The organism is Mucilaginibacter sp. L3T2-6, assembly GCF_030519355.1.
Classification (GTDB): domain Bacteria; phylum Bacteroidota; class Bacteroidia; order Sphingobacteriales; family Sphingobacteriaceae; genus Mucilaginibacter.
Genome location: NZ_JAUMKC010000010.1, coordinates 57,672 through 115,060, shown reverse-complemented (window position 1 = coordinate 115,060; position 57,389 = coordinate 57,672). Strand labels below are relative to the sequence as shown.

Here is a 57,389-nt window from a genome sequence, read left to right as displayed (position 1 = left end):
TCGTGCTCCGGAACTTTTGCCTTTTTCGATTCTTTAGCAACAGATTCAGATTTTTCTTTCTTACTTTTTTTGAATGGAATATCTGTAGGAACGTATATTATTTTACCTAATGAAAGCGTCTCTTTTTTCGCGCCGTTAAATTTCATCAACACAGCAGGTTTGATATTGTACCTGTGACCGATTGAATAATAGGTGTCGCCAGCCTTAATTTTAAATACAACCATCTTCTTTCCGTCGTTGTTTTTCACGCCTATGGAATCTTTAACCGATGCTGCAAATGACGACGAAAAAGCGAATAACGAAACAAATAACAATAAGATCTTAAATTTCATAATGAACTATGGGTCAATAATTTATAGGGATAAAACTTTTAGTTCAGTTTTATTTTTTATGTAAATTAAACAGTTTTTATGCAATATAAACGCCTCCGGCTGGATTTTTTGTATAGCGGTATTCAATAAATCTTCATATACCAGGCAGTCTCCGTCAAATACAAATAGTGTTTGCACAAGCGTACCCGCCTTTAGCGCGTGCAAAGATACAATTCTAAAATTATTGTATTCAAGATAATGTACCCAATTTGCGTAAGGGTGAGGTATTGACAAGTCTGATGGGATATCATCAGCAAGTACCTGCCGGGGGATCTGTAGGTGATTTTGAGGTTCAGATTCGATGTATGGTTCGTAAATACGTGTGGCGGCGCCCGTTTTAATGTCGGCCAGAAATAACTTCCGCGGTTGAATCCGGCTGTCGTAAACAACCGGGCCCTTCGCCGTTAGGTGGTCGAAACTGTACGAAAAATTAGTCCACAGCGTTTCACCGTTAAGCGCATTCACCGCCATTAAACCTTTATGAGCCGGGCCGCTTTCTGACTGATAATAGTGGATAAGCAGCACACCATCCCAGGCTGCTTCTATACCTGTAAGCCAGCGTTCAGGAGTAGTCAGGTCATCAAAATAAATTTCACCTGTTTTTAAACCTACGGCACTAAAGGAGACTGACTTATCTTCATTATTCCTGATCTCAGCAAAAAGTATGTCATTGAGCCCATCGATCTCCATACGCCACACAGGGCTCGGGAATTGCTGGCTGATGTGTGGCGAGAGTGTCATAATTGCCTGCAAATATCCGGATAAATACCCGTTTTAGCTATCTTTGAAAACACAATTACCCAATCCTTTATAATAATCATAACACACAAAAACTATGAAAGCAGAAAAAATAAGCCTCGACGAAAAGAAAGAAAAACCTGTTGTTGACCATCTGAACGAATTGCTGGCCAATTATCACATCCACTATCAAAAAGTTCGCGGCTGCCACTGGAATGTAAAAGGAAATAACTTTTTTACGCTCCATCTTAAATTTGAGGAGCTTTATACAGCAGCCCTTACCACCATTGATGAATTGGCCGAAAGGATATTAACGCTTGGTAAGGCGCCTTACAGCACTTTTGCCGATTATATTAAACAATCGGCCATCGAAGAAATAAATACTATCGGCCTGAAAGATACCGCCATGGTAAAAGCTATCGTTGAAGACATGGCTACTTTAATTAAAATGGAGCGTGATCTTTTAGAAATTACCGCTGACGCAGGCGATGATGGCACCAACGACATGATAAACCGCTTTATGCAGTTTAAGGAAAAGAATACCTGGATGCTAAGGTCATTTATTAACGAAGACTAATTGATCTCGGAATTCGGATTTTAAATTTCGGAATTTTAGAAAAAGCCTGGTCGCGAGACGGGCTTTTTCTTTTTTTAAATTTTAATCTTAAAATCCTCTAATCCTGCAAATCTTAGTTTAAATTTGGCCTCTTTATAAAATATAGACATCTAATCAAAATAAATTAATATGAGCAAAGGGGTTGTAAGTAAGGAAGAAGATTACTCGCAATGGTATAACGACCTGGTTATTAAAGCGGATATGGCCGAATACTCGCCGGTTAAAGGTTGTATGATCATCAAACCTTACGGTTATTCTATATGGGAAAAAATGCAGTCTGTACTCGACGGCATGTTTAAGGAAACCGGGCACGTAAATGCCTATTTTCCCATGATGATACCGAAATCTTTTTTCTCGAAAGAAGCGAGCCACGTTGATGGTTTTGCCAAGGAATGTGCAGTGGTAACACATTATCGCTTGAAAAATGATGGTACAGGCAACATAATTGTGGATGAGGATGCCAAACTGGAAGAAGAACTGATTTTGCGCCCGACATCTGAAACCATCATCTGGAACACCTACAAAGGTTGGATACAGAGTTACCGCGACCTGCCTATACTGGTTAACCAATGGGCGAACGTGGTGCGTTGGGAAATGCGTACCCGCATGTTTCTGCGTACTTCGGAGTTTTTATGGCAGGAAGGCCATACCGCCCATGCTACAGCGGAAGAGGCTATTGCCGAAACCGAACAAATGCTTAATGTGTACGCCGACTTTGTAGAAAACTGGCTGGCATTGCCGGTAGTTCGTGGGCGCAAAACTCCTAACGAGCGTTTTGCCGGAGCGCTGGATACCTATTGCATTGAGGCATTGATGCAGGACGGCAAAGCTTTGCAGGCAGGCACTTCGCACTTTTTAGGACAGAATTTCGCAAAAGCGTTCGATGTAAAATTTACGAATAAAGAAAATAAACTGGATTACGTTTGGGCTACCTCCTGGGGTGTATCAACCCGTTTAATAGGCGCGCTGATAATGGCACACAGCGATGACGCTGGTTTGGTATTGCCCCCAAAGCTGGCCCCTACGCAAGTGGTCGTTGTGCCTATTTATAAGCACCAGGAAGAACTGGACAATATTTCCGCGTATGTTGCCGAACTTTCAAAAGAACTGAAAGCGAAAGGCATAAGGGTTAAATTTGATAACCGGGATACGCATCGCCCGGGGGCAAAGTTTGCCGAGTATGAGCTGAAGGGTGTGCCCCTGCGCGTAGCCATTGGCAGCCGTGATATGCAGAATGGTACGGTTGAGCTGGCCCGCCGCGACACCAAGACTAAAGAGACTGTTAACCAGGATGGTTTAGCTTCGCAAATAGGAGGTTTGCTGGAGGATATACAGCAGAACATTTTCCAAAAAGCGTTAAACTTCCGCGCTGAAAATACGACTGAGGTTGACGACTATGATGAGTTTAAACGTTTGCTGGATGAAAAACCAGGTTTCCTTTCAGCGCATTGGGACGGTACCCCTGAAACAGAGCAACGGATAAAAGACGAGACGAAGGCGACGATACGTTGTATCCCGTTGAATAATAAACAGGAGGAGGGGAAGTGTATTTTGACTGGGAAGCCAAGTACCCAGAGGGTATTGTTTGCAAGAGCATATTGACCGATTTTATTATTGCGGGCGAGGAACGAGCGCGGCAACCTCTTCACTATGTTTTGTCTGTTATGCATGATGACGAGGTTGCTTCGTTCCTCGCAATGACAAAGTTTGAGAGAATCTACAGGCGCGATCAGATATTGAAATGAATACTTCGATGTAATTTTTCTACTATGATCTATGAACCATTAACTATGAACCAATATGAAATTTGCAACTAAGGCTATCCACGCAGGTCAGGAACCTGACCCAACAACCGGCGCAGTGATGACGCCGATATACCAGACATCTACCTACTGGCAAAAATCGCCGGGGGCTAATAAAGGGTATGAGTACTCGCGTGGCACAAATCCTACCCGTAAGGCTCTGGAGAATTGCCTGGCAGCTTTGGAGAATGCACAATTCGGTTTAGCATTTAGCAGCGGAATGGGCGCAACTGACGCTGTGATGAAGCTGCTAAAGCCCGGTGATGAAGTAATTACGGGCAACGATTTATACGGCGGCTCATATCGCATTTTTACAAAGATATTCAGCAATTATGGAATCAAGTTTCATTTCCTGGATTTATCTAATCCGGAAATAGTGCGCGAATACTCAAATGCCAATACCAAATTAATCTGGATAGAAACGCCGACCAATCCGACTATGCAGGTAGTTGATATAGAGGCGATTGGTAAGATTGCTAAGGATATCAAAGCGCTGTTTGTGGTCGACAATACCTTTGCTTCGCCATATCTGCAGAATCCGATAGATATGGGTGCTGATATTGTAATGCATTCGGTTACCAAATACATTGGTGGCCATAGTGATGTGGTAATGGGAGCACTGATGATGAACGATGAAGACCTTTATAAGCGCTTATGGTTTATCTACAACGCCTGCGGTGCTACACCGGGGCCTATGGATAGCTTCCTGGTACTGCGCGGTATAAAAACGCTTCACCTGCGTATGAAAGCGCATTGCGAAAACGGCCGCAAAGTTGCCGAATTCCTGAAAACACACCCAAGAGTGGAGAAAATATACTGGCCGGGTTTTGAAGATCATCCTAACCATGCCATTGCCAAAAAACAAATGCGCGACTTCGGCGGCATGATCTCTATCGTTTTAAAAGATGCTGATTTGCAGGAGACCTTCCGTATAGCTTCAAACTTTAAAGTATTTGCGTTAGCAGAATCGTTAGGAGGAGTGGAGTCGCTGATTAATCACCCGGTAAGCATGACACACGGCTCGATACCGAAGGCTGAACGCGACAAAGCAGGTGTAGTGGACAACCTGCTGCGATTAAGCGTAGGGGTGGAGGATGCGGACGATTTGCTGGAGGATTTGAAACAGGCTTTAAATTAAAAGTTGCAGTAAGTAGTGGCGGTAGCAGTTATTGATTGTTCAACTGCTACTCTTTGCTGCCACGGCTGCTGATATGGAAATACAAGATATTAAAGCCTTTCTTGACAGTAAGGCAACCCAATACAACCGCCCTGATTTTATTAAGAACGACCCTATTTCCATTCCGCACCTGTTTACCAAAAAGCAGGATATCGAAATCATGGGCTTTTGGGCGGCTGTACTGGCCTGGGGACAACGTGTTACCATTATTAATAAGTGTAAAGAATTGATCAGCCTGATGGATGGCGCTCCTTATGATTTCATCATGAATCACGAGGAGCCCGATCTTAAAAAATTGCTGAAATTCAAGCATCGCACTTTCAACGATATCGATACGTTGTATTTTATTGCGTTTTTCAGGTATCATTATCAGCGCCACAATACACTGGAAGATGCTTTTATTCCCGCTAATGGCGGCTATTCCCCCTTTAGGGGATTAGGGGGCTTTCGGGACTATTTCTTCTCTCTGCCTGACTACCCACATCGCACCAAAAAACATATCTCATCGCCTTCGCAAAAATCAACCTGCAAACGGCTGAATATGTTTTTACGCTGGATGGTACGCAAGGACGATTGTGGTGTGGATTTTGGTATCTGGAATAAGATCAGTCCGTCTGAACTAATTATGCCCTGCGACCTGCACGTCGACCGGGTTGCGCGTAAGCTGAAACTCATCACCCGCAAACAAACCGACTGGCAAACTGCTGTTGAACTAACCGAACGCCTGCGTGAATTTGATCCGAATGACCCTGTGAAATATGATTTTGCGTTGTTTGGGCTGGGGATAGAGGAGAAGTTTTAAAAACAAAATTTAAAAAAACGAATTATTTGTCTAATTTTGTTGAATTAAAACTTAGACAAAATGAATTACTCTATATCTGACCTGGAGCAGCTTTCCGGCGTGTCTGTACATAACATCCGCATCTGGGAGCGGCGTTATGGTGCACTTACGCCGTCAAGGACATCAGGAAATGTCAGATTTTACGATGATGATCAGTTAAAGCGGTTGCTAAGCATTGCAGGGCTTTATCATGCTGGTCATAAGATCTCCAAAGCCTGTAGTTTGAGTGCCGAAGATATGGGTAAGCTTCTGCGCGAAGAAGTAAGCAGTACCTTGCCAACCGAGAACAGGTATAGTTATTTCATTTCCCAGATCATCAGTAACGCACTTGTTTTCAATGAAAATGGCGTCAATCAACTTATCACAAAATCTTTTGAACAGAGCGGCGTTACTGATACCTACAAGCATGTGATCTACCCGATGCTGGTAAGAGTGGGCTTAATGTGGCTAACTGAAAAGCTTTGCCCCGCACAGGAGCATTTCCTGTCGTCGATCATCAGACAAAAGCTATTTGTAGCAATTGATAGTATCCAGAGTAAAGAATCAACAGCTAAATCGAAATGGCTTTTGTTTTTACCGGAAGACGAAGATCACGATATTGGGCTTCTGTTAGCGAATTACCTGTTACGGTCGGCGGGTCATCAGGTTACCTACCTCGGCCCTAAAGTGCCCTTATCTGCAGTGGATAACACCGTGGCCGCGACCGGGCCGCAAAACCTGATGTTTTTTATGACACGGTTAAGACCGGTTGATGACGCGCAGTTATACCTTAACCGGCTAACAGCCTCATTCCCTGACCATATAATTTATTTCTCCGGTAATAGAAAAGTCCTCAGCAGTGTAAAATGTGCTGAAAATATACATTGGCTGGAAAGCCTGCCAGATTTCGAAAAACTAATCGGGGAATCGTTATGACGCGGCAAGAGCAAAAAAATATAACGGTAATTGGCGCGGGGTTTTCCGGTTTGAGTGCGGCGGCGTATCTGGCCAAATCAGGACACAACGTGAGCGTCTTTGAGAAAAATGCTGAAATTGGCGGCCGCGCCCGGCAAATCCATACCGACGATGGCTATGTTTTCGACATGGGGCCCAGCTGGTATTGGATGCCGGACGTCTTCGAACGTTTTTTTGCTGACTTCGGATGCAAGTCAACTGATTTTTACAGGCTCACAAAATTAGATCCTCAATACGCCATCATATTCGGAAAGGAGGATGTCATGGTCATTCCGTCAGATCTTGCAGCTATCGAAGAACTTTTTGAAAGTTTAGAGGCGGGGTCTGCGGAGAAGTTGCGCCTGTTTTTAAGGGAGGCCGGTTATAAATACCAGGTCGGTATTGATAGACTCGTCTATAAGCCGGGCAGGTCTCTGCTGGAATTTGCTGATGCAGAACTCATCCGCGGAATCTTCCGGCTACAGGTGTTTACTTCGCTCAGCAAGCATGTTCAGGCTCATTTTAAGCATCCGCAGCTAAGGGCGTTAATGGAGTTTCCGGCGTTATTTCTTGGCGCCGTGGCTGAAGATACGCCTGCACTTTACAGCCTGATGAATTATGCCGGACTGGCCCTTGGGACATGGTATCCTCAGGGAGGATTCGGGAAAGTTACGGCGGCCATGAAATCCGTTGCAGAAAAAGCAGGCGCCAAGTTCTATCCCAGTGAAGCTGTTAAAGGCTTCGAGACCCATCATAAGTTCATAAGTAAAGTGATTACCGAACGCGGAAACTACGAAACTGATGGAGTAATTGGCTCGGCTGACTATCATCATATCGACCAGCAATTACTTCCAGCCCAGCTTCGCAATTACGATCCGGGTTACTGGAAGAACCGGACTATGGCCCCTTCTGCTCTGATTTTTTATATAGGTGTAAAACGTAAGATTGAGCGCCTCATTCATCACAACCTGTTTTTTGATGAATCAATTGAAGTACATGCTGATGAAATCTATAAAAACCCGCAGTGGCCGTCAAAACCTTTATTCTACGTGTGTTGCCCATCAAAGACCGACGATAGTATCGCGCCCGCGGGTCACGAAAATATCTTTATCCTGATGCCCCTTGCAACGGGTATGAGAGACAGTGACGCATTACGGGAGATCTACTTTGAAAAAATTATGACGAGACTGGAAGCTTATTGCGGCGAAGCGTTTAGGGGGGATATTGATTATCTGCGAAGTTATTGTGTATCAGATTTTATAGCAGACTACAATTCTTTTGGAGGCAATGCCTATGGTTTAGCCAATACACTGCGCCAAACAGCGATATTGAAGCCTTCCATACGAAACAAACACCTCAGTAATTTATTTTTTGCGGGCCATTTAACCGTACCGGGCCCCGGTGTTCCGCCGGCTATCATATCGGGCAACGTTGCGGCAGCTCAACTTTTAAACTACCTGAAAAATTAGTGCATGAAAGAAAAATTCGACCGCCTGTCCGCAGAATGCAGTAAACTGACAACCCGTCGTTACAGTACCAGCTTTTCGCTGGGGATCAGTTTTCTGGATAAGGAATTGCACGATCCTATTTATGCTATTTACGGATTTGTAAGGTTGGCGGACGAAATAGTAGATAGTTTCCACGATTACAATAAAAGGCAATTGCTGGAGCAATTTAAGATGGACTGTTTTGAGGCCATTGATAAAGGCATCAGCCTGAATCCCATTCTAAATGCCTTTCAGGAGACTGTCAGGAAATATCAGATCGACCATCAATTGATCAGTCAATTCCTGCGTAGTATGGAAATGGACCTGGACGACCAGGATTATGACCAGCAAAAATACGAAGAATATATACTGGGGTCAGCCGAAGTTGTCGGTTTGATGTGTTTGTATGTTTTTACCGGTGGCGATAAAAGCCGTTATGAGGCTTTGCGGCCAAAGGCTATGCGCCTGGGGGCCGCCTTTCAGAAGATTAATTTTTTAAGAGACATCGGTGCTGATTACCTGCAGCTGAACCGGACTTACTTTCCGGAAATAGACCTGGCAAACTTTACAGAAAGCGACAAGAAAAGGATAGAAGAGGATATCGAAAAAGATTTTAAAGCCGCTCTGGAAGGAATACGCGAGCTACCACGGTCGTCCAGGCGCGGCGTTTACCTGGCCTATCAGTATTATCGCGAGTTGTTTGAAAAAATTCAGCTCTCCCGTGCTTGCGCGGTGTTCTCCAAACGGTTCAGGGTGTCCAACGGGCGCAAGTTACTGCTCCTTTTTGATACTTTATTAAAACATAAATTGGGCTGGATATGAAGACTTTAGCTATTATGATCTTATTTAGCATAAATGCGGCAGCAGCTAACTATGATATAGTGGCCGTGAGAACAGCATATGCGGCTGCCGCCAGGCATAGGTCCGGCCTTGCTTGTTTCAGGCAAATTCTTGCTACAGCGCCGGAGAATCCGGTGATTACCTGCTACCGTGGCGCCGCAGAGATGATGGAGGCCAGGTATGCTGTCAATCCAATAAGAAAATTATCTGCGTTTAATAAAGGTAAACAGATGATTGAAACCGGCATTGCTGCAGATTCAAACAATGTGGAGTGCCGGTTTATTCGCTACGGCATTCAGCGAAATCTGCCGGCTATGCTCAGTTACAATCATCAGCTAAGAACTGATAGCACCATGATTGTACAGCGACTTGATACCATCGAAGACCAGGACTTGAAAAAACGGATTTTAAACTTTATGAAGCAAAATTGACAATGGAGGAAGAGGTAATTTTAGTAGATGAAAATGACAACGAATTGGGCAGAATGGAAAAAATGCAAGCTCATAAAGTTGGCGCGCTGCATCGCGCAGTCTCCGTATTTATTTTTAATGGCGGCGGGCAGCTACTGCTTCAAAAACGGGCTGCTGAAAAATATCATTCCCCCGGAAAATGGAGCAACACCTGTTGTACGCATCCACGGCCCGGTGAGGCAAGTATTGATGCTGCACGCCGCAGACTGAACGAAGAGATGGGTATGGATTGCGGGCTAACTGCCTGGGGTACCCTATTGTATTGTTCAGCGTTTGACAATGGACTTATAGAGCACGAAAATGACCACATATTTATCGGCGTGACCAATTCTGTTCCGGTAGTCAATCCGGCAGAAGTTGAAGACTACCAATACGTGGAATTAAGAACATTGCAACAAAGTATTCAGCAACACCCGGATCGCTATACACCTTGGCTAAGTCTATGTCTGGATAAAATCGATCTTAAGAAAAAGGAAAATGAAAATCCTGCTTAATATATTAATTACTATAGTGTCATTCGGTTTGATGGAGGCCGTAGCATGGCTTGCACATAGATATTTGATGCATGGTTTTTTGTGGCGGCTTCATAAAGATCACCACCACAAGGAACAGTACGGGTTTCTTGAGCACAACGATTTCTTTTTTTTGATTTTTGCGACGCCCGGCATAGCTTGCCTTGCTATCGGAATTTACACGCCGGCAACTTATGCTTTGTTTATCGGACTGGGTATTACGCTCTACGGACTATGTTATTTCCTGGTACATGATATTTTTATTCATCAGCGAATAAAGTTATTCAGAAACAGCAATAACGCATACCTGTTGGGCATACGCAGGGCGCACAAAGTTCACCATAAGCATTTAGGAAAAGAAGACGGGGAGTGCTTTGGTATGCTGTGGGTGCCGCTCAAGTTTTTTAAAGAACAAAAGAGCAAAAACGCATGACCAGGCAAACTTACTTATTGATCGATCTGTTAAGCGTCCTTGTCCCGGTTATAGCTTCCTTCCATCCCTCAAGCCGGCTATACAGGCGATGGTATGCGTTACTCCCGGCAATCGGTGTCACTACGGTCGCTTACTGCGTTTGGGATGCATGGTTTACACACAAAGGTGTATGGGGATTTAACCGTGACTATTTGTTAGGAATCTATATATGGAACTTGCCGGTTGAAGAGGTACTTTTTTTTGTTTGCATACCTTATGCCTGCGTATTTACTTTCGATAGTGCATCAAAGCTGTTCCCGATAGAACGAGCTACAAGCCGGCTGAAATTTTTTAATTATTTCCTTGTAGCAGCTTTAGGTGCCCTTGTCATCATTTACTACCCGAATTATTATTCAGTCACTGCTTTTACCGTTCCCGCAGTAATCATTTTAATGGCTACTATCAAAGAAGTACAGTGGATGAGGCGTTTTTACCTGGTATATGGCATCTTAATGATCCCGTTTATGATCGTTAATGGATTACTGACCGGTACGGGTTTAGGGGCGCCGATAGTTTGGTATAATCCCGGCGAGATCATAGGCCTGCGTATACTAACTATACCTATTGAAGATGTATTTTATGGAATGGGCCTGATACTGATTAACGTGTGGATATACCAGGGAACACTCCATAAAAATAATCAGCCGGCAACTACACTGCAAAAAAAATAAGATTGATACTCACATGAGCGACACGTTAATAAACACAAAAAAATTATCCGCAGATGAGCTGCTGGACTGCATTGAAAAACAAATGATAGAATCTGCTAATACTCCGCTAAGACCGGATGCCTTTGATATGGATGATGATACGAAAATTGAACATATCGCGCATCATTTCAGGTCAATTATGGAGACGATGGGGTTAGACCTGGCTGATGACAGTTTAAAGGATACGCCAAAGCGGGTAGCCAAAATGTACATTAAAGAAATCTTCAGCGGATTGAACCCCGCCAATAAGCCTGAGGTAACCCTGTTCGAAAACAAATACAGCTATAACCAAATGCTGATGGAGCGAAACATAAGTGTAAAAAGTCATTGCGAACATCATTTTGTGCCAATTACAGGCCGGGCACATGTAGCATATTTCAGCAACGGTAAAGTAATTGGGTTATCCAAATTAAACAGGTTGGTTCAATACTGCGCGCAACGCCCGCAGGTGCAGGAGCGTTTGACGATACAAATTGCGGCAGAACTATCTGAAGCGTTAGGCACAGACGACATTGCTGTTATGGTAGATGCCTTTCATCACTGCGTTTCGTCGCGCGGAGTGGCTGATCCTTTCAGTACTACGGTCACAACAGAATTTCGCGGTAAATTTTTACAGCCAGATATCAGGGCTGAATTTTTAAAAATGGTTGAGTTATGAGCGTCGCAGGGAAAAACTTTGTAATTGTTGGCGGAAGCAGCGGTATTGGTCTGGCTATCGTTAAACGGCTCATAGATTCCGGAGCTACAGTTTACTGTTTATCCAGATCTGCATCACCGGAATGGCCGGCATCCGTGCATTATCAAACATACGATGTTTTAACAAATGATGAAGCAGACCTCGAGGGCTTTCTCCCCGATACACTTTCAGGAATAGTTTATGCTGTAGGCAGCATAGACCTCAGACCATTCCAGAGATTTACAATTGAAGACTTTAAACTTGACCATCATCTCAATGTTATCGGCGCAATAGCTGCAATTCAAAAGGTATTGCCAGCGCTAAAAGCCGCGGGCGAAGGCTCGATCGTACTGATTAGTTCCGTTGCCGCAAAGGTCGGTATGAACTTTCATTCCAGTGTATCAGCTGCCAAAGGCGCAATTAACGGCCTGACCCTAGCGCTGGCAGCTGAATTTGCGCCTTTAAAGATACGGGTAAATGCTGTTGCGCCTTCTTTAACAGATACGCCATTGGCATCACGGCTACTGAGTGACGAAAAAAAGAGAGAAAGCGCTGCGCAGCGCCACCCGATAAAAAGAGTAGGATCGGTTGATGATCAGGCGGCAGCGATTTGCTTTTTGTTAGGGTCAGACAGCTCGTGGATCACGGGACAGATCATAGGGGTGGATGGCGGCTTAGGAACGTTATTGAAATCTTGATGTATGGAAGAGTCGGCAGATGTAGTTATTATTGGAGCAGGGATTAGCGGGCTGACTGCCGCAAATGTCCTTAAAGCCAGCGGCAGATCTGTAATTGTTCTGGAGGCAGGCGATGACGTGGGTGGGCGCGTCAGAACCGATTACATTAATGGCTATCAACTGGACAGGGGGTTTCAGGTTTTACTTACTGCCTATCCTGAAGCGAAAAAACTGCTCGATTACAAAGCACTCGACCTGAAATATTTTGATCCGGGTGCAGTGATACTTAAAGAAGGCGGAATGACCACCGTAAGCGACCCCTTCAGAAAGCCCGCTCAATTATGGAATACCTTAACCTCTTCAGCCGGCACTTTTGCCGACAAAGTCAGAATGTTGACGTTGCGGCAAGGGCTTAAATCCCGTACAATAACAGATATATTCTCAGGTCAGTCAATTCCTACATTAAACTACCTTGAAGACTATGGGTTTTCACCGGCAATGATCAGGAATTTTTTTAAACCTTTTTTTGCCGGGGTATTTTTAGAAGACGAGCTTGCCACCTCTAGCATCATGTTCGAGTTCCTCTATAAAATGTTTAGCGAAGGCGGAACAGCAGTACCGGCTAAAGGGATGGCAATGATTCCCAAGCAACTGGCACAACCTTTAACAGCCAATATCAGACTGAATGAAGAGGCCGTGTTTTTGGAAGAGAGAACGGTGAGATCCGCAAAAGGCAATTCATATTTCTGTGATCATATTCTGGTGGCGACCGAGGCTTCCAAACTTCCTTATCCGTTAGTTAGGGATTTCGATTCAAAATCAGCCCATACCGTTTATTTCAGCGCTGAAAAGGCCCCACTCAACATACCTATGATCGCCCTCGACACAAAACCGGAACATATCGTTAATAACATTGCCATTATGAACAACGTTGCTCCGGATTATACTTCAGTTGGCGATGCGTTAATTGCAGTTTCAGTATTCGCCGGTAATGGCGATGTAAATACCATTGCTGAAAAGATTAAAGATGAGTTAAGCTACTGGTTCACCGATGCGGCTAATTGGAAACTTGTTAAAGCATATCATATTCCCTATGCCTTACCAGCTAAGGATAAACCGATCGACAGTAATACTTTATGGGCTTTTAAGGTCTCGGATAATTTATTCCGATGCGGAGACTATATACTGAACGGCTCCATCAACGGAGCTATGAAATCCGGGCGTCTGGCCGCGGAAGCGATACTTTCTGTTTAAAATATTTATTTCATGGAAAACCAGCAAATTGCATTAGTAACAGGCGTAAGCCGGAAGATGGGACTTGGATATGAAACCGCAAAACAACTGGCGGAAGCCGGCTATCGTGTGATTATTTCTGCGCGCGACGTCGATCAGCTATCTGACTTGTCAAATCAGTTGCGTAAGGAAGGGCACAATACATCTGCTCTTACTATTGATATCCTGAGCGATGAAAGCGTTAATTATGCTGCCAAAGAGGTTGCTGAAAAATGGCACCGGCTGGATGTGCTGATCAACAACGCAGGCGGATTTTACGATCAGGGCGGTTTACCAATGGAGCAATCTTTTGACTTTGTGCATAAAGCCTTTGAAACTAATCTGTTTGGGGCCTGGCGAATGATTAAAGCCTTTGTGCCTTTGTTGGAAAAAAGTGATAATGGAAGGATTGTAAATGTGTCCAGCGGCGCTGGCGCCTTCAGTGATATCGCCTTCGGCCTCATTGCTAAAGGTGATACCACGGCTTACGGATTAAGCAAATTAGCGCTGAATGGTTTAACGGTCAAGCTCGCCGCCGAACTTAAATCGAAGGGTATCAAAGTGAATGCGGTTTGCCCGGGTTTTACCGCAACATATCCGGGAACAGCGGAATGGGGTGCGCGACCGGTCGAAGAGGGTGCCAAAAGTGTAGTATGGGCTGCAACCTTGCCGAAAGAAGGTCCAACGGGCGGCTTTTATCGTGACGGAAAAAAACTTCCATGGTAGCTGGTTCTGATGTTGCAAGACCATTGATTTTGTCTCTTTGGATGGATGATATCGCGAAGCAATATTTTAATTACTTACGCCAAAAATATTTCCCCCCGGAGCGGAATTACCTGCAGGCGCATTTAACACTATTTCATGCGCTTGAGAATGAACAGGAAACATTGTCAGTTATCGAGCTTCTTACAGCACGTCAAATACAGTTCTGCTTATTGGCCGAACGTGTAGTTTCCATCGGGAACGGGACTGCAATCAAAGTTTTAAGCGAGGAATTGAACAAATTTCATTATGCGCTTCAGAAATCATTTACCACTGAACTTACCGCACAGGACAAACAAAAACTCTGGCCCCATGTCACTATTCAAAATAAAGTTGATGCCCTAACTGCGCAAAAAGTATTTGCGGGTTTGAATTCAAATTTTACACCCTTTCAATTTGATGCATTCGGGGTAGAACTGTATCGTTATTGCGGCGGGCCATGGGAGCTAATAAAAAGGATTAAATTTGGTGAACAATGAATGGAATTTGAAATGCGGTTTATGGCTCTGTAAGTAATAACAAGCCGATACAAACCACTCAGTAGGACTATCGCTGCTTGCGGCAACGATCGCTGCAATATTTTACATCTTCCCAAACCTTCTCCCATTTTTTTCGCCAGGCAAAGGGTTTGCCACAAACGGCACAGTTTTTAACGGGTAGATGTTGTTTCTTGATTTGATTGGGCATTGACAGATAAAACGCTAAACAAAATTAAACATTTCATATATGGCGATGGAAAGAAAAAATAAAGCATTAATTGGATTAGCCGCCGTCGCTGCGGCAGCAATTGCAGTAAATTTAGCCTCGTGTGTAACTATCCCCAAGGGAGCTAAAGCGGTACAACCTTTTGATAAACAGAGATACCTCGGAACCTGGTACGAAATTGCAAGGATGGATTTTAAATTCGAACGCGGACTTCAAAACGTAACCGCTACCTATTCTTTAATAGATGAAAATACGATACGTGTAGACAATAAAGGATATAGTATCAAAGATCAAAAATGGAAAGAAAGCATTGGTAAAGCAAAGCTGGCGGGGCAACCGTCGGAAGGGCGTTTAAAAGTATCGTTCTTCGGCCCGTTTTACGCAGGCTATAATGTGATTGCTATCGACCCCGAATATAGATATGCGCTGGTTGCCGGTAATAACCTGGACTATCTTTGGTTACTTTCACGCGATAAAACAATGCCGCAGCAGGTAAAGGATAACTATCTCGGCATAGCGCGGTCGTTAGGATACCAAACGGAGAAACTGGTTTGGACCAATCAGGGTAATTGAGCGCTAATTAATTAAGATTATAAAGCTTACATGAGCACCACTCTCCGTTTAATCCTGGGCGACCAACTGAACCTCCGGCATAGCTGGTTAAAAAAAATTGAGGACGATATTGTATATGTCCTGATGGAGGTCGGTCAGGAACAGGAATACGTTAAGCATCACATCCAGAAGATTCTCGGATTTTTTGCCGCGATGCGCAACTTTGCTCATCAGCTGGAAAAGAAAGGACACCGCGTGATTTATATTAAGCTGGACGACAAAAAAAATCAGCATAGCTTTACATCAAACCTTGATTTCCTCATCAAAGCAATCAGTATTACGCATTTTGAATACCAGCTACCTGATGAATACAGGCTGGATCAGCAACTCCGCGAGTATTGCCAAAATCTCACAATAAGTCATGGTGTAGCAGATACCGAGCATTTTTTAACGCAAAGAAATACACTCGCGGAACACTTTGGCGACCGTAAAAGTTACTTAATGGAAAACTTTTACCGGTATATGCGAAAACGCTTCTCTATTCTGATGGTGGCCGGCAAACCGGTTGGCGGCCAATGGAACTTTGACGCCGATAACCGCAATAAATATGATGGCAAGTCGCCCATTCCACATCGCCTGAATTTTGATCATGACCTAACCAGCATAAAAAAGATGGTAGATGATATGAACGTTAAGTATTTTGGAGAGGTCGATGCTGCGCACTTTCCGTGGCCGTTAGCTGAAAAAGAGGCGCTGAAATTACTATCGTATTTCTGCGAGCATCTGCTGCCGGATTTCGGTACTTACGAGGACGCCATGCTACAGGATCAGATCAGTTTATTTCATTCCCGTCTGTCATTTGCTTTGAATACTAAGATGATTACTCCCATGCAGGTGATTCAACAAGTGATCGCCGCCTGGGAAGCTCATAAAGAACGGATTTCATTGCAACAGGTAGAAGGCTTCGTCCGGCAGGTGATTGGCTGGCGCGAGTTTATGCGCGGCGTTTACTGGGCAAAAATGCCGGGATTCGGTGAGCTCAATTTCTTTAATAACGGGCGTAAACTCCCTGAATGGTTCTGGACAGCCGAAACAAAAATGAATTGTCTTGCTAAATGCATCGGGCAGTCGTTAGAACATGCCTGGGCACACCACATCCAACGCCTCATGGTTATCGGGAACTTCGCTTTGCTAATGGGTAGTGATCCTGATGAGGTGGACGCCTGGTATCTGGGGGTTTATATTGACGCTATTCAATGGGTGGAAATAACCAACACACGTGGGATGAGCCAGTTTGCCGATGGCGGGATAATTGCGTCAAAACCCTACATTTCTTCTGCAGCTTATATTAACCGGATGAGTGACTATTGTAAACACTGCCATTACGACTTCAAAAAGAAACATGGCGAGCGTGCTTGTCCATACAATAGCTTATACTGGCATTTTATCGATATTCATAGAGACCGCTTCTATAAAAATCCGCGCATGTCAATGGTCTACAAAAATCTCGATAGAATGGACAAAGACGAACTGGAAAAAACCTTAAATCAGGCCCGGAAATATTTGGACAATCCCGACTCTCTTTAAATATCAATGTTGTTTGCGAGGGGTAAACAGGATTATTTACCGATACAAAACTTACTGAAAATATTTTCCAGTAAATCATCCGTTGTAACTGCTCCCGTGATCTCACCCAGGTAATGCAGCGCTTGTTTAATGTCCATCGCCAGGAAATCGGAAGTAACATCGTCCATACCGGTAAGTACCCGACTGAGGGCCTCTTCAGTTTTTTGTAATGCCTCCAGATGGCGGATGTTGGTCACCAGCGTCTCGTCACCGCTGAGCTGGCTTTTAATTGCGGCCCCGTATATCTTGTTTTTCAGCTCGTCAATATGGAGTTTTTCTTTGGCAGATATGGATATGATGTCTGAAAATCCGTAGGCCGGGAAATCGATAACTGTAGGCGCGCCGTTCAGCAAGTCAATTTTATTAGCAACCAACAGCATATTAATGCCAGGGTTATGCAAGCGTTCAATATCCTGGTCAAGCTCTGCTTCTGTAATGGCTGACGCATCGTAAACGTAAATCAATAAGGCTGACTGGCTGATTTTTTCCATGGTGCGCTGCACGCCTATTTGTTCAATGGTGTCAGTAGCCTCACGAATACCGGCAGTATCTATCAACCTGAAATTGATCCCGTTGATATTCAGCACCTCTTCAATAGTATCCCGCGTAGTGCCCGGGATATGGCTTACAATTGCCCGCTCCTCGTTTAAAAGCGCGTTTAACAAGGTAGATTTACCGGCGTTTGGCCGGCCGGCTATAACTGTGTTTACACCTTGTTTGATGGCGTTACCCAACTCGAAAGACCGGATTAAACCGCCAATAACACCATTTATTTCAAGTATCAGCTTTCTAAGCTGGTTGCGGTTGGCAAATTCAACATCTTCTTCAGAGAAGTCAAGTTCTAACTCGATCAGCGATGCAAATTGCACCAATTGTTCGCGCAACTGTTGCAGCTGGCTGCTGAAACCGCCGCGCAATTGATTTAACGCCACTTGCTGCGACGCCTTAGAGTTAGAAGCAATTAAATCAGCCACGGCTTCGGCCTGCGAAAGATCAAGCTGGCCGTTTAAAAATGCACGCAACGTAAACTCCCCGGCCCTGGCTGAACGGGCGCCTTTTTTTATCAGTAATTTTATAATAGACTCAATGACGTACTGCGAACCATGACAGGATATCTCCACCACATTCTCCCTGGTGTACGAGCGGGGAGCGATAAATAAGGAAACCAGCACTTCATCCAAAACCGTCTCATCATCTGCTATGCTGCCGAAATGTATAGTATGCGACTCCTGTTTGGTTAAATCCTTCCCCCTGAAAACGCTGTTTGCTATCGTTATCGCATCCGGCCCCGAAAGGCGGATCACAGCTATTGCTCCGGTACCGGCGGCTGTGGCAAGAGCTACTATCGTTTGGTCGTTAGTCATTCTTTAATTGTCTGAACCTGAAATCAAGAGGAGATAAAGAACTGAAAATACAATTCAACGTTCTATAAAACCCGGTTAAGTACACAAAGTTCGGCATTTAAGTGCAGCTTTTTGTTGGCCATATGCCATAAATGCCTTTATCAAATAAATTGTAATTTTACCTTAGGGCGAAAACTATCCCCTACATCTTTGTGTTCGATTACCTTCCAGGCAATGTCGTGCTTAAATATATGTTTGGATGGTATTATGTGTATTGGGGTAAGAAACTGATGATCGTATTATCCAAAGTCGCAAAACGGCCGGAGTGGAACGGAATATGGATTGCCACCGAAATAGCGTACCATGAATCTCTTCTAAGGGAACTGCCTGAATTGCAACCATTCTTGTTAGAGGGCGCCGATAAGCTAAGTAACTGGCTGTTGCTGCCCGACGGCGCAGATGATTTTGAAACATCTGCTGTCAAAATTTGTGAATTGATTTCGCATTGTGATGCAAGGATTGGGCGAATTACGAAGAAGAGCCCTGCTAAAGTTTAACTTATCACAATATTCCATACTTTCGCCTCACTATGGTGACCTTTTTTGAAGCTTCGCTCGATAAAATTTCCGTGCATCATGTCGGCAACCCGGCTATTGATGAAATGTATTCGCTGTCTGATAAGCCGCTTGAGGTGAAGGATGAAGTTATTCCTAACCTGCTGATGCAGTATTTTCTGAAACCATTTGAGAAAGCTAACGAGGTCTATCATCTCACCCATAGCAGCGGCGATTTAAATTTGAACGAAATTCATCATTTTGTTACCCGGGTTTTTGAGCAGCCGGAAAAGTTTCACGAAGCATCGGAGCTCATTGCCAAATATCTTTTCAAAGTAACAACACATCCCAACATCAAAGGAGGTGAGGTATATGTGGCCTATTTCAACAAGGTACAGATTGAAGGCAGTCTGCTGGATTGTATGGGGGTCTTTAAGTCAGAAAACAAGGAGACTTATCTGAAGGTGTATCCCGACAAGGGCGGCTTCCAGGTTGATTACGAGGAAAATGCCATCAATATCAACAAGCTGGACAAAGGCGCCCTGATATTCAACACCCAAAAAGAAGACGGTTATAAAGTGGTCGTTATCGACAAGAATAACAATGGCCAGGATGCCGCTGTTTACTGGAAAGATGATTTCCTCCAGTTAAAAGTCCGCAACGACAGCTTTAATCAAACCACCAATACGCTTGGTATCTACAAGAATTTTGTCACGCAAAAACTGGACGAAGAATTTGAAATGAGCAAAGCTGATAAAATCGACCTGCTGAACCGGTCTATGAAGTATTTTAAGGAAAAGGAAACTTTTGACATGGATGAATTTGCCGGCGAGGTAATTGGAAACCCTGAAGCCATACAATCATTTAAAACATTTAAAAACCAGTATGAGCAGGAATTCGATACGCCTATTGCCGACACCTTTGAGATCTCGGAGAATGCAGTTAAGAAACAATCCCGCGTCTATAAAAGCGTTTTGAAACTGGACAAGAACTTTCATATTTACATACACGGCAATAAAGACCTTATTGAGCGCGGTTTTGATGATGGTAAAGCGATGAATTATTACAAGGTGTTTTTTAAGGAAGAGCAGTAGCGTTCCGTTTTCGTGCATGGAACACATGTTGAATTTGTGTAAATAACTGATTGTCAGCAATATATGATTTTTATGTTTTTTAATGTGCTGATAGTCAGATTTTTAATTCAGGGTTTACATGTCGGGTTTACACCGTAACCCCTGCCATCCTGAAAAAGTTTACACTTTTGATGAATAATCCTGAACTGAATTTAATCCATATCAATAATCTGATAATCAATACTTTATTATAATAGCAAAACCACCGCCTAAGGCGGTAGGTTAGGTGTGAAGGCTACGCCAGAAACCGCTATCTTAGTAATTGTGACGAAATACAGAAAATTATCTCATAGCTTTTACTATTGTGTTTACCATGTAGTGTGGACGCCGAAATATCGCTTCAGGGTATTGACAGATGTAGTAGCAGATACGTTAGAAAATAAAATACGGGCCATATGTGGATGGAAAGAAGTGGAGATATTGGAGATGAATATTCAACCCGATCATGTGCATCTGGTTTGTAGCATCCCACCAAAAATGAGTGTGAGCGATTTTATGGGGATATTAAAAGGAAAGACAGCACTAATGATGTTCAGCAACTACCCGAGTTTACGCAAGAAGCCCTATTGGGGGAATCATTTTTGGAGCCGGGGCTATTTCGTTAGTACGGTAGGAGTAGATGAAGAGCGAATAAAGAATTATGTAAAATATCAGGAAACAGAAGAACGGAAAGAAGACGGAACAACTGACCTGAAATTGTTTTAACGAACACCCCCTTCAGGGGTTAGGATAAAGCCCCCACCTTTGGTGGGGGTTATTTACTTGTAAATAAGCTTACAGAATCGAATACCTTTTCTGTACTGCGTTCTGGTTCCGCATAACAAAGTCTCAATCTTCATCTACCAAATACCACGCAGTTGGATTGTCTGTGGATAACACTGGGCGGCATGATCAAAAGATTGAATAATTCCCCGATACCGGCTGTAATATTTTAAGTAATCCGCAGTCATATATGTGCGACGGGCGATTTAAACTAAAACAGTAAACACCTTACAACACGGTTAACCAATTTCATATCTTTATGCCAAACACCAGGCGGCGTTTATTTTTGCAGTTAGGCGCTTATTTTCTCCTAACATTTCTCATCGCCTGGGGCGCCTGGTTCCCGGCGTTTTTACACCCTGATTCATTTAAATTGCTATCGTTTGGCGGCCTGTTCGCCCCGGCATTGTCGGCAATTGTTATCGTATCAGTAGCTAATGGCAAACAAGGAGTTAAAAAACTTCTTGAACGCTATCGGATACTTCGCTTTCACACGGGCTGGTATTTTTTCGCAGTATTGTTTGTTCCTTTGCTATTTATTATTGCCTTGTTGCTTAGCAGCGCGTTCTTCAATACAGAATTTAAGAATTTAATGCTCGCAGGGTCGCCCGCCGTTGTGCTGATTTCATTTTCCTGGCTCATGTTTATCAATTCAGGTGAAGAGGTCGGCTGGCGCGGATTCGCGCTGCCCAGGCTGCAGAGACTGTTGAAAAAGCCTGTGTACGCCTCGCTGGTATTAGGCATTTTCTGGAGCGCCTGGCACCTGCCGATTTATCTTGTACCCGGTCAGTCTTCCATTCCGTTGCCACTGTTTTTCTTGTTTACAATAGGTTTGTCATTCATTTATACAGTGCTTTTCAATAAAACATCCGGAAGTCTGGTCTCCGTGGTCTTGCTGCATGCGGGCACCGACATAATGCCGCGTATTTTAAACATCACGCTTTTCTCCGATCGTACGTGGCTGATTTTTGGCATACTGATATGGATTAGCGCAATAGTTCTTTTTGTTATTTTCAAAAACAAAAGCATGGTTGTTGAGGAATAACTAGAGGCAGGGCGCAGCAATAATTGACCTGATTTCATTTTTTTCATAAGTTATAACTTGATTTTGTTAATTAAGGTTGTATATTTAAGCCGTTAAACAATTAACCTTAAACCTTATGCGCAAAACCAATGTTATTATCTTGGGCGCTGTAATAATGGCTTTTTTTGTAAGCTTTTATGCATGCCATAATCCAACCGGTCAAACATCACCCAAAGAAGCAGCTGATTCTTTAAAAACGTCTGAAACTGCCCTTCGCGATTCGTTGCCTTACAATGTAAGTATTGCTAAAACCGACACCGTTCTGGATACACAGATCAGGCGTGAATTCGATAAGTTTTCCTGGCAGTCTTTTATCGCGTTGAACTGGCCGGCCGACAGTACGGAGAAGATTGGTGAGCATGGTGACAACAACACCGTATGGGAAACCTGGAAGGAAAATTACCAGGTATTTTTACCCGATGGCAGTAAGCCTGAACCATGGGATACCGCGAAACAGGGGCGGCAGAAACTTTTAGTTCAGGTTGGCAAAACGCCCACTGTCCTTACGGATGTTACGCAGCCGTTTCTTACCGGACCGCTGATCGATCAGAACGGGCAGTATACGCGCTTTCAGATTGTAATGAACAAGGAAATGTTTGATTACATTGATACCAATACCTTGTACAACTACCAGGGGCAGCTGAATTTTAAGAAAACTATCGATTTTCCGGGGGGCGATAACCCGACCAAAACATATGGCGCTATTATGGTTAAGGCTTCATGGAAGATAATGGGTAAAGGCGACGACCCTGCGCGTTTTCATACTGCAAAAGCCACTATTCATGTACCGGCAATCCCCGATCGTCATATTAAAGACACCACATTCCAGGCTGTGGTTGGCTTAGTGGGTCTACACATCGGCACCAAGAGTAAAACTAATCCGCAGTGGATATGGTCGACATTTGAACAAGTTGATAACTGTCCTACATTTGGTGAACCCGATAACGGCCATTACAATTTTTATGATAAATCAGCCACCGGACGAAAGATTAATAACAAACCAGACGAGCCCTGGGATCCAAACAGACCCGGACAAACCCCAAGTCAGATTGTCCGCCTGACGCCGGTTTTCTCCGGTACCAGGGCGCTGACGGATTCCATACACAAGCTTTTTACAGCCGTTAACCCTAAAAGCGTTTGGCAGTATTATGAACTGGTAGGTACGCAATGGCCCGTTCATGCGAATCAATTACCCGCAGGCGATCCTTTCCCTGTGTTTATGGCGAATGCTACACTGGAATCTTATATACAGGGAACGGTGAAAGCTGGCAAGGTAGTTTATACCCAGGGGGTCACCTCCAGCTGCATAGGATGCCACAATGGCGCTACCACCCTCGGTGGGCGTACCTCCGATTTTACTTACCTGCTGCGGACTGCTGCCGCTGTTAAACCAACTAAAAAATAAACGCCTAAACTTATCTGATATGACTTTAAATGATTTTGCTAATCTTTCAGTTGTGCTCACCGGTTATCCGTTAAGTACAATTCTGCCACAACTAGACACGCAACACCAGGCGGAGGAGTTCCTGGAGTTTTTGCAAACCCCGGGGAACGTGCCGGCCGGAGAAATGGATAATCTTGCTGCTGCATGGCAGAAAGCAACTGCAAGTGGTGACCCGGTTCAGGGCGTTAAGACTTATATAATGGCCGACGTAACGCTTGCCCGCCTGGCGCAAAATATAATTATGCTATGGTATTTGGGTGTCTGGTATGATTTGGCCACGCCCCTTACTACCGGTTCTTTTGCTATACAGGTAATTTCGGGTAAAGCCTACAAGAATGGCCTTGCCTGGGGAACCATGGGCGCTCACCCGATGGGGTACAGCGAAGAAAATTTTGGCTACTGGAACACAGTGCCGCCCTTTTTAAATCCGCAACCTTCAAACTAAACCTTACCTCATCATTAAATAACTATGAGCACAACACAAAATTATGATGCCATTATAGTTGGCGGCGGCTGGGCCGGCAGCGCCATTGCATGGAAGCTGGGCTTGGCAGGCAAAAAAGTATTGATTCTTGAAGCCGGCATCCCTTTTCAAAGTGATAACAGGGAAGAGTTTGTAGAGACATTTTTCCTGGCAACCGCCAAAACTCCCGAAGCGCCTTATACACAAAACTACAATGCACCGCGGCCGTCGGTGCTCGATATCAAACAAATTCCTAACCCTCCTGAGCCGCCCGCCGACTGTAGCAGTCCGATCGTGTCTATCGACAAAGGGGGCTATTTTATCCAGCAGGGCCCAATGCCTTTTGGCAGTACTTACGAACGACTGGCCGGCGGTACTTCCTGGCACTGGCTTGGAACCTGCCTGCGCCTGGTACCGAATGATTTTAAACTTAAAAGTACATACGGAGTGGGAGTCGACTGGCCAATCTCGTACAATGATCTGTCGCCTTATTATGATGAGGCGGAATTTGAGATCGGCGTATCCGCCGATGTAGATGAACAAATGATACACGGCATAACCTTCAGCCCGGATTATATTTATCCCATGCAAAGGATTCCTCCCAGTATCCTCGACCAGGTTTTGACGGAAGGATTAAAAAACGTAGCGATTGATAATAACCCTTTAACTGTAACGGGAACCCCGGCCGGCCGTAACGGGGTGTCGAACATCATGAACGACGGAACAGTTTACAATAATGGCCGCCGTCTTTGCCAGGGTAATACCAACTGCACACCGATATGCCCTATCCAGGCTAAATATGATGCAACCATTACGCTCAATAAAGCCCTGCAAACAGGCAATGTTGATATCCTTTACCAAACTGTTGCCAGCAATATCCTTATAGATACAGCAACCGGTGAGGTTACGGGTATCGAGTATAAGCAATATGAAACCAAAAATGGTCCGCAAACGGGTTCAGGGACGGCCACAGGGAGTAAGTACATTATCGCTGCGCATGCTATAGAAGCGGCCAAATTGCTATTGATGTCGAACAGCCAGCTGCCAGCCGGTGTAGCCAATACTTCGGGCCAGGTAGGGCGCAACCTGATGGACCACCCGGTTAATTTAAGCTGGGGCAGTATGCCTGATCCGGTTTATCCTTTTCGCGGGCCACTGTCGACTTCCGGCATCGAAACCACACGCGACGGAAGTTTCCGGAACACACGTGCAGCTTACCGTATCGAGATAGGTAACGAAGGCTGGAACTGGCCGGCCGGCTCACCGTATACACAATTGCAAGGCTATGTGGGGGAGCAGGGATTATTTGGGCAAGACCTGATCAGCCAGATACAACATGATTTTGTTCGCCAGTTCAGGCTTGGCTACCTGATAGAGCAACTGCCCGAAGAAACCAATTACATTGTTCCGTCAGCAAATTGCAAAGATAACTTAGGCATCCCTCGCCCTGAGATCCATTATAACCTTGACGACTATACCCGCGCCGGATTCCAGGCCGCGGAACAGGCTACTGTTACAATTTTCGGAGCGGTAAATGCAACACCGAGCACAGCCAACCGGGTAGCAACAGGAGGCGAGTTTACGTATCAAAATGAAACATATTATTCTAATGGTGCGGGCCACGTAATGGGCACTCACCGAATGGGCGACGACAAAACTACATCGGTAACTGATGCCAATATGAAAAGCTGGGATCACGATAACCTTTATATCGTCGGCTGCGGTTCATTTCCTACAGGCGCTACCGCCAACCCTACACTAACTATGATGGCCCTCGCATTTAAAGCATCTGATGCTATTATAGCGGATTTGGATTTAAATGCATAAATCTTGACCAGTACGGAATGATCCATGATACCGGCGGTGATCACAGCCGGTATCATTACCGAATATTCCTGCCACCCGACGCTCCATTGGGCATTATTTTCAAGACTCTCTTTTATACTCGTCGATCTCCTTCAAAAACTCCATGGCTTTAGCCAGTCTTTTACCCCCAAGGTTTTCGTTAAAGGCTTTCACCCATTTGATATGGATATTTTTATAGGAAAGCTTTTTATATAAATAGATCGATGATATAACAAAAACGGTGACTACAGAAAGATTGATCACCCAAAACTGAATTCCGGCATGCCTTACAAGATCCTGGTTGTACCAAAATATGCACCATAACGGCGTTTGCAAAATCATTATACGACTGGTATTACTAAGTGACGTCTGTATGGCCGCCAGCCGTTGCTGTGCGTCAGTAACATTGCCGGTAATATTAACACCGTTTAATAAGGAAAGGTGCCGGATATAGGATGCCACAGCGAAGATATTAAAAACCGCGATCAGGCCGATGGAACCTGCGAAATACAAATTAGCCCGGGCGTAGAAAGCAAAAAATAAAAGTACTGTTATCCACAATATACCCAATACCAGTCCGGCTATCTGCTGACGCCTGAAGGCGCCGATGTTATTTTCCGCTTTTTGTGCCTGCAGTTCGCAGATTATTTTCTGGTTAAGCTGCAGGGATTGTTCCAGCTTTAAGTCGTATGCATGCCACAGTTGTTTTATATCTGCTTCTTCCATTGTTTTAGCTATTTATCTTTGAGAATTTTTGTTTCAGTTGTTCTTTTATGCGGTTGATTTTGGTGCGGATATTGGTCTCGCTTAAACCTAATATGTCAGCCATTTCTTTTCCACTACGTTCTTCCAGGTAAAGCAGCATCAGCGCCCTGTCAAGCTCCTTTAGCTCGCTGATAAACTTTTGCAACAGGTTTAACTCATGCTCCCGCTCCATCAAAATATCTTCGCCGGCAAAGTCCATTACACGATCGGGAATTGGGCCGGTAACTTCGTTATGGCTTTTTTCTTTGCGATAGGAAGCTATAGCCACGTTTAGGGCGACCCGGTACATCCATGTTGAAAATTTACTTTTGTTGTCGTAACTGCCGAAAGAGCGCCATAGCTGCAGGATGATTTCCTGTACCAGGTCTTTTTTGTCTTCTTCATCTTTTTTAAACGAGTTGGCTATCTTGTAAATGATGCCTTTGTTTTTCTCAATTACAGATAGAAATAACTCGTCGCGCGTAGGTGTACCCATTAATTTGCTGTGCTGTACTAATTTACCTGATAGTTTACACAATTAGTAGCAGCCCGGCGCGGAATGTCACAGGCAACAGCAAGAATCTGTTAAATAATTAAATGTTGATTACAGGCAGGGGGTACTTAACCCTGCAAGCCGCATAAACCTGCTATTCGGTTTAGTGCAGCCTTAACAAACCGGCTGATATGATGTTGTAAATAGCGGATAGTAGGTGTGTTTTTTTTTTAAAGAAGAGCATGATAAAGCACGCGCAGACAGGCTATCGTGATTCATAATGCATCAGAACATTTGTTAATCACGTCAGCCGTCATTCAAGGTGCCATGTATGTAATACAGACATCGTCTTTATTTTGGTTCATAGTTGATAGTTTATGATTCACAGCTGCTGCAAACATTCGTCGGTCATCAACTATCATCTATGAACCATCAACTGCTTATTATTCCCTTATCCAGATATTTCTGTAGCTAATAGGCGCGCTTTTATCGCCATGCGCCTGCAAGCGAAGAGGCGCGGCGCCATGCTTTTGGTAAAAATGTTTTTTGTCGGTAGATGTAAAGCCATGTATTTCAGTATTATTCTGCACCATAACGCCGTTAAAGAAGACAGTAACGCGTGCAGGAGATTTTACGGTTCCGTCATCATTAAACTCGGGCGCAGTATAAGCTATATCGTAAACATTCCATTCGCCTGGCTTTTTGCAGGGATTAGCCAACGGTATCGATTCGCGGTAAACGCTGCCGGCCATACCGTTAACATAGGTTTTATTTTCGTTATTATATACATCCAGCACCTGTATTTCGTACCGGTCTGACAGGAATACGCCGCTGTTACCGCGTGCCTGTCCCGAGCCTGTTATATCGGCCGGTACTCTCCATTCAATATGCAGCTGATAGCTGGTGAAACTGCGTTTGGTGACAATATCCCCGGCCGATTTATTAACTGTTACTATGCCATTGGCAACCGTCCACTTCGCCGGTGATTTATCTTGAGATGTCCACTCGTCCAGGTTTTTGCCATCGAACAAAACAATTGCATCAGACGGGGCATTGCCAAACGTTGCAGCAGGTACCACTACATGCGGAAGCGGCGAGTAAACTTCAGCATTGTCCGGATTGGATGAAGGGAGGTTAGCCTTATTGATTTCGGCTGTCTGGGCGTGAACGATCGTTGTGCTTAACAACAGCAGGCCGGCTGAATAAAACAGGGGGTTCATTAACTTCATAGGGTAATTAAATTTTGATTAAATAGACGATATGTTTCAATTTTAAAGCAAGTTATACATTATTAAAATATTTTTATAGTTCAATCGTCAGCCATTTAGCTGCGGCAATAAACAATTAACAGCCAAAGCGCTTTTGTATCTATGAGAACACGACTTCCGTTTATTATACTGGCCTGGGTACTTGCCGATGTTTATTTTTTTCGTGCCGTTGAAACCCTTACCAATAATCCTGTTATTTTATGGGGTTATTGGTTGATCGATATGCTATTGGTGGCAGGTTTTGTATCTTTAATGAGCCGCACCCGCGCTAACAGGCCTCCTGCCGATCTGATTGCCGTGCTAATGGCGGGCACCCTGCTCACTTTCGTACCAAAAGTTTTGTCTATCCCGGTTTTAGTGATTGGAGATATTACGCGTCTGATTCGTCATTTTCCGCCAAGGAGTATATGGGTCAGTGAGCTTACTATGGCAGTTGCCGCTTTTGTATTTATCAGCCTGCTATATGGTATGACAGGTGGCCGTCATCGTTATAAAGTGCATCGGGTAACGCTGAAATTTGAAGACTTGCCAAAAGAATTTGATGGATTCACCATAACCCAGTTATCCGATATTCATGCCGGCAGCTTCACCAGTCGCAGAGGCGTTGAAAAGGGGATCTCGCTGGTAAATAAACAAAACAGCGACATGATTTTATTTACTGGCGACCTGGTAAATAACAAAGCCAGCGAAATGGAACCATGGATAGAGTTATTCGCAAAGCTTAAGGCTCCTTTCGGCAAGTACTCGGTTTTGGGTAACCATGATTATGGCGATTACATCAGTTGGGAAAGCGAAGAAGCAAAAAACGACAACCTTGCACAGCTGAAACAAGTACATCAGCAAATAGGATTTAATTTACTGTTAAACAGCGCAGTGCAAATTAAAAAAGCCGGCGCGGCGATTGCCCTGATAGGAGTAGAGAACTGGGGAAAAGGCGGCTTTCATAAATATGGCAGCTTAACGAGGGCTACCGCCGGCGTGGCAGATAATGAATTTAAAATATTGATGTCGCACGACCCGTCGCACTGGGAAGCCAAAACCCTGGAACATGAAAAACATATTAATCTTGCGCTCGCAGGCCATACACATGGCATGCAGTTCGGCATAGAATTGTTTGGCTTTCAATGGAGCCCGATAAAATATATGTACCCGCAATGGGCAGGCCTTTATTCGCATAATGGTAAATACCTGTATGTTAACCGAGGGTTTGGATTTTTAGGATTTAAAGGCAGACTGGGTATATGGCCCGAAATAACGGTAATTACTCTGAAGAAAAAATAGCGTTTGAAAGAATAAAGACAGTGTTTTTAATTTGTATGTATTAGGCCGGCAATGTTAATGCTCTTGTCTCAAATTAAATTGTTTTTTAAACAAAACTGTTTAAAAACGGCTGATGTTTTTATAAGACAAGATAAAAAACTATCTTTCAGCCTCAATTATATCAACCAAATAATCATCATGAAAACTCTGTCTATGTTTGGCCGAAGATACGTTACACGTTTTTTCCGGTCGCAAATTATGTTAATGCTTGCGCTGTGCTGGGGCGCTCAATCTTTTGCCCAGGAAACTATGAAAAAAGACCCGGACGTAATCGGCCGCTGGGATTTAACAATAGATAAGGACGGCAAGGGGATACCTTCCTGGCTGGAAGTGCAAAAATCCGGAACACATACGCTTATAGGCCGGTTCTGTTATGCCTTTGGCAGCGCCAGGCCTATATCGGAAGTTAAGGATAATATGGGCAAATACAGCTTTTCTATCCCGCCCCAATGGGAAGACGGCAAAAGCAATATGGATTTTCAGTTTGAGGTAAGCGGCAACCAGATCAGCGGTACCATGGTCTATACCGATGGACAAACCTACCATTGGACGGGCGTACGTGCACCGGAGCTGATCCGTACCAAAAAGCCGGTGTGGGGAACTCCGGTTAGATTGTTTAACGGTAAAAATACAAAAGGCTGGCATGCTGATGGCAAAAATCAATGGATAGCAGAAAACGGGATATTGCGCAGCCCTCATTCAGGTGCAAACCTGATAACCGACAAGACTTATAAAGACTTTAAGTTGCATATAGAATTCCGTTACCCGCAGGGCAGCAACAGTGGCGTGTACCTGCGCGGACGTTACGAATTACAGGTTATAGACACTAAAAGCGGCGAACCGGAACCTATCAATAACCAGTTCAGCGCCATATATGGCTTTTTACCGCCCAACAAAATGATGGCGAAAAATCCCGGCGAATGGCAGTCGTATGATGTTACGCTTGTTGGCCGTATGGTAACGGTTGTGGCTAACGGAACCCCTGTAATCATCAACCAGATAATACCCGGCATAACCGGCGGCGCCCTAGACAGTAAGGAAGGCGAGCCTGGTCCGATATTTATACAGGGTGATCACGGACCGATAGACTATAGAAATATTATTATTACACCGGCAAAATAAAGGCCGCTATCCGTTTTGAGACAACGCCCTGCAAATCAACTTGCGGGGCTTTTGATTTTTAATGTTCTGGAAAACGCAATCGGCTAGGGCCATGTTTGACAAGATTCCTTGCCGAACATTATTCCGGATAAGAGAGTGGTTGTACCAGTTAACAATCGCATGGATAGATCAGCGGCCATACCTGCAACTATTTGAAGTCCTGCCTATTAATCTTCCAGTAAATGCTTCAGGTACAACCCTGGATTCTCCAGAAATGATTTTGTCAAATAAAAGTGCTCAGTAGTTTCGTAAGTCGTTTCGTTAATGCCGTGTTCATCAAATTGATAAATGGTAGAACCGGGGTAGCAAATAAGTATGGGAGAATGGGTAGCAATTATAAATTGTGCACGGCCACCGCGTTCGAGTTCATTTATTACTGACATAAACGCCAGCACTCTCGCTGGTGAAAGAGCTGCTTCAGGTTCGTCAAGGATATATATGCCGGTTTCGAACTTGTTATTGAACAATGACAAAAATGACTCTCCATGCGATTGTTCATGTAAAGACCGGCCGCCATAAGCATTGAGAATGCGTGCATCGTCTATCGCCAATTCATCTATAAAGGACGCGAAATTGAAAAAACTTTCAGCCCGCATAAAAAAGCCGTCATTTATTTTGCGCGGTGTCCATGAAAGCCGCAGGTAGGACGCCAGAGCTGATTCATAGCCTGAAAAACGGTGGCCGGTGTTTGAATTATGATTGCGATTGCCGCCCCTTAAGCTAAAACCGCATTGTTCTGCGATACCTTCCAGTAAAGTGGATTTTCCTGACCCATTTTCGCCCACAAAAAAGGTCACATTCTTTTTTAGGGGAAGTTGCAAACCTCTGTTAAGGCTGGGTATTTGCCGGATGTAGGTGGCGTCCTGCAACACGGGAAGCGATATGTGGGATAGGAAGGGCATAGAATTGAACCTTTGCAGATAACAAACTTACAAATCTTAGTCGCATTCAAAGCAGTTATATAAAATCATATATAACTATCAGTTATGCATTCACTATATTTAATTTACCTTAATGTATTTTAAGCCTTGAAGGTCGTTGTGAAAACTTTTAACGCTGACGGTAAACTACCCAGGAGTGTAATTTTCCGTCTTGATGAATTTATAAATTTATTGATTTATGCAAGCCGACGTTCTGGAATGATATAGCATCACCACTGTATTGTTACAAAAACAATACGGGAGTTAGCAGATTTTTTATCAATTTTAAATATCACTTCCCCTATACCACTTATAAACCAATATTCATGAAAAAAGATCAACTCTCAGCCACTCCTTTGGCTATTGAAAGCCGACCAGGTAAATCAGAAGAAAAAAAAGGTATCGGTCGCCGGCAGTTTATTAAAACAGCCGGAGCAGGCGCCCTGGCATTCAGTATTATTCCGCGTCATGTGCTGGGCGGTGCTGGTTTTACAGCGCCGAGCGATAAGTTAACCCTCGCCTATGTAGGGTGCGGCACTCAAGGTCTTCGCGAAATGCTGCCTATGCTGGCAGTACCTGAAATACAGATTATTGCTGTTTGCGACCCCAACCGGGATGCGGTAGGTTACAGGGATTGGTCAAAAACAGGTCTCCGCGACGAGATCAGAAGGGCTATCAATAAACCTGATTGGCAGCCGGGCGGTGAAAATATTATACCGGGCGGCAGGGAGGTTGGAAAGAACGTTGTGGATAGCTATTACGGTAATGTCCGTGCCAGCGACGATTTTAAAGCTTGTACTGCTTATGCGGACTATCGCGAATTGCTGGATAAGGAAAAAGATCTGGATGCTGTGAAGATCATGACACCGGATCACCTGCATGGCCTGTTCGCGATGGCTGCATTAAAACGCAATAAACACGTACTGATGCACAAACCGCTTTCAAACCGCTTGCTGGAAGGCAAGGCGGTTATTGAATTAGCGCGACAGAAACCCAATGTGGTTACCCACCTGGTGCCATGGGACTCAAATGGCTCCATGGAACAGGTAATGGCCTGGATAAATGACGGCAAAATCGGCAAATTAAGAGAGGTTCATAACTGGACAAATCGCCCGGTATGGCCGCAATATCCAACCTTGCCCGCAGAAAACGTGCCTGTTCCCGAGGGTCTTGACTGGAATCTTTGGCTCGGACCGGAGGCCGACAGGGCATACTCTCCCAATTACACCAATATGGTTTTCCGTGGCTGGTACGATTTCGGCGGAGGCTCCATGGCCGACATGGGGCATTATAGCTTATGGACAGTGTTTAATGCATTAAAACTGACTTCCCCTGAAGTGGTGGTTCCCAATTTAACGCATTATGTAGGTATGGGCGATCATGTTCCTAATTTTGTACGTAACGATTTCTCATTCCCGCAGGGATGCACCGTTAAGTTTAAATATCCTGCTAACGGCGACCGCCCGCCTGTCGACCTTTATTGGTGGGATGGCGGTATAAGGCCAACCGTACCTGAGGAACTAATTGCTATAAACCAGGATGACCTGCCTGCCGAAGGCATGATGTTCATAGGTGAAAAAGGCAAAATAATTTCCGGCTTTTACGTTGACAACCCAAGGCTTTTCTCAAAGAAAAAGAAAGAGGTGAAAGCCGTGAACCCGGTTGTTGATTCCACCAGGCACGATAAGATGGTAGATGCCTTGTCGCTGTTTGCGAAAAGTTGCAAGGCAGGCGCGCAGTATCCGGGCAGTTTTACAGAGGCTGAAGCGCTAACGGAGGCTGTAAACTTATACGCCGCATCGCTCAGGGCCCAGAAGGCACTGAAATATGATGCTGCATCAAGGCAGATCACCAATCTGCCAAGCGCCAACAAATACTTAAAAAGGGATTACCGGACTGGCTGGGACCCGGCTACCATATAAACGAGAATTGACGCTAATCGAATAAATCATACGAATCAGAAGATTATGAACAGAAGAGAATTTATCGGGCATGGCGCAGTAGGGGCAGGAGCGGTGCTGCTGATACCCGGCTTCCTGAAGGCTGCCGGCAAATATAAAACCCCAATCGGTTTCCAGACTTTTCCAATCCGCGACGTATTGGCAAAGGATTTTGCAGGCACTATGAAAATGATGGCCGGATTAGGTTATCAATATACCGAAATGTGTTATCCCAAGGGCTACGCAGGCGCAGGATTTGGTCCGCTGGTTCATGTAAAAACGGCGGACATCAAAAAAATGATAGAAGATGCTGGTCTGCATTGCCCCAGCTGCCATATCGGTGTCGGCAGCCTGAAAAGCAATTTTGGCGAATGTATGGAATTTGCTCATGGGTTGGGCCTGTCACAGATTGTAGTTCCCGGTCTGGAGACTCCGGGCAAAACTATAGAAGATTATAAAACCGCATCGGATGATCTGAATAAACTGGCTGAAAAAATTAAAGGCGAGGGGATGGACACAGGCATGCACAACCATAGCGGCGAATTTAAAATGCTGGACGGCGAACTGATTTACGATGCCATTATGGCCGCACTCGACCCTAAGCTGGTGAAAATGCAATTCCAAACCGAAGTAATAACGCTGGGTTATAAGGGCTCTGCCTATTTTGAAAAATATCCCGGCCGATTTATATCCGCACATTTGTCAGACTGGACCGCAGATAAAAAACAAGTCCCCATCGGCAAAGGCATTATCGACTGGAAAGAGTTTTTTGCTGCGGCCAAAACAGGCGGGGTTAAAAATTTCTTTGTCGAAATGAATATGGATACATATAAGGATAGTGCAGAGTATATTCATAGATTATTAGGATAGGTGATGAGTATTAAAAATACCGATAATAACAAAGCCCTCCCAAAGTTAGGAGGGCTTTGTACCCAGAGCCGGGGTCGAACCGGCACGGCCTTGCAGCCATTGGTGTTTGAGACCAACGCGTCTACCGATTCCGCCATCTGGGCATTTTGGTAGAGAACGGGGCTTATTCCGTTCCGAATCGGGATGCAAATGTATCTAAACTCTCTTTAATACGCAACAGGTATTTTTGTCTAAAATAAAAATCTGCAATTTCATTCAGCCGGCTTTCCTTCGCAGTATCGTCCAAGGACTCGTAACCTGATGATGCTTGGGCGATACCTTCTTCTATATCGCCCTCAATGGCAAGTACTTCTGCGGTTATTTCGCCCAGCTGTTTTGCGTCATCAACTTCCATCAGCCGCTCATTGATGTCCATCATCTCCATCAAAAAATCTGCCGGGAGCTGCGGTTTTGCGCCTTCTTCCAGCAAATTATGGCTGCGCAGAATATATTCCAGGCGCTTATATGGGTCGGTTAAGGTTTGATGGGCTTTATTATTGAGTGTAGAAAGCTCCAGGATTTCCTGCTGCTTTTCGTCGCTTTCGTTAGCATGAAAATCGGGGTGATATTTCTTGCTTAGCTCGTAGAACTTCTTTTTAAGATGAGCGATATCTGGATTGAATGATTCGGGGATATTATAAAATTCGAAATAATTCATGATGCAAAGGTAGTCTGAAAAGTCCAAAAAGTCGGGAAAGTTCCTAAAGAAGTCAATCCAGATGATAATAGTAAAGCGCAGCGTCTTTCCGGACTACTGACTTTCCCGACTTTCGGACTAAAACAATTATCTTTGTAAATTAATTCCCACATCTATGTTATTCGATCAGATACGGCAAAAGCCGTTCTTTATATTAGGTCCCTGCGTAATGGAAAACCAGGAACTGCTGTACAACGTAGCCGAAAAGGTTGCGGAAATAGGGCAGAAGTACAATGTGCCTGTGATATTTAAATCGTCATTCGATAAGGCAAATCGTACCTCTATTCATTCATATCGCGGTCCGGGGCTCGAAAAAGGCATCGAAATGATGCAAAAAGTTAAAGAACGTTTTAACCTGCCGCTGATAACCGATATTCATGAAAGCTACCAGGCGGCCATTGCCGGTGAGGTATTTGACATATTGCAGATACCTGCTTTTCTTTGCCGCCAAACCGACCTGCTGGTTGCCGCAGCCAAAACCGGAAAAATAGTGAATATCAAAAAGGCACAGTTTCTTTCCGGACAGGATATGTTTTATCCTGCACAAAAAGTAGTTGAGGCAGGTAATAACCAGGTGGTACTAACCGAACGAGGTAATATGTACGGCTACAATAACCTGGCTGTTGATTTCAGGAACATTTACGACATGAAAAGCTTTGGTTACCCTGTTTGTATGGATTGTACGCATTCTGTACAGCGGCCCGGAGGGGCGGGCGGTAAAACCGGCGGCGACCGTACCTTTGTACCCATGATGGCCCTTGCCGCCAAAGCTTTTGGCGCAGACGGTTATTTTATGGAAACACATCCCGACCCGGATCACGCCCTGAGCGACGGCCCTAACATGGTGAAATTACAGGATTTGGAAAAAGTAATAGCGCCATTGGTAAGCTGATATGAAAGATATTGCCAAAAGAGTTTTTGATACCGAAATAGAGTCGCTGCGCTTTGTTGCTGATGCCATTAACGATGATTTCAGCAGGGTAGTAGAGGCTATACTTCAGCATACCGGGAAACTGATAGTTATCGGAATCGGTAAATCCGGCATTATCGGAAAAAAAATAGCAGCTACGTTCGCCAGCACAGGCACGCCGAGTTTTTTCCTGCACCCCGGCGAGGCTTTCCATGGCGATCTTGGTATGGTAGGTACCGATGATATGGTTATCCTGATCTCTTATTCAGGCGAAACTGACGAAGTGCTCAAACTGATCCCATTTTTGGAATGGAATAAAAATACCATTATCGGTATCACCGGCAATCCTAACTCTACCGTTGCCAGGAACAGTCATTATCATTTAAACATTGGCATTAAACAAGAGGCGTGCCCACTGGCTTTAGCACCGACTTCGTCAACTACTGCAGCCCTGGTGATGGGCGATGCTTTGGCCGTTGCATTAATGGAATGCCGGCAATTTCAGCATGAGGACTTTGCCCGGTTTCATCCAGGCGGGAGCCTTGGGCGTAAACTGCTTGTGCGGGTTAAAGACTTGATGCGAACAGACAAACTGCCTTTTATTAGCGAGAATGCCTCATTTACCGAGCTGCTGCTCAAAATGTCGGAAGGACGGTTGGGTATGGTAATAGTTGGGAATGCTGGTGACGTTAAGGGTATAATTACGGACGGCGACCTTAGGAGGGCATTGTTTAAAAATCCGGATACCACACAACTTACCGTTACCGGCATGATGACAAAGACACCCGTTTTTATCGGTGAAGATGAGATTATCAATAATGCCGAGCAACTCATGATCGAAAAAAAGATCGCCACTGTGTTGGTCGGCTCATCTGAGGATAGGACAGTCAGTGGTATTTATCAGATTTATAACCAGTAAAAAGAAGTCGGAAAGTCAGTAAAGTCGGAAAGATAAAAAGAAGTCCTTCGAAAACTTACGAAGTCTCAAAGAGTTTGTAAGTTTGACGAACGATGCCGTTTTATACTGACCAACTTAACAGAGATGTAAACTTGCCATCCGTACCTAAACGGATAATCTCGGTCGTCCCCTCCCAAACTGAACTGCTTTTTTACTTAGGGCTTGACGAGGAAATTATTGGCGTAACCAAATTTTGCATTCATCCGGAGGATAAGTTTAGGTCGGCCACAAAAGTAGGCGGCACAAAACAATTGGATATCGATAAGATAAAGTTGCTGAACCCCGACCTTATCATCGCCAATAAAGAGGAAAATGAGCGCGGTCAGCTCGGGGAACTTATGCAACACTTCCCTGTTTGGATAAGCGATATTTATAAATTGGACGATGCGCTCGAAATGATCGAAGCTGTCGGAAAAATAGTTGACCGGGAGGAAGCTGCGCTAACCCTTAGCCGGTCTGTAACTAAAAAGTTCAACGCGCTTCAAGCTACTCAGTCGGGTCTGCGTACGGCCTACTTTATATGGCGCAAACCATATATGGTGGCAGGCAAGAGCACATTTATCGACGATATGCTGCAAAAGTGCGGGCTGGTAAATGCTTTTGATTTCGAACGCTATCCGGAAATAAACGCGCGGCAATTGCAGCAGTCAAAGCCTGATGTAATTTTGCTATCATCAGAACCATATCCCTTCAAAGAAAAACATCTCGATGAGTTAAAGGCTATTGTGCCGTCTGCAAAAATTCAACTGGTTGATGGTGAAATGTTTTCCTGGTACGGCAACCGCTTACTTAAAGCGCCGTCATATTTTGCCGGGTTGATTAAGAGATTGACTATTAATCAATAACTTTAGCTAATTGCCGGATGAAGACAATTGCGGCTGGTTTTTGGCGGGGATATGCTTGAAAGTAGTACAGACGAAAAAAAAAGACCTGCCTCTCTCAAAGCAGGTCTTAAAATCCTAATCTCTAATCACTATTTCACCGGCCACACATTGTTTCTTCTTTCCACATCGGGTAATTGTCTATCGGGATCGATTTCCAATGACTGAATGGCGGATGTCGAAGGATAAATAAATGTCCACGTGCCATTACGTTGCCAGATGTTCACCGGCAAGCGGATGATTTCGCTTTTGCCGTTGGCCTGGGTTATTTTCAGGTCGACAGGCATGGCCATTTTTTCTTTATTCACTAACGTGATCAGCGCGCCGTTTGCCGCATTATCGTTCACGTACTTTACGCTTTCTATAGCCTGGTCAATCTTCCAGGTGGTGAAGAACCATGGCTTAAAAAACCAGTTTAAATCCTCGCCTGACGCGTCATTCATAGCACGAAAGAAATCATAAGGTAGCGGGTGTTTAAACGCCCAGTGCTTGATATAGTAGTTAAAGGCATAGTCGAAACGGTCAGGACCTAAAACTACATTACGCAGCATATCAAGGCCTAACGATGTCTTGTTGTAGTACTGCCCATAATCGTTAAGTCCCATCGCTTCCGGCGCGGTCATCAGGGGATCGCGGGCGCCTTTCATAAATTTGGCGATGCCCATTGCCGGACGGCCCTTTGCGTTAAAGTATTCGCCGTTGTTGAATTTCTCTGTCGAATATTGGTTGATAAATGTGTTAAAGCCTTCATCCATCCACATGTATTTTCGTTCATTAGAGCCTACGATCATAGGGAACCAGTTATGGCCGATCTCGTGGGTTATATCGCCAAATAGGCCGCCATCTTTCAGATTGCTTAAGCAGAAGATAGCACCGGGATATTCCATGCCGAGAGCCACACCGGATACGTTCACCGCCGAATTCCACGGATATTCAAAATATTTATCGGAGTAGATTTCCATGCTGGCTTTCAGGTACTCGGTTGAACGGCTCCATGCATGTTCGCCTGCGCTTTCGGCAGGGTAGGCGCTCTGCGCAATACATTTCCTGCCTGAGGGAAGGTTAACCTTGGCGCCATCCCAAATAAATGCGGTAGAGGCTGCCCAGGCTACATCGCGGGTGTTCTGCATCTTAAAGTGCCAGGTTAATGTGCCTTTAAAAGGGTGTGTTGCAGGCTTACCAACTTCATCGGCAGTGATGACAGAAACAGTTTTATCGCTTTTGCGCATTTCTTCATAACGTTTTTGCTGCACGTCGCTCAATACCTGGCCAGGATTTTCCAAATCGCCTGAGCCAACAACGGTCATGTTTGCCGGGGCGGTTATGTAGTAATCAAAATCGCCATACTCGCAATAAAACTCTCCAAGGCCCATATAAGGCAGCGTGTTCCAGCCTTCCACGTCGTCATAAACGCACATGCGTGGGTACCATTCAGCAATCTCGTACACGTAACCTGCTTTAAATTTCTTACGGCCCATACGGTCAGCACCGTAAAATGGGATCGAAAAGCTGTAATTGATCTTTAATTTAATCTTTTCGCCTTTGCCCTCCATCGGTTTATTCAGCCTTACCTGCATCCGAGCATCTGTTATTACCGGCTGAACGTTATAGTTATCGCCCTTGTAATTAACCGAAACCGACTGTATATGGTACCCGCCACGGCTAAAACCACGTACGTCGAAACGGTCGCCTTCTATAGGAGTGGTAGCAGCACCTCGAGACCCGGGTTTAAATAAATTCTGATCGAGTTGCAACCATAAGTGGTCGAGGTTGTCGGGGCTATTATTAGTATAAGTAATTTCGACTTCCCCGGTAATGGTAGTATCCTGCGGTGTCTCGTTTAAAGATGCTTTGATAACGTAATCGGCGCGGTTTTGCCAGTAATGTTCACCAGGCTGACCGCTGGCTGACCGCGCGCCGTCGCCTGTTACCGGCCATGTGATAGGACCAAATACGTCGTTGTGGTTATATTTGGGTGTATCGGTTTGCGCCGATGCGGTAGCCGCAGTGAGCAGCAGGCCCAATCCGCTTAGTAAACAAGTAATTTTTAAGTATCGCATTTTTTGTTTATGATAATTTCCGCGCCAAATTAACCAAATAAATTATGAAATTGATAATTTGTAAGCGCGATGATACATAACCGCAATCCCTTAACATTTGTTAAATTTATTGATACAAATGTTTTATTCAGCAGGAAATTATCGGTGTACTTTTAAATCCTTTTAACTAATATCTATTTAAAAATGCTGAAATTGCCAAAACTAGCCCTGCTATGTTTCCTCTTTATTGTCCCGGCTTTTAATATTACAAAGGGACAATCCGCGCAAAATAACATGCCCCGGATCATCAAAAAAGATGGTCGTTATGCTTTTATGGTTGATGGCAAGCCTTATTTTATGTTTGGCGGGCAGGTGCACAATTCCAGCGCCTGGCCGGGTATGATGCCGCAGGTATGGGCTGCTGTTCAGCAAATGCACCTGAACACGCTCGAAATCCCCATTTACTGGGAACAGGTAGAACCGCAGCAGGGAAAGTTCGATTTTTCGATGATAGACTTACTGCTTAAGCAAGCCCGGGAGCATAAGGTACGCTTGGTGTTGCTATGGTTTGCTACCTGGAAGAATGGCAGCAACCACTACATGCCCGAATGGATGAAGAGCAGCGCGGCGAAATATCCAAATATTACCGGGCCGGGCGGCAAACCTATCGACTCGCCCTCGCCGCACATTCAGGCTACAATGGACGCTGATATTGCAGCTTTCCGGCAAGTTATGCGGCGCCTTAAGGCGACAGACCGGCAGCATACGGTTATCATGGTGCAGGTGGAAAACGAATCGGGAGCATGGGGCAGTATGCGCGATTATTCGCCACTGGCGCAAAAGCTGTTTGAAGGGCCTGTACCTGCGGAATTATTAAAACCGGCGTTACTGCGTGAATTGCATACAGAGGACCCGGCCGGCGGCAGCTGGGAAAAAGTTTTCGGCGATAGGGCCGACGAGTATTTTCATGCATGGTCGGTAGCCAGTTTTATTGGGAATGTAGCAGCGGCCGGAAAAAAAGAGTATAATTTACCCTTATATACCAATGCTGCCTTGCGCGACCCAATAACCAATCCTAAAGCAAATACTTATGAAAGCGGCGGCCCGACAGATAACGTGATCCCCATTTGGAAGATAGCGGCCCCGGCAATCGATCTGCTTGCCCCCGACATTTACCTGCCCGAAAATGAAAAAGTGTTAAAAGTGCTGGAATTATACAGTCGCCGGGATAACCCGCTTTTTGTACCGGAGGCAGCTTTCAACGCAACAAATGCCAGGTATTTATATGAGGTGATAGCCCGTGGAGGAATAGGTTTTTCACCTTTCGGGATTGATAATAATAACCGCGGCACCTCATTTGCCGGCTTTAATAAAAGTTTAGAACCGTTTGGAAATGAATATGCTATGTTTGCTGGGATACCTCAATTGGCTGAATGGGTGCTTGCAGGAAAAATAAGCGCCGCTGTTGAACCGGAAGACCATAAAGAGCAAACCATCAACCTGGGAGCGTGGCAGGCAGTGATATCGTTTGGAAGTGCAAGGAACGCTGTGGCCCCGGCCACTGACCTTCCGCTTGGGCGCATTATGCTGGTGAAATTAACCGATGACAGATTTATCGCCATAGGCTCGCATTGCCACATCACCTTTAAACCATTAGGCGGGAATAGCGGTAAAACATGGCAATATCTTAAAGTTGAGGAAGGCAGTTACGAAAATGGTATATTTAAGCCGCTGCGCATCCTTAACGGGGACGAAACCGATTGGGGAGGACCAGCCTTTGGCGATAAACCGGAGATATTACAAATCAAGCTTATAACCCGTTAACATCAACTGTAAAAAAAATGAATACACGCCGCGATTTTATACAAAAACTGGGGCTTACCGCCCTGTCGCTGCAGCTAAAGCCCGCTGTAATTTGGGCCGCTGACTTACACAACGATGAGAAGAATTACGACGGCCCTATGCTGCGCGTTGCCCTCATGGGTCTTGGCAGTTATGCTACGCGTGTAGCGGAAGCCATGGCATATAGTAAGAAAGCAAAAGTAGCGGGCCTAATCAGCGGAACGCCATCAAAAATCAAGACATGGCAAAACCGCTATAAAATACCGGACAAAAACTGCTATAACTACGACAATTTTGACGCTATAAAGAACAATCCGGATATAGATGCCGTGTATATCATTACACCCAACGGTCTGCACCATAACCAGGCCATCCGCGTAGCAAAGGCCGGCAAACATGTAATCTGCGAAAAACCGATGGCAGTAAATGCCAAAGAAGGGCAGGAAATGGTTGATGCCTGTAAACAAGCCGGTGTGCAGTTGCTGGTTGGCTATCGCATGCATTTTGAGCCAAAAACACTTGAAGTGATACGGATGCGCAATGCCGGAGAATTTGGCAAAGTGCTGTTCTTTCAGGGATTATCAGGTTTCGAGATCGGCGACCCTTCGCAGTGGAGGCTTAACAAAAAGTTATCGGGCGGCGGCTCGATGATGGATATCGGCATTTACTCTGTAAACGGGGCGCGCTACATGGTAGGCGAGGAGCCGGTTTGGGTTACTGCACAGGAAACAAAGAACAATCCGGTAAAATTTAAGGAAGGCGTTGATGAGACCATTCAGTTTCAGTTTGGTTTTCCGGGCGGCGCAGTAGCTTCATGCCTGTCAACCTACGCCATGAACAACCTGGACAAGTTTTTCCTGAACGGCGAAAAGGGCTTTGCCGAAATGCAGCCTTCTACAGGCTATGGGCCGATAATGGGCCATACCCATAAAGGAGAGCTTACACAACCACATACTATCCACCAGGCGGTACAGATGGATGAAATGGCCGAAATTATCTTTAATAATAAAAAGCCGCCGATACCCATTGATGGAAACGAAGCGGTAAAAGACTTGAAATTGATCGATGCGGTTTATGAAGCGGTACGCACCGGTAAACGGGTTGAGGTAAGATTATAAACTGCCATATCCCTGTTGGAGCCCGAATCCAACTTTATGGGATTAGTATGAAAAACAAAGGCTTCAAAAAATTCCGGATGGGATCAATTGGCATCCTGCTTGGGTAATTGCGCATATTTTTTAGTTTTGGTTATGATCTATATCACTCAATTGATCTATATAAAAGAAGGCCGTGAAGAAATCTTTCACCAGTTTGAAGATGTAGCAATTCCACTTATTGCAAAATATAATGGTCGGCTAATGCTGCGGATACGACCGGACGACGAAGCGTTTATTGAAAATAGCGTGGAAAAACCGTACGAAGTACACCTGGTTGAATTCGATGCGGAATCTGATTTCGAAGCCTTTATGCGTGATGAGGAGCGTAAAAAGTTCCTGCATTTAAAGGATCAATCTATCAAAGCTGTGATGCTTATCAAGGGCGAAAAACTTGGGTAGCTGGCGTTAAAATGACTAGTGAATTATTCTTTTTGCCTCGTATCTGCCATTAATTTATTTTTGACACAATTTTAAACCCATGGCCCTTATACGCGTACTGGCATTTGAAGACGATGAACTGCATGCTGACATACTTAAGATGCACCTGCATAATTTAGGTTATCAAAATGCGGGGATCTATCCTGATGCTACCGACGCAGCCAGGTTGATCTCGGCTATATCACCGGATATTATCCTGATGGACATTGACCTGGCGGGCGAAATATCCGGTATAAAGGCGGCCCAAAAGATTAATACACTTTTTAATATTCCGCTCATCTATCTTACATCGTTGTCGCCCGGCACGATTATCAGCGAAGTGAAGGCAACATTCCCGGAAGCCTACCTGCGAAAGCCTTACACAGAAGACCAGTTAAGCTCAGCTATTGAGATAGCAATTCACAAATATCAGCGGGAGTTAATGTCGCCAAAATACCAGGGAGGTTTTCAGCAGTCCGACTTTTTGTATGTAAAGGTGAATAATAAATTGGTGAAGCTGCTCTACAGCGATATACTCTATATTGAGGCATACGATAAATATTGTTTTGTACATACTGCTGAGAAAAAACACATGGTAACCGGTCAGCTAAAGCAGTTGCTTCAAAAGCTTCCGCCGCGGCTGTTTCTGCAGGTACACCGGTCGTATGCCATTAATATGAACGCAATCAGCGGTATTCGCACTAACCAAAACACGGTTGAAATAGGTTCTGCGCTTATCCCGTACAGCAAAACCTATAAAGACGAGCTATACAGCCGCCTTAACGTGCTCTGATATTTCATTCGCGAATTAATTCCAGTCATTCGCGCTTTTTTTAGGCCTGTCTGCGTAATAAAATCCAGCCTTTTTTGCACCCGCAATACTTTTGTTGTCAATAAATTTTTATGACAATGAAAACATTAATTCACGAAGAGCCAGGCATAATACCGGCAAATCAAAACTCTGTACGCCACAGCATTTAACTGTTAAATCTTAATTAATCACGACTAAATCCGAGCGCAGAAATTCGCCGGACAAAACCAGCGGTTGGACGAAAATCTTACAGATAAAAATTCGTCAGGAATACTTTTGCCGCCATTAAATTTTATGACAATGAAAACACTAGTTATCGGAGGGACAGGCACAGTTGGCAGCCAGGTAGTGCAGCGCCTCCTTGAAAAAGGATATGAGTTAAGGGTTTTAACCACATCCAAAGAAAAAGCTGCAAAATTGCCTGCCGGGGTTGAGCCCTTCATCGGCAGCCTGGAATATACTGATACGCTGGAAGCAGCATTCGAAGGCATAGATAAAGTTTTTATGCTGAATGCACATACCAAAAACGAAATCTACCAGGGCTTAAATGCCATAGCAGCCGCGGTAAAAGCGGGCGTTCGCAAATTTGTTTACCAAAGTATTCACCGCGCAAGGGCAGCGGCTTACATTGATCATTTTCAATCAAAGGTATTTATTGAAGAAGCACTGAAAAAAAGCGGCCTGAACTACGTATTTGTGTGTCCTAATAACTTTTATCAGAATGATTTTTGGTTTAAGGACTCTATCACGAAAGCAAGGCTTTACAATCAGCCGATCGGCGGCATAGGCCTAAGCCGGGTTGACGTGCGGGACATTGCCGAAGTAGTAGAAAAAGTGCTGGCAATCGACAGGTACGACCACCAGACCATTGCCGTTGCGGGTCCCGAAGTGCTGACAGGTGAATTGACCGCAGCTATATTAAGCGAACACCTGGGGTATGAAGTAAGTTATATTGGCGACGATCTGCAAGTATTTAAAGATGCTTTTTCCCAATGGCTGCCGGAATGGATGGTAAATAATTGGGCAGAAATGTACGACTTTTTCCATAACAGCGGTTTAGCCGCAACACCCAAAGAATTAGAGCAATTAACGGAGATACTTGGCCATGAACCAAGGACTTACCGCCAATTTTTAAACGATTATTCAAACGTATTTACATCATGAAAAAAGCAATCACTATTATACTGGCTGTGACAGTCATAGCCGGGGTTTACTGTCTCTCCTCATGCGAAAACAGCGCCGTAGATGTTAAGGCAGCGCCACGCATGGTAACTAAGGCAGATACGATCAAAAGAGGGGAGTACCTTGTCGGAATTATGGGCTGTAACGATTGCCATTCCTCCAAATCATTCGGGCCGAAAGGTCCGGTTATTGATTCAATGACCAAACTCGGAGGATTTCTCTCGTCAAAACCCATTCCTAAAATTAGCAAATCAACAGGGCAGTGGGTGCTGTTTGCGCCAGATCTGACAGCGGCGGTTGGGCCCTGGGGAATGTCGTTCGCTGCAAACATCAGCTCAGATGCCACCGGAGTAGGAAATTGGAGCGAGGAACAATTTGTAAGGGTAATGCGCGAAGGCAAATACATGGGTCTACGGGAAGAACGCAATATTCTGCCGCCAATGCCATGGCAATCATACGGTGCGCTTGCCGACGCCGACCTGCATGCAATATTCACTTACCTGAAAAGTACAAAGCCGGTAAAGAATGTGGTTCCTGCGCCTATTGCGCCGGATAAAATTCCTGCTGAATAATGGCAGCAGGAATTTTGTAAACACAATTTCTAAAACCTATACCAGTTAAAAATGAACAAGCAAATAAGAAAATATTTTGCATGGCTGATTGCTATTGGCATTTTGATGACCCCGGCCTGCAAAAAAATTGATAATAACACCACCTCTGCGCCGTCTGTCGATCCCGGAACAGGTATAACCGAAAGCGGCCAGACCCGGGTTCAGGGTATTATAGTCAACAGTGCCGGTGACCCGCTCCCCGGAGTACAGGTTACTGTAAATAATGGCAGCCCGGTCTCCAGCGACAATAATGGTACTTTTTCCGTTGACCACGCAGCGTTTACCGACGGCAGGGTATTTATTCTTTGCAAAAAAGACGGATATTTTAACGGTTCGAAAGGAGCAATTGCTCATGATGGGAAAATTACCACGCTCAGAATAACTATGGTCGTAAAGCAGGATGTCCGTTCCTTTGCTTCTTCCGCCGGTGCGGATGTTGTTTCAAATGACGGCGTTCGCATACGGATCCCTGCAAACGGCATTGTCAACGCAACGGGTGGCAGCTTTAACGGAACGGTTAAACTGGCTACACGGTATATCAATCCCGTCGCTGGCACAATTGCCGACCAAATGCCGGGCGGTGATTTCCGCGCGATCAATAAGCAACATAAAAATGTTCAGCTGTACAGTTACGGAGCGATTGAAGTACAATTGACAACAGCTTCCGGGGAAGCTCTGCAATTAAAGACGGGTACGGAAGCCACATTAACTATTCCAATTGCTGCCGGTCAGCAGTCTTCAGCCCCCCAAACCATACCGCTATGGTATTTTGATGAGGTTAAAGGCAAATGGATAGAGGATGGCTCCGCTCAAAAGCAGGGCGATCAATACCTTGGTACGGTAAGGCACTTTACCCCCTGGAACCTTGATATGGATATTCCATGGTCAATATTAAACGGGCATGTTACATCGTGCGATGGATCAGCTGTGGGCGGCGCCACCGTGCGCATCGGGCAGAACTCCGCAATTGCCGACGATAAAGGCTACTATGAAATGTATGTGCCCGCCGGACAGGCACTGACCGGAAATGTGACCGTCTTCTCCGATAACTCTGTAGGGAGCGGCGATGTGAATATAGCTGCCATCAATGCCAATAAAACAAAAACCGTGGATTTTCAAACCGGATGCGGGGTAGTTACCCTATCCGGCCAGATGGTACAAGCCGGCGATAAGGCTATATGGGGAACAGTTGGAATTAAAACACCTAAAGGCAATTTTGTAGCTATAACTGATGCAAACGGCAAGTTTAGCCAGCCGGTACCGGCAAATGCCGCTGTTTTAGTAACCGGATATGCACATGATGGTGAGCAATCGGCAGAAATCACAGTGAATACGCCGGCTGCCGGCACAAAGGACTTGGGTAAAATATTGGTTGCGAAAGACGAGCAAAAAGCCGGACGGATCAGTTTCACACTTAATGGCGGAGGTTTTTCAAACAAGACAATGGAGATCACGTCGCCGTACAGCCCCGTAATGCCGGAAACCTACTATGTAGCATCTAATAACGAAACCGGCATAGCAAAAGCAGTTAATGGCTATAGCATTATCATTGCATTCCCCGGCAAATCAACCGGTAAACCGGAACACGTCACTATCGCTGTGGTAATGACCGCCGAGAAAAGAACGTTAACCGCTGATACCGGGGATGGGGAACTAACGCTGAATATAACTAAGTACGGTGCCGTAGGTGACGTTTTGGAAGGGACTTTTTCAGGCAAATTCAAGCAGCTGAACCCGTCGACAGGTGAACAATATGGGGATGTCACAGTGTCTAACGGCGTTTTCAAAGTTTACCGCGGACCGGATCAATAATTATTTAATTTTTATCGAAAAAAAATCATGAAAACGAAACTTATTATACTGGCTTTTATATTAATGGCCTTCACTACAGACAGCGTGCTTGACCAGCTGAACATAACAACGCAACAAGCCAACGAGAGTATTTTTGGAGCAATGTCAAGCGGGTACCTGCAATTTGACAAAGTGCTGGTAGATAAAGCACGCAGTATGCCGGTAAGCGTGCAAGTGTCCTCCACCAGGCTGCTGGTTAAGTTTATAAAAGAATATACCCAAAGCGATGCGTTTGCCAGCAGCTATAAAAAATATCGTAAAGAGCATATGGTTGGCAAGTCGCATGGCTTCAGATTGCCAAAACCGTCGGACCTGGTTAACAAAACGGTTGACAAATTTTTAAAGGGTAATGCTTCCGCCGCAGAACTACCGGGCGACCCGCAGGCCCTGGTCAGGAACAGGCTTAAGGAATTTTTGGAAGTATCGTCGACCGTAGATTTCAACGCGCAGTTAACCGGCAAAACATTTACAGACCCGGCCTACGAGAGTAAAGATCAGAAATGGAAGATGTATTACCGCGCGGGCAAGCCGGTTATTGAAGCGGCCCGGGATGAAGTAAAGAAATGGCTGCAAGAGACCGGGAATTAATAAACTACGTTCTTATGAACATAAATGCCGCAAGCTCTCTAAATGGGGAGCCTGTGGCACTTTGTCAATCCGGAACCTGCGATAAGTTCCTTAAGCGGCGAGACTTACTTTCTAAAAAGTACCTGCGGAATTAGTCTGGACGGTTTTAATAGCCAAAAATAGCTTAAACAGGAAAATTCACACTTACAGTAGTACCTGCACCCGGCGAACTGCTGATGTCAATAGTAGCGCCCACACGCTTCGCCATATAGAAGCTTGCCGCAAGGCCCACTCCTGTCCCCTTTTCGTTAGCTGTACCTTTGCTGCTAACATTTACCGGGTTCGACAGGATGTCATTGATCTTATCCTCCGGAATGCCAGTACCGGTATCCGAGATCGTTACCTTTAAATAAGTATTCTCCGGATGCAGATTGATAGAAATTACTCCCTTTTCAAAGCTAAATTTTACTGCGTTGGATATAATGTTATGGAAAATTGTAAAGCATGCATTCATGTCGGAAGTTACCATGGCAGAAAATCCGGGCGCATTAAAGTTGCAGATAATGTTTTTGGAAGATATAGCGTCTTCATATACTTCAAGCACCTCTTTAAGAAGCGTTACAATGTCCACCTGCACTTGTTCAATTTTAATATCGCCGGTTTGGGTTAACGACCAGGCGAGCAATTTGTCGAGCATCATGTGCAGGCCCTGGGTGGACTTAGCCACGCGTTCAGCCGTTTTTATCGCAGATGACATATCGCCCGAGTTAATGTAATAATGCATTAGCTTGCTGACGCTCTGCAGGGCAGCAACGGGGCTGCGCAAATCGTGTGATATGATGGAAAAAAGCCTGTCTTTACTGGAGTTAGCCTGTTGCAGCATTTGTTTTTGTAACTCCAGGTGATGGGTACGCTCTTTTACAGTCGCTTCCAGGCCCTCTACTATCTGTGTATTTTGTATGGATAGACCGATGATCTGGGAAAGCGTCATCAGGAATTCCTCATCCTCAACATCAAAGAAATTCAAGTCTTCGCTTTCGGCAGACAAGACAGCAATCAGTTTCTCGTCGGCCAGTAAAGGTATAGCAACCTGGCTTTCTGCATTCGGCAGACCCGGAAGTTCGATTATATGGATTGGCTCCTCCGCAACTTTATGTATGTACTGTTTTTGCCACGATATATTATTCAGGCGCAATTTCTTTTTACGGGCCGCCACCACGCCTATAACCCCCTGTCCGAATTTTATTTTTGCTCCCAAGCCTTTCTCACCAAAACCCCGGCTTGCAAAAACTGTTAAATGTTCTTCTCCGTCGGGAAGAAGGAGCATGGTATGTTTTAATCCAAAAATGTTATCCAGAAAGTAAAGGATATTATTAAGCTTTTCCTTCAGCGTAACCGGTTTGCTTAATTCGAGCGATATCAGGCTGACAATTTCAGTTTTTCTTCTCTCGTGGGCGATTTGCGAAGCATTGTCATTATAAGCCTCCATCATACAATACTGTAATATCAGTAGCTCTGCAGATCAGCGCTGCCTTTAGCTTAAAGCGGTCGGCCATGCCGTACATGCTGGCAATAGCTGTAAGTTGCATATCCATATTATCGAAAACTGGCCCGTCATATTTTATTTCCTCAAACACCAGGTTCATTTTCCACATCTTAATAGTTACCGGGTGTGTAAGGATCATGGTGATATTAGGATTTTCATTAATATTCTTCCATGACTTATTCATGTATTGGAAGGAGATAGCTACATGATTATCGTCCACATAAAACACCTGCGAAATGTAAGTTAAGTTTGGTATACCATCAGCAGACACTGTAGCCATCGTGCTGGGAACCACGCTTTGCATGGCAGGCAACATATCATTGGTTATACACATCTTACGCATTTATTTTGGTTCCTGTCCCGGTTTTTGGTGTTTGCTCAAAAACATCTTTCACTTTAATTACAACAGCTGCAAAATCATTATCTGCGTATGCCTTGTAAAGATTTTCTGCGGAAAACCCTTGCCGCACTAAGACTTTGCCGAATAGCTCTATAATGTTCTGCTGCCCTTCAATCAATTCCGGCTGTATTTTATCAACGCTTTCAATAAAGCCTTTAACCTGGTATGAGTCAAATGTTTCTGTACAAGCTGCCATTACCGATACCGGGGCATGCTTAATTAAGGCCGGCAATAATTCTGTCGCAAACTTGGCTGGTATATAACAGCGGATAGTATCACTGTCAATTATGCTAATGCTCGACAAGCGCGCTATCATTGGCTGTTTATCAGCATTACAGCACGATAACCAAACCGCTGAATAATAGTTAGTTAAAACAGTTACTACGTTTTTAGGCAATGAATTTAGCATAGGGTTTTAAAAATAGCACTTTTTGATTTAATAAAATTATCTGATCTTAAAAATGCGCTATCCCAAAGGTGTTACTTTTGTATTTATAAAGCTTAACGATATGAAAAACTCTCATAAATACGAATTGACCAGGGCAAGTGGTGTTGGTTTATTAGGCATTGGAGCTTCAGTACTTGGCGCACTGATTTTGGGTTCGATAGCTATCGGGGCTATGGCGGTTGGTGCGCTCGCTGTAAAGAGGTTAGCTATCAAGAACGCCGCAATTAAAGACCTCCATGTAGGCACGCTGACCGTAGACAACCTGATTGTCAAAAATCAGCAATAAAAGTTTTGAATCAGCAGTAACACAAAAGCCCCAAGTTTTTCGCTTAAGGCTTTTGTGTTAACATATTACTAATGTAATTACAATCATTTCCACCCGCCTCCGAGCGCCCTGTAAAGGCCTACACTGGCGAGGTAGATATCCTTTTTTGCTATGGCCGTTTCCAGTTCAGCCTTTAGCAGATTGCCCTGTGCGGTAATAACCTCCAGGTACGATGCCCTCCCCACCAGGTAAAGGTCGTCGGCAACTGAGACTGCATTGCGCAAAGCGTTGACCTCGGCTTGCTTCATGTCATAGTATTTGCTGTAATTTTCCATACCCTTTAAGTTGTCCAGCACCTCCCTGTAGCCCGTCAGCGCTGCTTTCTGATAGCTGTACAAAGCTGTTTTTCCTTCCGCAATTTTATAATTGTAGTCAGATTTAATTTTTTTCCGGTTAAGCACCGGTGCGGTAATTCCTCCAATAATCCCGAAGACGGCCGAAGCCGGGTTGAACAACAGCGCCGCTTTGAACGCATTATAGCCTACGTAAGGAGTAAGCGTCAGCGACGGGAAAAAAGCAGCGCGCGCGCTCCGGATATCAGCGTTCATCGCCAAAAGTTCTTGTTCTGCCTGCTGTATATCCGGCCTGTTACGAAGCATTTGAGCCGGCACACCCGTTTTAAGCGGCTCGGGCAAATGCAACGCAATTATGGAAGTGTCGCGTTTTACGGCGCTGTTAAAGCCACCTGTCAGCCACTTTAGTTCGTTTTCAGTTTCGGCAACCTGTTGGGCATTACTGTAGCCCAAAGCACGCGTATTTGCCAATTGCGCTTCAAACTGCTGTACAGCCAGTTCAGTTGCACGGCCGCCAAGCTTCTGTATCTTAACTATTTCAACGGCTTTTTCCTGCAAATTCACATTTTTACGGATTATAGCGGCTTCCATATCCAGTGCAAGCAATTCATAATAACGTGTAGCAACCGCGGCGGTTAATTCGGTTTTTATCCATTTATAGCCGCTTTGGCTGGCCAGGAAACGTGCCAGGGCCGCTTTCTGCTCATTTTTTAATTTACCCCATATATCCACCTCCCACGAGCTTCTAAACCCAGCAAAATAGTCGGTTGCCGGCGTTGGTATGTGCTGCTTGCTGTTAATATTCGGCGATAGGTTAGTATCGTAGTTGCCAACACCGTTCATGGTGTAATCCCCATAGCGTTCCACACCAGCGCTCAGGCTGAGGTCTACAGACGGCAGCCGGGCCGAACGCTTAAAATTTAGCTGCGATTCTGCCAGTTGAATACGCTGAAAAGCAGAAAGTACGTCAGGATTGTCTGCTATAGCGGTGTCGATAAGTTGCAGCAGGTAGCTGTCTTTAAAAAAAGTATGTACCGGTATGTCTGCACTACTTAGCGTATCACTTTGGGTTTTAAAAGTATCCGGCACCGCGGCCGTCGGTTTAATAGTAACTGCCTTGTAGTTGCTGCATCCCGCCAGCAGCAACCCGGAGAGTATTATATTTAATGTTTTTATTTTCAATTTCATACGGATTCTATTTACTGTTCTACCTCAATTGCATCCACTGTCTCGGTTACAGGTAGTTCTGCTATAGATTTTCTCTTTTTCAATGACGTAAAGACTACATACAGGCCCGGTACGAGGATGACCCCGAAAATAGTACCGAAAAGCATGCCCCCGGCTGCCGCTGTGCCGATAGAACGGTTACCCATCGCGCCAGCGCCTGAGGCGATGCATAGCGGGATCAACCCTGCTATAAATGCCAGCGATGTCATCAGAATAGGGCGTAGACGTGAAACGGCACCCTCAATGGCTGCCTTTAAGGGAGTTATACCATTACGCTGCCTTTGAACGGCAAACTCTATAATTAAAATTGCATTTTTACCAAGCAGTCCGATAAGCATAACCAGTGCCACCTGGGCGTAGATATTATTCTCAAGCCCCAGCACTTTCAGGAAAAAGAATGCGCCGAATATGCCGGCAGGCAACGAAAGGATAACAGGCAGCGGAAGAAGGAAACTTTCATACTGAGCAGCAAGCAGCAGGTAAACAAAAACGAGGCAGATGATAAATATATATACTACCTGGCTGCCCGATAAAACTTCTTCCCGTGTCATGCCCGACCATTCGAAAGTATATCCTTTGGGTAAGGTTTTCGCTGCTACCTGTTGTATGGTTTTAATGGCATCGCCACTGCTATAGCCCGGTTCTGCATCGCCTGTAACCATTGCGGACGTGTACATGTTATAACGTGTGAGCTGTTCCGGCCCGAAAACCCGTTTCATGCTAATAAAGGTGGAAAAGGGTACCATTTCACCTTTATTATTTTTGATCATCAACCGCAAAACATCCTCCGGCTTGCTGCGGAATTCCGGCGAGGCTTGCACCATTACCTTATAAAGCTGCCCGAAGCGAATGAAGTTGGAAGCGTAAAAGCTGCCCATCAGCGTTTGCAGGGTAGACATGGCTTCATCTATCGTGATTCCTTTTTGGGCTGCAACGGCCTGATCAACGGAGATCATATACTGCGGAAAGCTTGCATCAAATGTGCTGAATGCACCGGATATTTGGGGCGTTTCGTTCAATGCTTTAACAAAGCGGTTATTGACATCGGCTGTCTGCTGAAAATCTGCCTGGCCGGTTTTATCGAGCACCCTGATCTCGAAGCCGCTTGAATTACCAAAGCCCGGTACTGTTGGTGGCGGAAAGAACTGTATATCAGCGTCGGCGATATTGCGGCAGCGGTGCTCGAGGTCTTTTATAACCTCGTTGACAGACTGCTTGCGTTCGTCCCAGTCCTTTAGGTTTATCATCACCATCCCATAAGAGGCGCCCGCGATATCATTTACCAGGCTGTAGCCGGACAGTGTAGAAACTGACTCCACCCCTTCGACCTTTTTTGCCTGGCGGTAAACCGCCGACACAACCTGTTCAGTACGCTCAACGGTGGCTCCAGGCGGGGTGGTAACGTTTACATAAATCTGTCCCTGGTCTTCAGTGGGAATAAAACCGGATGGCAACAGCGCGCTTAGTCCCCACGTAGCGGCAAAAAAGAAAACAAGCATAGCTATAGAAATCAGCCTGCGTCCGGCAATTCTGCGTAAGAGACTAGCATACCGGTTTGATACTTTATCATAACGATTATTAAAGCCCCTAAAAAAGCGTGCTAAAATACCTTTATGTTTTGCGGGGTCATGATGGCGCAGCATCAAAGCGCAAAGGGCGGGTGTCAGCGTTACCGCGTTGATACCTGATATGACAATAGCGAATGCCAGCGTGAGGGAAAATTGCCTGTAAAATACCCCCACAGGACCGGACATAAATGCTACCGGAACAAATACAGCCGACATTACCAGTGTGATCGCGATGATCGCACCGCTGATCTCTTTCATAGCCGCTATAGTTGCTTCCATAGGCGGCAGATGTTGCTCGCTCATTTTAACGTGAACAGCCTCAACTACCACTATGGCATTATCTACTACAATGCCAATTGCCAGTACCAGTGCAAAAAGCGTAAGCAGGTTGATGGAAAAGCCCAGCATCTGCATAAAAAACAAGGTGCCCACCAGTGCGACCGGTACGGCCAGCGCCGAAATCAGCGTCGAACGAAAATCCTGGAGGAACAGGTAGACAACTATGAATACCAGTATGAAAGCTTCCACCAGCGTCCGCAAAACTTCGTGTATTGATGCATCTAAAAATCTTGAAACATCGTAGTTTACGTTATAGCTCATCCCCGGCGGAAAGGTTGCTTTTTGCAATTCCGCCATTCGTTTTTTTATGTTAGTGATCACTTCGCGGGCGTTAGAGCCAGGACGCTGTTTGATCATGATAGATGCAGAGGGCCGGCCGTCGGTTTTTGAAACCATGCCGTAGGTAAGCGCCCCGAATTCAACATCAGCAACCTCCCGCAACCGCAGCACCGAGCCGTTATCGTCGGCTCTCACCACGATATTACGGTACTGCTCCGGCTCGAAGAACTTTCCGGGGTAGCGAAGCACATATTGCAACAGTTGCGGTGATTTATCTGAGCTTAGGCCTGTTTTTCCGGGTGCGGCCTCAACATTTTGCGCGCGGATTGCTTTGATAACGTCATCTGTAGATACGTGGTAGGCGGTCATGCGGTCGGGCTTCAACCAAACCCGCATGGCATATTCTTTTGCGCCCATGATCTCGGCCAGCCCAACGCCTTCAATGCGTTTAAGCTCCTGGAGAATATTAATATCGGTAAAATTATAAATGAATTTTTCGTCGAGCGTGGTGTCCGTGCTCATTACGTTGAGGTACATCAGCATACTGTTCACCTCTTTTTCGGTAGTAACACCGGCTTTAATCACCTCTTCAGGTAATTCGTCAATTATGGTAGACACACGGTTCTGAACACTAACAGCAGCTTTATCCGGATCGGTGCCGACGTTGAAGAACACCTCGATAACAGTTAAGCCATCATTGCTGCATACAGTGGACATATACGTCATGCCGGGCACGCCGTTAATAGCTCGTTCTAACGGCGTTGCCACCGCCTTCGCGCATACATCGGCATTTGCACCGGTATAATTGGCTGTTACGGTTACTGACGGCGGCACAATATCCGGAAACTGGGTAACCGGCAGCCCGACGAGCGCCAGAACACCCAATAATACAATCAATAGAGAAATAACCAGCGACAGCACAGGCCGCCTGATAAATAAATTAAACATGTGGAAACGCTTAACAGGTAAAACAAAAAAACTCTCTTGCCAGCAATCTAATTGCTCATTGCCAGAACGTGTGTCTTGGCAGGCACAGGCTTAATAACCATTCCGTCGCGCACCTTTTGTGCGCCTTCGAAAAGGATTTTTTCTCCGGCCTTTAAGCCGTCCTGTACAATAAAGCAATGCTCCAGCCGGGTGCGCGGAGTAAAGCTTTTCATATGGAGTTTGTTTTGCGCGTCTAGTGTATACACATAGTTTTTATCCTGAATATCAAATACAGCCTGCTGCGGTACCAGTACTGCATTATTTACTGCCGATGACAGATATAATTTGGCTGTGGCGCCATGCCGCAGTAGCTTTTGCGGGTTCGGAAAAGTAGCCCGAAAATCAATCGAGCCGGTATTTTGTTCTATTTGGCCTTCAACCGTTTCAATGTGGCCCTTGTAAGGATAGGAGCTGCCATCTGACAATACCAGCTGCACCTGCTGGTTTTCTTTTTTTGAAGTTTTTGACCGCTCGTACTGCAGGTACTCATTCTCAGGAAAACTGAAATAGGCATACATGGAACTGATGTCCGACAAATCGGTTAACAAAGCACCTTCTTCCAGCAAACTGCCGGCTTTAAGCGGTATCCGGTCCAGGATGCCATCAAAGGGCGCCCGTATACTGGTGTAAGCTACGTGGTTTTCGGCGGCCTGTACCGATGTCCGTGCTTCCTCAACAGTTGCCCGGTCGGCCTTTAGCCTGGTCATGGCCACTTCCAGTTCAGATTTTGCCACTACCTTTTTGTCGACCAGCAGTTTTATACGGTCTGCTTCCAGCTCGGTGGCTTTGGCCGCGGCAATGGCATTGTCAAGCGCGGCTTTGGCTTTACTTAGCGCCACACGATATTCCTCATCATTAATTTTAAACAGCAACTGGCCTTTTTTTACGGATTGACCTTCATCTACATAAATTTTCTCTAAAAAACCCTTCACACGGGTGCGAATCTCAATATTACGCATCGCCTGTATATCTGCCACATAGGGGGTTTGTATGGTGGTATCTTTAGCCTGTAAAGTAATTACAGGCAGTTCCGGCACATCTTGCACGGTGGTTGTATTTTGGCTGGCTGCCGTACAGCCGCATATAAACAGCGGTAGCAAGCCCAGCATCCATAGGATGTTCGATTTTAAAATTTTCATTTGTTTTATTACTGTTGACAATAAGGCGGCGAAAGCCGCAATAATACTATGCGCGGTTATGCGCTGGCTACAGTAAAAAAATCAGAAGGGACTTAGCCGGAAAAGAAAATGATGATGGGGAGGCAGGAAAATCCGGTTTTCCCATATTTTGTGTACAAACGGGGGTAAAACCGTTTCCGGAGTGTAAAGAGAAAAACCAGGTACTTGTTCACCACAAACATCCAACCCGAGGTTTCGCGAAACTACATAACGATATTTAGGGGCCGCATGATGTGAGCCGTGACCTTTTTGCG

The 57,389-nt window shown here is 45.0% G+C and carries 58 protein-coding genes and 1 tRNA gene (2 of these 59 cut by a window edge); 41 read left to right on the top strand and 18 right to left on the bottom strand.

The genetic code is table 11. The features are described from left to right. Both Q3W13_RS13000 and Q3W13_RS12995 read right to left on the bottom strand, forming a co-directional pair. Positions 1 to 332, bottom strand: partial view of a LysM peptidoglycan-binding domain-containing protein gene (locus Q3W13_RS13000; RefSeq protein ID WP_302864479.1) — the 5' end (the start) only. It extends 817 nt beyond the left edge of the window; the window shows 332 of its 1,149 coding nt (coding positions 1-332); its start codon is at positions 330 to 332; the stop codon falls past the left edge of the window. A gap of 21 nt (positions 333 to 353) precedes the next feature. Continuing rightward, positions 354 to 1,112 carry a DUF4905 domain-containing protein gene (locus tag Q3W13_RS12995; RefSeq protein WP_302864478.1) on the bottom strand — a complete coding sequence of 253 codons (759 nt, stop codon included), beginning with the start codon at positions 1,110 to 1,112 and terminating at the stop codon, positions 354 to 356. 94 nt (positions 1,113 to 1,206) lie between these two features. Between Q3W13_RS12995 and Q3W13_RS12990 the strand changes: the two genes are divergently transcribed. The 16 genes from Q3W13_RS12990 to Q3W13_RS12915 all read left to right on the top strand — a co-directional run bounded on the left by Q3W13_RS12990 (position 1,207) and on the right by Q3W13_RS12915 (position 14,835). Next, a complete protein-coding gene (locus Q3W13_RS12990; protein WP_302864476.1) occupies positions 1,207 to 1,686 on the top strand; it encodes a Dps family protein in 480 nt (159 codons plus the stop codon). 168 nt (positions 1,687 to 1,854) lie between these two features. Beyond that, positions 1,855 to 3,327 (top strand): proline--tRNA ligase, encoded by a 1,473-nt coding sequence (proS, locus tag Q3W13_RS12985; protein ID WP_302864474.1) that lies wholly within the window; start codon positions 1,855 to 1,857, stop codon positions 3,325 to 3,327. A 198-nt stretch (positions 3,328 to 3,525) separates the two neighbouring features. Next, positions 3,526 to 4,665, top strand: coding sequence for a cystathionine gamma-synthase (locus Q3W13_RS12980; protein ID WP_302864472.1), 1,140 nt, complete (start codon positions 3,526 to 3,528; stop codon positions 4,663 to 4,665). A gap of 73 nt (positions 4,666 to 4,738) precedes the next feature. Continuing rightward, entirely contained in the window at positions 4,739 to 5,506 is a 768-nt protein-coding gene (locus tag Q3W13_RS12975) for a TIGR02757 family protein (RefSeq protein ID WP_302864469.1), read from the top strand. Between the two features lie 60 nt (positions 5,507 to 5,566). Next, complete coding sequence (locus Q3W13_RS12970; protein ID WP_302864468.1) at positions 5,567 to 6,460, top strand: MerR family transcriptional regulator; 894 nt, start codon at positions 5,567 to 5,569, stop codon at positions 6,458 to 6,460. Then, positions 6,457 to 7,947, top strand: coding sequence for an NAD(P)/FAD-dependent oxidoreductase (locus tag Q3W13_RS12965; protein ID WP_302864467.1), 1,491 nt, complete (start codon positions 6,457 to 6,459; stop codon positions 7,945 to 7,947). The genes Q3W13_RS12970 and Q3W13_RS12965 overlap by 4 nt, the downstream gene beginning before the upstream one ends. Before the next feature lie 3 nt (positions 7,948 to 7,950). Then, positions 7,951 to 8,787, top strand: a complete 837-nt coding sequence (locus tag Q3W13_RS12960; protein WP_302864465.1) for a phytoene/squalene synthase family protein — start codon at positions 7,951 to 7,953, stop codon at positions 8,785 to 8,787. Further along, entirely contained in the window at positions 8,784 to 9,236 is a 453-nt protein-coding gene (locus tag Q3W13_RS12955) for a hypothetical protein (RefSeq protein WP_302864463.1), read from the top strand. The genes Q3W13_RS12960 and Q3W13_RS12955 overlap by 4 nt, the downstream gene beginning before the upstream one ends. 2 nt (positions 9,237 to 9,238) lie before the next feature. Further along, positions 9,239 to 9,769, top strand: a complete 531-nt coding sequence (gene idi / locus Q3W13_RS12950; RefSeq protein WP_302864462.1) for an isopentenyl-diphosphate Delta-isomerase — start codon at positions 9,239 to 9,241, stop codon at positions 9,767 to 9,769. Then, a complete protein-coding gene (locus Q3W13_RS12945) occupies positions 9,753 to 10,220 on the top strand; it encodes a sterol desaturase family protein (RefSeq protein ID WP_302864461.1) in 468 nt (155 codons plus the stop codon). The genes idi and Q3W13_RS12945 overlap by 17 nt, the downstream gene beginning before the upstream one ends. After that, positions 10,217 to 10,930: a lycopene cyclase domain-containing protein gene (locus Q3W13_RS12940; protein ID WP_302864459.1), complete on the top strand. Its 714-nt coding sequence runs from the start codon at positions 10,217 to 10,219 to the stop codon at positions 10,928 to 10,930. The genes Q3W13_RS12945 and Q3W13_RS12940 overlap by 4 nt, the downstream gene beginning before the upstream one ends. A 13-nt stretch (positions 10,931 to 10,943) precedes the next feature. Then, complete coding sequence (gene folE / locus Q3W13_RS12935) at positions 10,944 to 11,627, top strand: GTP cyclohydrolase I FolE (RefSeq protein ID WP_302864457.1); 684 nt, start codon at positions 10,944 to 10,946, stop codon at positions 11,625 to 11,627. After that, positions 11,624 to 12,343 (top strand): SDR family NAD(P)-dependent oxidoreductase, encoded by a 720-nt coding sequence (locus Q3W13_RS12930; RefSeq protein ID WP_302864456.1) that lies wholly within the window; start codon positions 11,624 to 11,626, stop codon positions 12,341 to 12,343. The genes folE and Q3W13_RS12930 overlap by 4 nt, the downstream gene beginning before the upstream one ends. Before the next feature lie 3 nt (positions 12,344 to 12,346). Beyond that, complete coding sequence (locus Q3W13_RS12925) at positions 12,347 to 13,576, top strand: NAD(P)/FAD-dependent oxidoreductase (RefSeq protein ID WP_302864453.1); 1,230 nt, start codon at positions 12,347 to 12,349, stop codon at positions 13,574 to 13,576. A 12-nt stretch (positions 13,577 to 13,588) separates the two neighbouring features. After that, the gene (locus Q3W13_RS12920; protein ID WP_302864452.1) at positions 13,589 to 14,320 is read left to right on the top strand and encodes an SDR family NAD(P)-dependent oxidoreductase; all 732 of its coding nucleotides are present in this window, start codon (positions 13,589 to 13,591) and stop codon (positions 14,318 to 14,320) included. Next, positions 14,314 to 14,835 (top strand): 2'-5' RNA ligase family protein, encoded by a 522-nt coding sequence (locus tag Q3W13_RS12915; RefSeq protein WP_302864451.1) that lies wholly within the window; start codon positions 14,314 to 14,316, stop codon positions 14,833 to 14,835. Before Q3W13_RS12920 ends, Q3W13_RS12915 begins: the two co-directional genes overlap by 7 nt. A 67-nt stretch (positions 14,836 to 14,902) precedes the next feature. Here Q3W13_RS12915 and Q3W13_RS12910 read toward each other — a convergent pair whose 3' ends face one another. Beyond that, positions 14,903 to 15,043 carry a DUF2256 domain-containing protein gene (locus Q3W13_RS12910; RefSeq protein WP_302864450.1) on the bottom strand — a complete coding sequence of 47 codons (141 nt, stop codon included), beginning with the start codon at positions 15,041 to 15,043 and terminating at the stop codon, positions 14,903 to 14,905. A 39-nt stretch (positions 15,044 to 15,082) separates the two neighbouring features. Between Q3W13_RS12910 and Q3W13_RS12905 the strand changes: the two genes are divergently transcribed. Both Q3W13_RS12905 and Q3W13_RS12900 read left to right on the top strand, forming a co-directional pair. Further along, positions 15,083 to 15,634: a lipocalin family protein gene (locus tag Q3W13_RS12905; RefSeq protein WP_302864449.1), complete on the top strand. Its 552-nt coding sequence runs from the start codon at positions 15,083 to 15,085 to the stop codon at positions 15,632 to 15,634. Between the two features lie 30 nt (positions 15,635 to 15,664). After that, entirely contained in the window at positions 15,665 to 17,200 is a 1,536-nt protein-coding gene (locus Q3W13_RS12900) for a cryptochrome/photolyase family protein (RefSeq protein ID WP_302864448.1), read from the top strand. Between the two features lie 32 nt (positions 17,201 to 17,232). Here Q3W13_RS12900 and mnmE read toward each other — a convergent pair whose 3' ends face one another. Further along, on the bottom strand, positions 17,233 to 18,603 hold the full coding sequence (mnmE, locus tag Q3W13_RS12895; protein ID WP_302864447.1) for a tRNA uridine-5-carboxymethylaminomethyl(34) synthesis GTPase MnmE: 1,371 nt from the start codon (positions 18,601 to 18,603) through the stop codon (positions 17,233 to 17,235). Positions 18,604 to 18,833: 230 nt separating this feature from the next. On the opposite strand from mnmE, the gene Q3W13_RS12890 reads away from it, so the two are divergent. The 7 genes from Q3W13_RS12890 to Q3W13_RS12860 all read left to right on the top strand — a co-directional run bounded on the left by Q3W13_RS12890 (position 18,834) and on the right by Q3W13_RS12860 (position 25,849). Then, positions 18,834 to 19,139, top strand: coding sequence for a hypothetical protein (locus tag Q3W13_RS12890; RefSeq protein WP_302864446.1), 306 nt, complete (start codon positions 18,834 to 18,836; stop codon positions 19,137 to 19,139). A gap of 32 nt (positions 19,140 to 19,171) precedes the next feature. After that, complete coding sequence (locus tag Q3W13_RS12885) at positions 19,172 to 20,230, top strand: nucleoid-associated protein (protein WP_302864443.1); 1,059 nt, start codon at positions 19,172 to 19,174, stop codon at positions 20,228 to 20,230. Between the two features lie 303 nt (positions 20,231 to 20,533). Then, on the top strand, positions 20,534 to 20,974 hold the full coding sequence (tnpA, locus tag Q3W13_RS12880) for an IS200/IS605 family transposase (protein ID WP_302864442.1): 441 nt from the start codon (positions 20,534 to 20,536) through the stop codon (positions 20,972 to 20,974). 316 nt (positions 20,975 to 21,290) lie between these two features. Beyond that, on the top strand, positions 21,291 to 22,076 hold the full coding sequence (locus Q3W13_RS12875) for a CPBP family intramembrane glutamic endopeptidase (RefSeq protein WP_302864441.1): 786 nt from the start codon (positions 21,291 to 21,293) through the stop codon (positions 22,074 to 22,076). Between the two features lie 115 nt (positions 22,077 to 22,191). After that, positions 22,192 to 23,520, top strand: coding sequence for a hypothetical protein (locus Q3W13_RS12870; RefSeq protein WP_302864440.1), 1,329 nt, complete (start codon positions 22,192 to 22,194; stop codon positions 23,518 to 23,520). A 19-nt stretch (positions 23,521 to 23,539) separates the two neighbouring features. Then, entirely contained in the window at positions 23,540 to 24,004 is a 465-nt protein-coding gene (locus Q3W13_RS12865; RefSeq protein ID WP_302864439.1) for a hypothetical protein, read from the top strand. A gap of 24 nt (positions 24,005 to 24,028) precedes the next feature. Beyond that, entirely contained in the window at positions 24,029 to 25,849 is a 1,821-nt protein-coding gene (locus Q3W13_RS12860) for a GMC family oxidoreductase (protein ID WP_302864438.1), read from the top strand. A 99-nt stretch (positions 25,850 to 25,948) separates the two neighbouring features. Here the strand turns inward: Q3W13_RS12860 and Q3W13_RS12855 are convergent, their stop codons facing one another. The 3 genes from Q3W13_RS12855 to Q3W13_RS12845 all read right to left on the bottom strand — a co-directional run bounded on the left by Q3W13_RS12855 (position 25,949) and on the right by Q3W13_RS12845 (position 28,324). Then, on the bottom strand, positions 25,949 to 26,593 hold the full coding sequence (locus Q3W13_RS12855) for a hypothetical protein (RefSeq protein WP_302864437.1): 645 nt from the start codon (positions 26,591 to 26,593) through the stop codon (positions 25,949 to 25,951). A 4-nt stretch (positions 26,594 to 26,597) separates the two neighbouring features. After that, positions 26,598 to 27,107 (bottom strand): RNA polymerase sigma factor, encoded by a 510-nt coding sequence (locus Q3W13_RS12850; protein ID WP_302864436.1) that lies wholly within the window; start codon positions 27,105 to 27,107, stop codon positions 26,598 to 26,600. 440 nt (positions 27,108 to 27,547) lie between these two features. Then, positions 27,548 to 28,324, bottom strand: coding sequence for a DUF1080 domain-containing protein (locus Q3W13_RS12845; protein ID WP_302864434.1), 777 nt, complete (start codon positions 28,322 to 28,324; stop codon positions 27,548 to 27,550). A gap of 150 nt (positions 28,325 to 28,474) precedes the next feature. Between Q3W13_RS12845 and Q3W13_RS12840 the strand changes: the two genes are divergently transcribed. Both Q3W13_RS12840 and Q3W13_RS12835 read left to right on the top strand, forming a co-directional pair. Then, positions 28,475 to 29,653: a metallophosphoesterase gene (locus Q3W13_RS12840; RefSeq protein WP_302864432.1), complete on the top strand. Its 1,179-nt coding sequence runs from the start codon at positions 28,475 to 28,477 to the stop codon at positions 29,651 to 29,653. A 177-nt stretch (positions 29,654 to 29,830) separates the two neighbouring features. Continuing rightward, on the top strand, positions 29,831 to 30,814 hold the full coding sequence (locus tag Q3W13_RS12835; protein WP_302864430.1) for a DUF1080 domain-containing protein: 984 nt from the start codon (positions 29,831 to 29,833) through the stop codon (positions 30,812 to 30,814). A gap of 206 nt (positions 30,815 to 31,020) precedes the next feature. Here the strand turns inward: Q3W13_RS12835 and Q3W13_RS12830 are convergent, their stop codons facing one another. After that, positions 31,021 to 31,755, bottom strand: a complete 735-nt coding sequence (locus tag Q3W13_RS12830) for an AAA family ATPase (protein ID WP_302864428.1) — start codon at positions 31,753 to 31,755, stop codon at positions 31,021 to 31,023. 344 nt (positions 31,756 to 32,099) lie between these two features. Here Q3W13_RS12830 and Q3W13_RS12825 point away from each other — a divergent pair, with 344 nt between their 5' ends. Both Q3W13_RS12825 and Q3W13_RS12820 read left to right on the top strand, forming a co-directional pair. Continuing rightward, entirely contained in the window at positions 32,100 to 33,695 is a 1,596-nt protein-coding gene (locus Q3W13_RS12825; protein ID WP_302864426.1) for a Gfo/Idh/MocA family oxidoreductase, read from the top strand. 45 nt (positions 33,696 to 33,740) lie between these two features. Next, positions 33,741 to 34,583, top strand: coding sequence for a sugar phosphate isomerase/epimerase (locus Q3W13_RS12820; RefSeq protein WP_302864425.1), 843 nt, complete (start codon positions 33,741 to 33,743; stop codon positions 34,581 to 34,583). Positions 34,584 to 34,642: 59 nt separating this feature from the next. Here the strand turns inward: Q3W13_RS12820 and Q3W13_RS12815 are convergent. Further along, positions 34,643 to 34,726: transfer RNA gene (locus Q3W13_RS12815), tRNA-Leu, on the bottom strand. A 20-nt stretch (positions 34,727 to 34,746) separates the two neighbouring features. Further along, complete coding sequence (gene hscB, locus Q3W13_RS12810) at positions 34,747 to 35,280, bottom strand: Fe-S protein assembly co-chaperone HscB (RefSeq protein WP_302864423.1); 534 nt, start codon at positions 35,278 to 35,280, stop codon at positions 34,747 to 34,749. A 154-nt stretch (positions 35,281 to 35,434) separates the two neighbouring features. On the opposite strand from hscB, the gene kdsA reads away from it, so the two are divergent. From kdsA to Q3W13_RS12795, 3 genes are all read left to right on the top strand, one after another. Then, the gene (kdsA, locus tag Q3W13_RS12805; protein WP_302864422.1) at positions 35,435 to 36,211 is read left to right on the top strand and encodes a 3-deoxy-8-phosphooctulonate synthase; all 777 of its coding nucleotides are present in this window, start codon (positions 35,435 to 35,437) and stop codon (positions 36,209 to 36,211) included. Position 36,212: 1 nt separating this feature from the next. After that, on the top strand, positions 36,213 to 37,148 hold the full coding sequence (locus tag Q3W13_RS12800; protein ID WP_302864421.1) for an SIS domain-containing protein: 936 nt from the start codon (positions 36,213 to 36,215) through the stop codon (positions 37,146 to 37,148). 92 nt (positions 37,149 to 37,240) lie between these two features. Continuing rightward, on the top strand, positions 37,241 to 38,032 hold the full coding sequence (locus Q3W13_RS12795) for a helical backbone metal receptor (RefSeq protein WP_302864418.1): 792 nt from the start codon (positions 37,241 to 37,243) through the stop codon (positions 38,030 to 38,032). Between the two features lie 128 nt (positions 38,033 to 38,160). On the opposite strand, the gene Q3W13_RS12790 is transcribed toward Q3W13_RS12795, so the two are convergent. Then, entirely contained in the window at positions 38,161 to 40,128 is a 1,968-nt protein-coding gene (locus tag Q3W13_RS12790; RefSeq protein WP_302864416.1) for a M1 family metallopeptidase, read from the bottom strand. A gap of 183 nt (positions 40,129 to 40,311) precedes the next feature. Between Q3W13_RS12790 and Q3W13_RS12785 the strand changes: the two genes are divergently transcribed. From Q3W13_RS12785 to Q3W13_RS12750, 8 genes are all read left to right on the top strand, one after another. Continuing rightward, positions 40,312 to 41,931 (top strand): DUF5597 domain-containing protein, encoded by a 1,620-nt coding sequence (locus Q3W13_RS12785; protein WP_302864415.1) that lies wholly within the window; start codon positions 40,312 to 40,314, stop codon positions 41,929 to 41,931. 17 nt (positions 41,932 to 41,948) lie between these two features. Further along, positions 41,949 to 43,067: a Gfo/Idh/MocA family protein gene (locus Q3W13_RS12780; protein ID WP_302864413.1), complete on the top strand. Its 1,119-nt coding sequence runs from the start codon at positions 41,949 to 41,951 to the stop codon at positions 43,065 to 43,067. Positions 43,068 to 43,199: 132 nt separating this feature from the next. After that, positions 43,200 to 43,505 (top strand): hypothetical protein, encoded by a 306-nt coding sequence (locus Q3W13_RS12775; protein WP_302864411.1) that lies wholly within the window; start codon positions 43,200 to 43,202, stop codon positions 43,503 to 43,505. 79 nt (positions 43,506 to 43,584) lie between these two features. After that, entirely contained in the window at positions 43,585 to 44,316 is a 732-nt protein-coding gene (locus Q3W13_RS12770; RefSeq protein ID WP_302864409.1) for a LytTR family DNA-binding domain-containing protein, read from the top strand. A 318-nt stretch (positions 44,317 to 44,634) separates the two neighbouring features. Continuing rightward, entirely contained in the window at positions 44,635 to 45,498 is an 864-nt protein-coding gene (locus Q3W13_RS12765) for an SDR family oxidoreductase (protein ID WP_302864407.1), read from the top strand. After that, the gene (locus Q3W13_RS12760; protein WP_302864405.1) at positions 45,495 to 46,088 is read left to right on the top strand and encodes a diheme cytochrome c-553; all 594 of its coding nucleotides are present in this window, start codon (positions 45,495 to 45,497) and stop codon (positions 46,086 to 46,088) included. The genes Q3W13_RS12765 and Q3W13_RS12760 overlap by 4 nt, the downstream gene beginning before the upstream one ends. A gap of 51 nt (positions 46,089 to 46,139) precedes the next feature. Continuing rightward, a complete protein-coding gene (locus Q3W13_RS12755) occupies positions 46,140 to 47,939 on the top strand; it encodes a carboxypeptidase-like regulatory domain-containing protein (RefSeq protein WP_302864404.1) in 1,800 nt (599 codons plus the stop codon). Between the two features lie 27 nt (positions 47,940 to 47,966). Beyond that, positions 47,967 to 48,566: a hypothetical protein gene (locus Q3W13_RS12750; protein ID WP_302864403.1), complete on the top strand. Its 600-nt coding sequence runs from the start codon at positions 47,967 to 47,969 to the stop codon at positions 48,564 to 48,566. 163 nt (positions 48,567 to 48,729) lie between these two features. Here the strand turns inward: Q3W13_RS12750 and Q3W13_RS12745 are convergent, their stop codons facing one another. From Q3W13_RS12745 to Q3W13_RS12735, 3 genes are read right to left on the bottom strand one after another with little or no spacing between them, the layout of a single operon-like run. After that, positions 48,730 to 50,037, bottom strand: a complete 1,308-nt coding sequence (locus Q3W13_RS12745; RefSeq protein WP_302864401.1) for a GAF domain-containing sensor histidine kinase — start codon at positions 50,035 to 50,037, stop codon at positions 48,730 to 48,732. Continuing rightward, complete coding sequence (locus Q3W13_RS12740; protein WP_302864399.1) at positions 50,021 to 50,425, bottom strand: pyridoxamine 5'-phosphate oxidase family protein; 405 nt, start codon at positions 50,423 to 50,425, stop codon at positions 50,021 to 50,023. The genes Q3W13_RS12745 and Q3W13_RS12740 overlap by 17 nt, the downstream gene beginning before the upstream one ends. Before the next feature lies 1 nt (position 50,426). Further along, positions 50,427 to 50,900 carry a hypothetical protein gene (locus tag Q3W13_RS12735; protein WP_302864397.1) on the bottom strand — a complete coding sequence of 158 codons (474 nt, stop codon included), beginning with the start codon at positions 50,898 to 50,900 and terminating at the stop codon, positions 50,427 to 50,429. A gap of 52 nt (positions 50,901 to 50,952) precedes the next feature. On the opposite strand from Q3W13_RS12735, the gene Q3W13_RS12730 reads away from it, so the two are divergent. Beyond that, a complete protein-coding gene (locus Q3W13_RS12730) occupies positions 50,953 to 51,225 on the top strand; it encodes a hypothetical protein (protein ID WP_302864395.1) in 273 nt (90 codons plus the stop codon). An 83-nt stretch (positions 51,226 to 51,308) separates the two neighbouring features. On the opposite strand, the gene Q3W13_RS12725 is transcribed toward Q3W13_RS12730, so the two are convergent. The 4 genes from Q3W13_RS12725 to Q3W13_RS12710 form a co-directional block, all read right to left on the bottom strand. Further along, positions 51,309 to 52,745, bottom strand: a complete 1,437-nt coding sequence (locus tag Q3W13_RS12725; protein ID WP_302864393.1) for a TolC family protein — start codon at positions 52,743 to 52,745, stop codon at positions 51,309 to 51,311. Between the two features lie 11 nt (positions 52,746 to 52,756). After that, entirely contained in the window at positions 52,757 to 55,918 is a 3,162-nt protein-coding gene (locus tag Q3W13_RS12720; RefSeq protein WP_302864392.1) for an efflux RND transporter permease subunit, read from the bottom strand. Between the two features lie 47 nt (positions 55,919 to 55,965). After that, the gene (locus Q3W13_RS12715) at positions 55,966 to 57,096 is read right to left on the bottom strand and encodes an efflux RND transporter periplasmic adaptor subunit (protein ID WP_302864390.1); all 1,131 of its coding nucleotides are present in this window, start codon (positions 57,094 to 57,096) and stop codon (positions 55,966 to 55,968) included. Between the two features lie 81 nt (positions 57,097 to 57,177). Then, positions 57,178 to 57,389 carry the 3' portion of a hypothetical protein gene (locus Q3W13_RS12710; protein ID WP_302864388.1) on the bottom strand. It continues 205 nt past the right edge of the window, so 212 of the gene's 417 nt are visible here — the last part of the coding sequence; its start codon lies beyond the right edge, outside the window; its stop codon occupies positions 57,178 to 57,180.

Bases quoted from the DNA above. Each gene is read 5' to 3' on its own strand.
- Q3W13_RS12995 (WP_302864478.1), bottom strand. From the start codon at position 1,112: ATGACACTCTCGCCACACATCAGCCAGCAATTCCCGAGCCCTGTGTGG.
- Q3W13_RS12990 (WP_302864476.1), top strand. From the start codon at position 1,207: ATGAAAGCAGAAAAAATAAGCCTCGACGAAAAGAAAGAAAAACCTGTT.
- proS (WP_302864474.1), top strand. From the start codon at position 1,855: ATGAGCAAAGGGGTTGTAAGTAAGGAAGAAGATTACTCGCAATGGTAT.
- Q3W13_RS12980 (WP_302864472.1), top strand. From the start codon at position 3,526: ATGAAATTTGCAACTAAGGCTATCCACGCAGGTCAGGAACCTGACCCA.
- Q3W13_RS12975 (WP_302864469.1), top strand. From the start codon at position 4,739: ATGGAAATACAAGATATTAAAGCCTTTCTTGACAGTAAGGCAACCCAA.
- Q3W13_RS12970 (WP_302864468.1), top strand. From the start codon at position 5,567: ATGAATTACTCTATATCTGACCTGGAGCAGCTTTCCGGCGTGTCTGTA.
- Q3W13_RS12965 (WP_302864467.1), top strand. From the start codon at position 6,457: ATGACGCGGCAAGAGCAAAAAAATATAACGGTAATTGGCGCGGGGTTT.
- Q3W13_RS12960 (WP_302864465.1), top strand. From the start codon at position 7,951: ATGAAAGAAAAATTCGACCGCCTGTCCGCAGAATGCAGTAAACTGACA.
- Q3W13_RS12955 (WP_302864463.1), top strand. From the start codon at position 8,784: ATGAAGACTTTAGCTATTATGATCTTATTTAGCATAAATGCGGCAGCA.
- idi (WP_302864462.1), top strand. From the start codon at position 9,239: ATGGAGGAAGAGGTAATTTTAGTAGATGAAAATGACAACGAATTGGGC.
- Q3W13_RS12945 (WP_302864461.1), top strand. From the start codon at position 9,753: ATGAAAATCCTGCTTAATATATTAATTACTATAGTGTCATTCGGTTTG.
- Q3W13_RS12940 (WP_302864459.1), top strand. From the start codon at position 10,217: ATGACCAGGCAAACTTACTTATTGATCGATCTGTTAAGCGTCCTTGTC.
- folE (WP_302864457.1), top strand. From the start codon at position 10,944: ATGAGCGACACGTTAATAAACACAAAAAAATTATCCGCAGATGAGCTG.
- Q3W13_RS12930 (WP_302864456.1), top strand. From the start codon at position 11,624: ATGAGCGTCGCAGGGAAAAACTTTGTAATTGTTGGCGGAAGCAGCGGT.
- Q3W13_RS12925 (WP_302864453.1), top strand. From the start codon at position 12,347: ATGGAAGAGTCGGCAGATGTAGTTATTATTGGAGCAGGGATTAGCGGG.
- Q3W13_RS12920 (WP_302864452.1), top strand. From the start codon at position 13,589: ATGGAAAACCAGCAAATTGCATTAGTAACAGGCGTAAGCCGGAAGATG.
- Q3W13_RS12915 (WP_302864451.1), top strand. From the start codon at position 14,314: ATGGTAGCTGGTTCTGATGTTGCAAGACCATTGATTTTGTCTCTTTGG.
- Q3W13_RS12910 (WP_302864450.1), bottom strand. From the start codon at position 15,043: ATGCCCAATCAAATCAAGAAACAACATCTACCCGTTAAAAACTGTGCC.
- Q3W13_RS12905 (WP_302864449.1), top strand. From the start codon at position 15,083: ATGGCGATGGAAAGAAAAAATAAAGCATTAATTGGATTAGCCGCCGTC.
- Q3W13_RS12900 (WP_302864448.1), top strand. From the start codon at position 15,665: ATGAGCACCACTCTCCGTTTAATCCTGGGCGACCAACTGAACCTCCGG.
- mnmE (WP_302864447.1), bottom strand. From the start codon at position 18,603: ATGACTAACGACCAAACGATAGTAGCTCTTGCCACAGCCGCCGGTACC.
- Q3W13_RS12890 (WP_302864446.1), top strand. From the start codon at position 18,834: ATGTTTGGATGGTATTATGTGTATTGGGGTAAGAAACTGATGATCGTA.
- Q3W13_RS12885 (WP_302864443.1), top strand. From the start codon at position 19,172: ATGGTGACCTTTTTTGAAGCTTCGCTCGATAAAATTTCCGTGCATCAT.
- Q3W13_RS12875 (WP_302864441.1), top strand. From the start codon at position 21,291: ATGCCAAACACCAGGCGGCGTTTATTTTTGCAGTTAGGCGCTTATTTT.
- Q3W13_RS12870 (WP_302864440.1), top strand. From the start codon at position 22,192: ATGCGCAAAACCAATGTTATTATCTTGGGCGCTGTAATAATGGCTTTT.
- Q3W13_RS12865 (WP_302864439.1), top strand. From the start codon at position 23,540: ATGACTTTAAATGATTTTGCTAATCTTTCAGTTGTGCTCACCGGTTAT.
- Q3W13_RS12860 (WP_302864438.1), top strand. From the start codon at position 24,029: ATGAGCACAACACAAAATTATGATGCCATTATAGTTGGCGGCGGCTGG.
- Q3W13_RS12855 (WP_302864437.1), bottom strand. From the start codon at position 26,593: ATGGAAGAAGCAGATATAAAACAACTGTGGCATGCATACGACTTAAAG.
- Q3W13_RS12850 (WP_302864436.1), bottom strand. From the start codon at position 27,107: ATGGGTACACCTACGCGCGACGAGTTATTTCTATCTGTAATTGAGAAA.
- Q3W13_RS12845 (WP_302864434.1), bottom strand. From the start codon at position 28,324: ATGAACCCCCTGTTTTATTCAGCCGGCCTGCTGTTGTTAAGCACAACG.
- Q3W13_RS12840 (WP_302864432.1), top strand. From the start codon at position 28,475: ATGAGAACACGACTTCCGTTTATTATACTGGCCTGGGTACTTGCCGAT.
- Q3W13_RS12835 (WP_302864430.1), top strand. From the start codon at position 29,831: ATGAAAACTCTGTCTATGTTTGGCCGAAGATACGTTACACGTTTTTTC.
- Q3W13_RS12830 (WP_302864428.1), bottom strand. From the start codon at position 31,755: ATGCCCTTCCTATCCCACATATCGCTTCCCGTGTTGCAGGACGCCACC.
- Q3W13_RS12825 (WP_302864426.1), top strand. From the start codon at position 32,100: ATGAAAAAAGATCAACTCTCAGCCACTCCTTTGGCTATTGAAAGCCGA.
- Q3W13_RS12820 (WP_302864425.1), top strand. From the start codon at position 33,741: ATGAACAGAAGAGAATTTATCGGGCATGGCGCAGTAGGGGCAGGAGCG.
- hscB (WP_302864423.1), bottom strand. From the start codon at position 35,280: ATGAATTATTTCGAATTTTATAATATCCCCGAATCATTCAATCCAGAT.
- kdsA (WP_302864422.1), top strand. From the start codon at position 35,435: ATGTTATTCGATCAGATACGGCAAAAGCCGTTCTTTATATTAGGTCCC.
- Q3W13_RS12800 (WP_302864421.1), top strand. From the start codon at position 36,213: ATGAAAGATATTGCCAAAAGAGTTTTTGATACCGAAATAGAGTCGCTG.
- Q3W13_RS12795 (WP_302864418.1), top strand. From the start codon at position 37,241: ATGCCGTTTTATACTGACCAACTTAACAGAGATGTAAACTTGCCATCC.
- Q3W13_RS12790 (WP_302864416.1), bottom strand. From the start codon at position 40,128: ATGCGATACTTAAAAATTACTTGTTTACTAAGCGGATTGGGCCTGCTG.
- Q3W13_RS12785 (WP_302864415.1), top strand. From the start codon at position 40,312: ATGCTGAAATTGCCAAAACTAGCCCTGCTATGTTTCCTCTTTATTGTC.
- Q3W13_RS12780 (WP_302864413.1), top strand. From the start codon at position 41,949: ATGAATACACGCCGCGATTTTATACAAAAACTGGGGCTTACCGCCCTG.
- Q3W13_RS12775 (WP_302864411.1), top strand. From the start codon at position 43,200: ATGATCTATATCACTCAATTGATCTATATAAAAGAAGGCCGTGAAGAA.
- Q3W13_RS12770 (WP_302864409.1), top strand. From the start codon at position 43,585: ATGGCCCTTATACGCGTACTGGCATTTGAAGACGATGAACTGCATGCT.
- Q3W13_RS12765 (WP_302864407.1), top strand. From the start codon at position 44,635: ATGAAAACACTAGTTATCGGAGGGACAGGCACAGTTGGCAGCCAGGTA.
- Q3W13_RS12760 (WP_302864405.1), top strand. From the start codon at position 45,495: ATGAAAAAAGCAATCACTATTATACTGGCTGTGACAGTCATAGCCGGG.
- Q3W13_RS12755 (WP_302864404.1), top strand. From the start codon at position 46,140: ATGAACAAGCAAATAAGAAAATATTTTGCATGGCTGATTGCTATTGGC.
- Q3W13_RS12750 (WP_302864403.1), top strand. From the start codon at position 47,967: ATGAAAACGAAACTTATTATACTGGCTTTTATATTAATGGCCTTCACT.
- Q3W13_RS12745 (WP_302864401.1), bottom strand. From the start codon at position 50,037: ATGATGGAGGCTTATAATGACAATGCTTCGCAAATCGCCCACGAGAGA.
- Q3W13_RS12740 (WP_302864399.1), bottom strand. From the start codon at position 50,425: ATGTGTATAACCAATGATATGTTGCCTGCCATGCAAAGCGTGGTTCCC.
- Q3W13_RS12735 (WP_302864397.1), bottom strand. From the start codon at position 50,900: ATGCTAAATTCATTGCCTAAAAACGTAGTAACTGTTTTAACTAACTAT.
- Q3W13_RS12730 (WP_302864395.1), top strand. From the start codon at position 50,953: ATGCGCTATCCCAAAGGTGTTACTTTTGTATTTATAAAGCTTAACGAT.
- Q3W13_RS12725 (WP_302864393.1), bottom strand. From the start codon at position 52,745: ATGAAATTGAAAATAAAAACATTAAATATAATACTCTCCGGGTTGCTG.
- Q3W13_RS12720 (WP_302864392.1), bottom strand. From the start codon at position 55,918: ATGTTTAATTTATTTATCAGGCGGCCTGTGCTGTCGCTGGTTATTTCT.
- Q3W13_RS12715 (WP_302864390.1), bottom strand. From the start codon at position 57,096: ATGAAAATTTTAAAATCGAACATCCTATGGATGCTGGGCTTGCTACCG.